This window comes from Lichenifustis flavocetrariae, from assembly GCF_026130545.1.
Lineage (GTDB): Bacteria > Pseudomonadota > Alphaproteobacteria > Rhizobiales > Beijerinckiaceae > Lichenihabitans > Lichenihabitans flavocetrariae.
Window position 1 is genome coordinate 1 of record NZ_JAMOIM010000001.1, and the last position, 56735, is coordinate 56735.

The 56735-nt window shown below is 64.1% G+C and carries 55 protein-coding genes and 1 tRNA gene (1 of these 56 running past the window's edge); 23 read left to right on the forward strand and 33 right to left on the reverse strand.

The annotated features are described in order from the left end of the window. Positions 1 to 472, forward strand: a 472-nt coding sequence (locus M8523_RS00005; protein WP_282582774.1) for a LysR substrate-binding domain-containing protein, incomplete at its 5' end; no start/stop codon positions are given. 121 nt (positions 473 to 593) lie between these two features. On the opposite strand, the gene M8523_RS00010 is transcribed toward M8523_RS00005, so the two are convergent. Continuing rightward, positions 594 to 905 (reverse strand): putative quinol monooxygenase, encoded by a 312-nt coding sequence (locus M8523_RS00010; RefSeq protein WP_282582775.1) that lies wholly within the window; start codon positions 903 to 905, stop codon positions 594 to 596. 151 nt (positions 906 to 1056) lie between these two features. On the opposite strand from M8523_RS00010, the gene M8523_RS00015 reads away from it, so the two are divergent. Continuing rightward, positions 1057 to 1674, forward strand: a complete 618-nt coding sequence (locus M8523_RS00015; protein WP_282582776.1) for a TetR family transcriptional regulator — start codon at positions 1057 to 1059, stop codon at positions 1672 to 1674. Between the two features lie 64 nt (positions 1675 to 1738). Here M8523_RS00015 and M8523_RS00020 read toward each other — a convergent pair whose 3' ends face one another. From M8523_RS00020 to M8523_RS00060, 9 genes are all read right to left on the reverse strand, one after another. Continuing rightward, positions 1739 to 2365, reverse strand: coding sequence for a LysE family translocator (locus tag M8523_RS00020; protein ID WP_282582777.1), 627 nt, complete (start codon positions 2363 to 2365; stop codon positions 1739 to 1741). A 162-nt stretch (positions 2366 to 2527) separates the two neighbouring features. Next, positions 2528 to 3181: an EamA family transporter gene (locus tag M8523_RS36685; protein ID WP_428349488.1), complete on the reverse strand. Its 654-nt coding sequence runs from the start codon at positions 3179 to 3181 to the stop codon at positions 2528 to 2530. 44 nt (positions 3182 to 3225) lie between these two features. After that, positions 3226 to 4113: a cation diffusion facilitator family transporter gene (locus M8523_RS00030; protein WP_282583391.1), complete on the reverse strand. Its 888-nt coding sequence runs from the start codon at positions 4111 to 4113 to the stop codon at positions 3226 to 3228. A gap of 77 nt (positions 4114 to 4190) precedes the next feature. Beyond that, entirely contained in the window at positions 4191 to 4499 is a 309-nt protein-coding gene (locus M8523_RS00035; protein WP_282582778.1) for a hypothetical protein, read from the reverse strand. Positions 4500 to 4734: 235 nt separating this feature from the next. After that, positions 4735 to 5340 carry a DUF5666 domain-containing protein gene (locus M8523_RS00040; RefSeq protein ID WP_282582779.1) on the reverse strand — a complete coding sequence of 202 codons (606 nt, stop codon included), beginning with the start codon at positions 5338 to 5340 and terminating at the stop codon, positions 4735 to 4737. Positions 5341 to 5678: 338 nt separating this feature from the next. Next, positions 5679 to 6353: a DNA-3-methyladenine glycosylase I gene (locus tag M8523_RS00045; RefSeq protein ID WP_282582780.1), complete on the reverse strand. Its 675-nt coding sequence runs from the start codon at positions 6351 to 6353 to the stop codon at positions 5679 to 5681. Between the two features lie 3 nt (positions 6354 to 6356). Continuing rightward, positions 6357 to 6515, reverse strand: coding sequence for a hypothetical protein (locus tag M8523_RS36690; protein ID WP_428349491.1), 159 nt, complete (start codon positions 6513 to 6515; stop codon positions 6357 to 6359). A 55-nt stretch (positions 6516 to 6570) separates the two neighbouring features. Continuing rightward, a complete protein-coding gene (locus tag M8523_RS00055; RefSeq protein WP_282582781.1) occupies positions 6571 to 7317 on the reverse strand; it encodes an SDR family oxidoreductase in 747 nt (248 codons plus the stop codon). A 185-nt stretch (positions 7318 to 7502) separates the two neighbouring features. Beyond that, positions 7503 to 8477 carry an SDR family NAD(P)-dependent oxidoreductase gene (locus M8523_RS00060; RefSeq protein ID WP_282582782.1) on the reverse strand — a complete coding sequence of 325 codons (975 nt, stop codon included), beginning with the start codon at positions 8475 to 8477 and terminating at the stop codon, positions 7503 to 7505. A gap of 116 nt (positions 8478 to 8593) precedes the next feature. Between M8523_RS00060 and M8523_RS00065 the strand changes: the two genes are divergently transcribed. After that, complete coding sequence (locus tag M8523_RS00065; protein ID WP_282582783.1) at positions 8594 to 9226, forward strand: TetR/AcrR family transcriptional regulator; 633 nt, start codon at positions 8594 to 8596, stop codon at positions 9224 to 9226. Between the two features lie 514 nt (positions 9227 to 9740). On the opposite strand, the gene M8523_RS00070 is transcribed toward M8523_RS00065, so the two are convergent. From M8523_RS00070 to M8523_RS00090, 5 genes are all read right to left on the reverse strand, one after another. Beyond that, positions 9741 to 10040, reverse strand: coding sequence for a hypothetical protein (locus M8523_RS00070; RefSeq protein ID WP_282582784.1), 300 nt, complete (start codon positions 10038 to 10040; stop codon positions 9741 to 9743). 171 nt (positions 10041 to 10211) lie between these two features. Further along, positions 10212 to 10496 (reverse strand): DUF736 domain-containing protein, encoded by a 285-nt coding sequence (locus M8523_RS00075; RefSeq protein ID WP_282582785.1) that lies wholly within the window; start codon positions 10494 to 10496, stop codon positions 10212 to 10214. A gap of 315 nt (positions 10497 to 10811) precedes the next feature. Further along, positions 10812 to 11423 carry a LysE family translocator gene (locus tag M8523_RS00080; RefSeq protein WP_282582786.1) on the reverse strand — a complete coding sequence of 204 codons (612 nt, stop codon included), beginning with the start codon at positions 11421 to 11423 and terminating at the stop codon, positions 10812 to 10814. A 38-nt stretch (positions 11424 to 11461) separates the two neighbouring features. Then, a complete protein-coding gene (locus tag M8523_RS00085) occupies positions 11462 to 11935 on the reverse strand; it encodes an HAD family hydrolase (RefSeq protein WP_282582787.1) in 474 nt (157 codons plus the stop codon). A gap of 53 nt (positions 11936 to 11988) precedes the next feature. Continuing rightward, entirely contained in the window at positions 11989 to 12267 is a 279-nt protein-coding gene (locus M8523_RS00090) for a helix-turn-helix transcriptional regulator (protein WP_282582788.1), read from the reverse strand. A 420-nt stretch (positions 12268 to 12687) separates the two neighbouring features. On the opposite strand from M8523_RS00090, the gene M8523_RS00095 reads away from it, so the two are divergent. Continuing rightward, a tRNA-Ser gene (locus M8523_RS00095) sits at positions 12688 to 12777 on the forward strand. A 233-nt stretch (positions 12778 to 13010) separates the two neighbouring features. Here M8523_RS00095 and M8523_RS00100 read toward each other — a convergent pair. Further along, positions 13011 to 13508, reverse strand: a complete 498-nt coding sequence (locus M8523_RS00100) for a zinc-binding dehydrogenase (protein WP_345894213.1) — start codon at positions 13506 to 13508, stop codon at positions 13011 to 13013. On the opposite strand from M8523_RS00100, the gene M8523_RS00105 reads away from it, so the two are divergent. After that, positions 13479 to 14345, forward strand: coding sequence for a LysR family transcriptional regulator (locus tag M8523_RS00105; RefSeq protein WP_282582789.1), 867 nt, complete (start codon positions 13479 to 13481; stop codon positions 14343 to 14345). The genes M8523_RS00100 and M8523_RS00105 overlap by 30 nt on opposite strands. 21 nt (positions 14346 to 14366) lie before the next feature. On the opposite strand, the gene M8523_RS00110 is transcribed toward M8523_RS00105, so the two are convergent. Next, positions 14367 to 14702 (reverse strand): ArsR/SmtB family transcription factor, encoded by a 336-nt coding sequence (locus tag M8523_RS00110; protein WP_282582790.1) that lies wholly within the window; start codon positions 14700 to 14702, stop codon positions 14367 to 14369. Between the two features lie 112 nt (positions 14703 to 14814). On the opposite strand from M8523_RS00110, the gene M8523_RS00115 reads away from it, so the two are divergent. The 11 genes from M8523_RS00115 to M8523_RS00165 all read left to right on the forward strand — a co-directional run bounded on the left by M8523_RS00115 (position 14815) and on the right by M8523_RS00165 (position 27848). After that, the gene (locus M8523_RS00115) at positions 14815 to 15561 is read left to right on the forward strand and encodes a glucose 1-dehydrogenase (RefSeq protein WP_282582791.1); all 747 of its coding nucleotides are present in this window, start codon (positions 14815 to 14817) and stop codon (positions 15559 to 15561) included. A gap of 562 nt (positions 15562 to 16123) precedes the next feature. Then, positions 16124 to 17341 carry an SfnB family sulfur acquisition oxidoreductase gene (locus M8523_RS00120; RefSeq protein WP_282582792.1) on the forward strand — a complete coding sequence of 406 codons (1218 nt, stop codon included), beginning with the start codon at positions 16124 to 16126 and terminating at the stop codon, positions 17339 to 17341. Positions 17342 to 17427: 86 nt separating this feature from the next. Beyond that, on the forward strand, positions 17428 to 18678 hold the full coding sequence (locus M8523_RS00125) for an SfnB family sulfur acquisition oxidoreductase (RefSeq protein WP_282582793.1): 1251 nt from the start codon (positions 17428 to 17430) through the stop codon (positions 18676 to 18678). Positions 18679 to 18689: 11 nt separating this feature from the next. Next, positions 18690 to 20057, forward strand: a complete 1368-nt coding sequence (locus M8523_RS00130; RefSeq protein WP_282582794.1) for an LLM class flavin-dependent oxidoreductase — start codon at positions 18690 to 18692, stop codon at positions 20055 to 20057. Between the two features lie 161 nt (positions 20058 to 20218). Beyond that, positions 20219 to 21616, forward strand: a complete 1398-nt coding sequence (locus tag M8523_RS00135; protein ID WP_282582795.1) for an LLM class flavin-dependent oxidoreductase — start codon at positions 20219 to 20221, stop codon at positions 21614 to 21616. Then, complete coding sequence (locus M8523_RS00140; protein WP_282582796.1) at positions 21613 to 22383, forward strand: ABC transporter ATP-binding protein; 771 nt, start codon at positions 21613 to 21615, stop codon at positions 22381 to 22383. The genes M8523_RS00135 and M8523_RS00140 overlap by 4 nt, the downstream gene beginning before the upstream one ends. Before the next feature lie 10 nt (positions 22384 to 22393). Further along, positions 22394 to 23272 carry a branched-chain amino acid ABC transporter permease gene (locus tag M8523_RS00145; RefSeq protein WP_282582797.1) on the forward strand — a complete coding sequence of 293 codons (879 nt, stop codon included), beginning with the start codon at positions 22394 to 22396 and terminating at the stop codon, positions 23270 to 23272. Positions 23273 to 23275: 3 nt separating this feature from the next. Continuing rightward, a complete protein-coding gene (locus M8523_RS00150; protein ID WP_282582798.1) occupies positions 23276 to 24328 on the forward strand; it encodes a branched-chain amino acid ABC transporter permease in 1053 nt (350 codons plus the stop codon). Between the two features lie 134 nt (positions 24329 to 24462). Then, entirely contained in the window at positions 24463 to 25800 is a 1338-nt protein-coding gene (locus M8523_RS00155; RefSeq protein WP_282582799.1) for an ABC transporter substrate-binding protein, read from the forward strand. A 10-nt stretch (positions 25801 to 25810) separates the two neighbouring features. Next, positions 25811 to 26605, forward strand: a complete 795-nt coding sequence (locus tag M8523_RS00160; RefSeq protein ID WP_282582800.1) for an ABC transporter ATP-binding protein — start codon at positions 25811 to 25813, stop codon at positions 26603 to 26605. A 25-nt stretch (positions 26606 to 26630) separates the two neighbouring features. After that, positions 26631 to 27848, forward strand: coding sequence for an acyl-CoA dehydrogenase family protein (locus M8523_RS00165; protein ID WP_282582801.1), 1218 nt, complete (start codon positions 26631 to 26633; stop codon positions 27846 to 27848). Between the two features lie 29 nt (positions 27849 to 27877). On the opposite strand, the gene epsC is transcribed toward M8523_RS00165, so the two are convergent. The 3 genes from epsC to M8523_RS00180 form a co-directional block, all read right to left on the reverse strand. Then, positions 27878 to 28831, reverse strand: coding sequence for a serine O-acetyltransferase EpsC (gene epsC / locus M8523_RS00170; protein ID WP_282582802.1), 954 nt, complete (start codon positions 28829 to 28831; stop codon positions 27878 to 27880). A gap of 946 nt (positions 28832 to 29777) precedes the next feature. Then, entirely contained in the window at positions 29778 to 30740 is a 963-nt protein-coding gene (locus M8523_RS00175) for a hypothetical protein (RefSeq protein WP_282582803.1), read from the reverse strand. 437 nt (positions 30741 to 31177) lie between these two features. Beyond that, positions 31178 to 31894, reverse strand: a complete 717-nt coding sequence (locus M8523_RS00180) for a ribonuclease activity regulator RraA (RefSeq protein WP_282583393.1) — start codon at positions 31892 to 31894, stop codon at positions 31178 to 31180. A gap of 522 nt (positions 31895 to 32416) precedes the next feature. On the opposite strand from M8523_RS00180, the gene M8523_RS00185 reads away from it, so the two are divergent. Continuing rightward, positions 32417 to 33574 carry an efflux RND transporter periplasmic adaptor subunit gene (locus tag M8523_RS00185; protein ID WP_282582804.1) on the forward strand — a complete coding sequence of 386 codons (1158 nt, stop codon included), beginning with the start codon at positions 32417 to 32419 and terminating at the stop codon, positions 33572 to 33574. Between the two features lies 1 nt (position 33575). Beyond that, positions 33576 to 36680: a multidrug efflux RND transporter permease subunit gene (locus tag M8523_RS00190; RefSeq protein ID WP_282582805.1), complete on the forward strand. Its 3105-nt coding sequence runs from the start codon at positions 33576 to 33578 to the stop codon at positions 36678 to 36680. A 76-nt stretch (positions 36681 to 36756) separates the two neighbouring features. On the opposite strand, the gene M8523_RS00195 is transcribed toward M8523_RS00190, so the two are convergent. The 8 genes from M8523_RS00195 to M8523_RS00230 all read right to left on the reverse strand — a co-directional run bounded on the left by M8523_RS00195 (position 36757) and on the right by M8523_RS00230 (position 43065). Next, a complete protein-coding gene (locus M8523_RS00195; RefSeq protein ID WP_282582806.1) occupies positions 36757 to 37362 on the reverse strand; it encodes a glutathione S-transferase family protein in 606 nt (201 codons plus the stop codon). Between the two features lie 67 nt (positions 37363 to 37429). Next, positions 37430 to 38296, reverse strand: a complete 867-nt coding sequence (locus M8523_RS00200) for a 23S rRNA (adenine(2030)-N(6))-methyltransferase RlmJ (protein WP_282582807.1) — start codon at positions 38294 to 38296, stop codon at positions 37430 to 37432. A 7-nt stretch (positions 38297 to 38303) separates the two neighbouring features. Further along, entirely contained in the window at positions 38304 to 39098 is a 795-nt protein-coding gene (locus tag M8523_RS00205; RefSeq protein WP_345894204.1) for a ribonuclease T2 family protein, read from the reverse strand. An 8-nt stretch (positions 39099 to 39106) separates the two neighbouring features. Continuing rightward, complete coding sequence (locus tag M8523_RS00210; protein WP_282582808.1) at positions 39107 to 39550, reverse strand: hypothetical protein; 444 nt, start codon at positions 39548 to 39550, stop codon at positions 39107 to 39109. Positions 39551 to 39766: 216 nt separating this feature from the next. Then, positions 39767 to 39958: a hypothetical protein gene (locus M8523_RS36550; protein WP_345894205.1), complete on the reverse strand. Its 192-nt coding sequence runs from the start codon at positions 39956 to 39958 to the stop codon at positions 39767 to 39769. Positions 39959 to 40050: 92 nt separating this feature from the next. Beyond that, on the reverse strand, positions 40051 to 40833 hold the full coding sequence (locus M8523_RS00220; protein WP_282582810.1) for a carbohydrate ABC transporter permease: 783 nt from the start codon (positions 40831 to 40833) through the stop codon (positions 40051 to 40053). 37 nt (positions 40834 to 40870) lie between these two features. Then, positions 40871 to 41791, reverse strand: coding sequence for a carbohydrate ABC transporter permease (locus M8523_RS00225; RefSeq protein WP_282582811.1), 921 nt, complete (start codon positions 41789 to 41791; stop codon positions 40871 to 40873). Beyond that, positions 41788 to 43065 carry an extracellular solute-binding protein gene (locus tag M8523_RS00230; protein ID WP_282582812.1) on the reverse strand — a complete coding sequence of 426 codons (1278 nt, stop codon included), beginning with the start codon at positions 43063 to 43065 and terminating at the stop codon, positions 41788 to 41790. Before M8523_RS00230 ends, M8523_RS00225 begins: the two co-directional genes overlap by 4 nt. A 128-nt stretch (positions 43066 to 43193) precedes the next feature. Between M8523_RS00230 and M8523_RS00235 the strand changes: the two genes are divergently transcribed. The 3 genes from M8523_RS00235 to M8523_RS00245 are packed head-to-tail and all read left to right on the forward strand — an operon-like array spanning position 43194 to position 47469. After that, on the forward strand, positions 43194 to 44240 hold the full coding sequence (locus M8523_RS00235; RefSeq protein ID WP_282582813.1) for a questin oxidase family protein: 1047 nt from the start codon (positions 43194 to 43196) through the stop codon (positions 44238 to 44240). Continuing rightward, a complete protein-coding gene (locus M8523_RS00240) occupies positions 44237 to 45496 on the forward strand; it encodes an amidohydrolase family protein (RefSeq protein ID WP_282582814.1) in 1260 nt (419 codons plus the stop codon). Before M8523_RS00235 ends, M8523_RS00240 begins: the two co-directional genes overlap by 4 nt. Further along, entirely contained in the window at positions 45493 to 47469 is a 1977-nt protein-coding gene (locus tag M8523_RS00245) for a primary-amine oxidase (protein WP_282582815.1), read from the forward strand. Before M8523_RS00240 ends, M8523_RS00245 begins: the two co-directional genes overlap by 4 nt. A gap of 77 nt (positions 47470 to 47546) precedes the next feature. On the opposite strand, the gene M8523_RS00250 is transcribed toward M8523_RS00245, so the two are convergent. Both M8523_RS00250 and M8523_RS00255 read right to left on the reverse strand, forming a co-directional pair. Continuing rightward, positions 47547 to 48770 (reverse strand): DUF1501 domain-containing protein, encoded by a 1224-nt coding sequence (locus tag M8523_RS00250; protein WP_282582816.1) that lies wholly within the window; start codon positions 48768 to 48770, stop codon positions 47547 to 47549. A 2-nt stretch (positions 48771 to 48772) separates the two neighbouring features. After that, positions 48773 to 50221: a DUF1800 domain-containing protein gene (locus M8523_RS00255; RefSeq protein ID WP_282582817.1), complete on the reverse strand. Its 1449-nt coding sequence runs from the start codon at positions 50219 to 50221 to the stop codon at positions 48773 to 48775. Positions 50222 to 50333: 112 nt separating this feature from the next. Here M8523_RS00255 and M8523_RS00260 point away from each other — a divergent pair, with 112 nt between their 5' ends. Continuing rightward, a complete protein-coding gene (locus tag M8523_RS00260; protein WP_282582818.1) occupies positions 50334 to 51635 on the forward strand; it encodes an MFS transporter in 1302 nt (433 codons plus the stop codon). Here the strand turns inward: M8523_RS00260 and M8523_RS00265 are convergent. From M8523_RS00265 to M8523_RS00275, 3 genes are all read right to left on the reverse strand, one after another. After that, positions 51601 to 53511 carry a tetratricopeptide repeat protein gene (locus M8523_RS00265; protein WP_282582819.1) on the reverse strand — a complete coding sequence of 637 codons (1911 nt, stop codon included), beginning with the start codon at positions 53509 to 53511 and terminating at the stop codon, positions 51601 to 51603. The two genes, M8523_RS00260 and M8523_RS00265, sit on opposite strands and share 35 nt — an antisense overlap. Before the next feature lie 89 nt (positions 53512 to 53600). Next, positions 53601 to 54635 carry an L-glyceraldehyde 3-phosphate reductase gene (mgrA, locus tag M8523_RS00270; RefSeq protein ID WP_282582820.1) on the reverse strand — a complete coding sequence of 345 codons (1035 nt, stop codon included), beginning with the start codon at positions 54633 to 54635 and terminating at the stop codon, positions 53601 to 53603. 58 nt (positions 54636 to 54693) lie between these two features. Beyond that, entirely contained in the window at positions 54694 to 55944 is a 1251-nt protein-coding gene (locus M8523_RS00275; RefSeq protein ID WP_282582821.1) for an argininosuccinate synthase, read from the reverse strand. A 237-nt stretch (positions 55945 to 56181) separates the two neighbouring features. Between M8523_RS00275 and folD the strand changes: the two genes are divergently transcribed. Further along, positions 56182 to 56735, forward strand: the 5' portion of a protein-coding gene (gene folD / locus M8523_RS00280) for a bifunctional methylenetetrahydrofolate dehydrogenase/methenyltetrahydrofolate cyclohydrolase FolD (RefSeq protein ID WP_282582822.1). It continues 337 nt past the right edge of the window; only the first 554 of its 891 coding nucleotides appear in the window; the start codon lies at positions 56182 to 56184; its stop codon lies off the right edge, out of view.

Here is a 56735-nt window from a genome sequence, read left to right on the forward strand (position 1 = left end):
CGCCGACCTGCTGTTCGAGCAGGAGGTGGTTGCGGTCGGCAGCCCGGCGCTCCTGGGCGACCGGGCCGGTGCATTGTTCCCCGAGGAGATCGGCCGGTTCACGCTGCTGAACGACGCCCACGACCTCTGGCCCGAGTTCATCGAGCGCGCCCTGGATATGACGACGCCTCCGCCCACGAAGCAGGTCAGCTTCAATCAGACCTCGCTGGCGATCGACACGGCAGCCGCCGGCCAGGGCTTGGCGGTGGCAAGCCGCTTCCTGGTGGAGGAGGATCTCAGGTCGAGGCGGCTGGTCCAAGCCTTCGCCGCCACCATGCGCGGCGGACTCGCTTCCTACGTGATCACCCTCCGCAAGCCGCGCCAGCCGAAGGCGACTGAGAACGTACGACTTTGGCTGCTCGGCCAAAGAGTTCCAGGAGCGCTGTCCGACAAGGGATGTTCTGCGGATCGAGGAGGTTTTTCGCCGCCGTGATCGAGATGGCATCGGATCCCGCTTGCTTCAACGATGTTGAGCTGCGAGCTTTCTGTAACAGGACGTCAGGAAATTCCGTTGGCGTGGCGAGGATGGACAGCCCCCGGAAAAAGCAAACCTGTCAACCCGGGGAGCCCGCCATGGTCGGCCAGACTTCGATCGTCGGCGGCTCGCTCAGCAGTGTGGCCAGGAGATCAAGGTCACCGGTCGATTTCCGCCAATCGAAATAGGCGCCGACATCTTCCTTCGAATCGAAGACGTCGATGAAAAGGACCCGGGTCGGGTGCTCGGCATGCCGAACCGCGCGAGCGGACTTGACCCCTTTGAAGGCACGGGTTTGCTTCTGAAGTTCCGGCAGCATGACTTCGCAGAACCGATCCGCTTCATCGGGCTTCAGCGTCAGTGAGACGGTGACGGTGACGTCGTTGTCCATCGTGATCACTCGCTGTTGTCGGACCAGCTTTGGGCTTGGGGCGGATTGAGGGGGAAGAAGCGATCGTCGGCATGGTGGAGCGTCGCTCGCTTCCGATGGACGCTATTCATAGAGTGTTCTATCATTAGGTCAAGGCAGGAGGGATGGATCGATGAAGGTGAGCAAGGCGAAGGCTGCCGAGAACCGCGCTTCGCTGGTCTACGCCGCTGCCAAAGTGCTCAAGGAGAAAGGCTTCGAGGGAGCCGGCGTCGTCGAGATCAGCGCTCGGGCCGGGCTCACCCAGGGTGCCTTCTACGGGCAGTTCGCCACGAAGGCCGTCCTTGCGGCCGAGGCCTGTCGTCAGGATCTCGCGATCGGCGTCGCGGATTGGATGGACCAGCGGGGGCGCGGGGACCACGACGCCCTGGCCTATGTCAAGCATTACCTACGTCGTGGGCACGTCGAGGACCTCGCAGGCGGCTGTCCAATGGCGACCTACGCCGGGGAGATCGTGCGTCAGGAACCGGCCATCGCGGCGGCCTTCGCGGACGGCGCGTCCGCCATGGTCGAGCTGATGGAGGAGGCGCTTGGCAAGGCGATGCCATCGGGTGCGGCCCGCAGCCGGGCGCTCTTTCTCATCGCCGCCCTCGCCGGTACCGTCGCGATGACCCGTGCTTTGGGTCGAACGGATTCAAAGCTCGCGGAAGAGATGCTCGAAGCGGGCCTCCTTGAAGCCCAGAGACTTAGTAGCGGGCTTCATCAGGCGGAAGAACAACCCATGCCGGGCTGACATGGCTGGGCAGACCGTCCATGACCGTTCTTGCTCGAAGGACTGGACCTGATGCAACAACCGGTCAGGCGGCCGCCTTGCGCCAGCCGGCCGCCAGCGCACCGGCGCCGATCAGCAGCGTTCCCCCGGTCCGGTTGACGATGCGACGCACGCGAGCCTGACGGAGCTGGCTGCGGGCAGCGGAGGCGAGCATCGCGTAGGCCGCCGAGTTTATGATCGCCAGGGTCACGAACGTCGCCTCCAGGACGGCCACCTGCGTCAGGAACGGCGCCGATGCGGTGAGGAACTGGGGCACGAACGCGACGAAGAAAACGATGCCTTTCGGGTTGAGGGCCGTCACGGCGTACGCGTGGGCGAAGATGCGCCAAAGGCTGGCCGGGGCGGCCTCGGCGTTTGGTGTCTCGGCGACCGGCGCCCGCCACAGCTTGACGCCGAGGTAGATCAGGTAGGCACCGCCGATCCAGCGCAAGGCGGTGAAGATCGTGGCAGACGCGGCCAGCACGGCGCCCAGGCCCAGCATCGACGCCGTCATCGACGTGACGTCCCCCAAGGCCACGCCGGCGACGATGGCGGCGGCCGGGCGACGCCCGTGCCCGAGCGCGTATGAGATGACGAGCAGCACCGTTGGACCCGGGATCGCCAAGAGGACGATGGATGCGATGACGAAGGCGAACCAGTGATCGATGGGCATGGGCTATCTCCTTAGAATCAGCCATCCACAACCTCGACCTCACCGCAAGCCTGTTTCGACGGGGGATGCGTGGTGGTTCCACCCTGGATCTGCCCCACTCGGTACCAAGCGGGTGGCGGCCGACGCCTTCAAGTCGATGGTACGTGACACGGCGATGAAGGGTCAGATCGCCAAGGCAGATCCCGTCGCGGCCCCCAAGATCACGACTAGCCAAGGCTGCACGCGCCAGAAGACGAGCAGGAGGAAGGCGACCAGGCCGATGGCGAGGTCCAACGTAGACGTGATCCCGCCTGTCCAAACTGGCGTGTAGAGCGCCGCCAGCAGCAAGCCTACAACAGCGGCGTTGCCCCCCGCAGCGCGGATTGAACGTCCTCCCGTCCGCGCAGCGTGTCCCGGAAGGGCAGCACGCCAATGAGCAGCAGGAACGATGGCAGGTCGATGGCGACAAGGTACGTCAGCCTGCCAAGCCACCCGTTGGGCGGTCGATCCAGGGCGTAAGGCGTAGGACCTGTTGAGGAGGAGCGATCCGGACGCGGCCGAGGTCCGCGCGAGACCCAGCATGAGCAGCAGCGGCCCGGCGACGCCACCGGCGAGGACGACGGCCGCAAGCCACGGGGGTAGTCCCCCCCTGCGGAGCGGCGCCTCCTTGGCGGGCAATCCGATCGCCGCGCGGCCGAAATGGACAATGGCCAAGCCCAGGCCAGCGCCCAGGTACATCAGGCCCGCCAAGAGTTGCGTGTCGACTGTCCCGAGCAGGACCTTGGCGAAGGGCGCGGAAGCGCCGAAGAGGACGGCCGACGCCAGGGCCAGTGACACGCCAGGCCAGAGTTGGGATGGTTAACGACGTCTGGACATGGCTATCAGGCTACCACGATCCCGTGGTGCTTTGCCTTGCTCTCCGGCTCCACGTGGATCGTCGTGGCGGCGCCCTCGACGGCTTCCTTCAGGGCGGCCTCGATCCGATCGCAGATCGCGTGCGACTCCCCCACCGTCATCGAGGCCGGCACCACCAGGTGAAAGTCGATGAACGTGACCTTCCCGGCGTGACGGGTCCGCAGGGCATGGGCCTCGATGGCGTCGCCACCGCTGGCCGATATGATCTCCCGGATGCGGGCCAGCTCATCGGGTGGCGCCGCCTCGTCCAACAATCCGCTGGTGCTCTCCTTGATCACGCCCCAGCCGCTCCACAGGACGTGCAGGGCGACCAGCGCGGCGATCGCGCTGTCGAGCTGCACGATGCCGGTGAACACGACAAGCACGACGCCGACCAGCACGCCGATCGACGTGATCACGTCGGCGAGCAGGTGCTTTCCGTCCGCGACGAGCGACGCCGAACGATGGAGTCTTCCTTGCCGGATCAGCACGGCGCTCCAGCCGACGTTGAAGACCGTGGCCACCGTGCTGATCGCGAGGCCCGTCCAGGCCGCCTCGATGGGCTTCGGCGACAGGAAGCCGAGGTAGGCTTCGTGCAGGATCGCGAGCGCCGCCCCGACGATCATGATGCCGACCACCACCGCCGACAGGTACTCGGCCTTGTTGTGGCCGTAGGGGTGCTCGGCGTCCGGGGGACGGGCCGCGACCCGTATGGCCACGATCACCGCGACCGCGGTCGCCACGTTGATGATGCTTTCGAGCGCGTCAGAATAGAGAGCCACGCTTCCCGTGATCAGGTAGGCGGCGTACTTGATCGCAAGCACGGCGAAGCTGATGGCAAAGCTTCCCAGCGCGATTTTCAGGGCCCGATCGATCACGGCTTTCACCTTGGCGGGAGACATATGATTCGAGGCCAACAACCGAGGCCTGCGATTGCCTGATGAAGGAGAACTTATGCGGCCCGGTCGCGGAGGTAACCACGCGCGACGTCGATGGCCGGTCCACATTCGGGAGAGACGACCAGCAGGAGGCGCTCGGGCGACGACCTTCCGAGCCAGATATCGACGGCGGTCGACACGACCCACATAGGGTCATCGCCGACCTTCCTGGCCAACGACGGGACGGCCAATGAGGCGCAGGTCTTGACCTGGGCGACGATGGCATACGGCGCTTGCGCCTTCGACACTGCGGCGCTCAGTTGCGCGTGAAAGGGCCCCAAAATCAGGGCATGGATGAGATAAGCGACGACGGTGCTGAGCATCGAACGATCCGGGCGGCTTGCGGTGCGATGAGATCCGACATCGCACGAACAGCCGACGTTGGTCGCACCAGAGGGGCCCGGATCAGGGTCGGCACGACCGTTAGTCTTGGACTTAGCCGGGGTCAATGCCAACGAGCTGACGTCGCAAGACTGCCAAGCTCACCGGCGGACGGCAAGCATCATCGGTAGCCCAAGCAAAGCGAACACTTCGTCAGCCGACTTGTTCGGACGACGCTCACATCGGAGGAACGAGCCCGTCCTTTCCGACCGTGACGCGTTCCGCCGTGAGCGTCCCGTCGTCACCTTTCCGGGCCTGGAGCTGCACGTGCGCTCCGGGGACCAGCATGGCCTTGTCGCCGGGGGCGAACATCACGACAGGGGCGTCCGGCGGCACGACGATGCTCTTCTCGCCGCCCTTGTAGGTGACCGTCAGCGTGTTGCCGGCGGTCGACCTGACCTCCTGACCGACCGTTCCGTTGGTCATGGTGCTCTTGGGTCCGAGGTCGAACTCCCGGTGACCCTCGCCGGCGCCGCGCATGCTCTCGGGGAAGATGTGGACCTCCTTGGCCACCAGCGACCCGTCCGGCTGCGTCGTGGCCGCCGTGCCGATGAAGCTGCCGGCCGTGATGTCGGACAGCTTGGCCGGCACCAGGGCGATCACGGTGCCCTTGGGCGACAGGGCGATCGCCTCTTCCACACCGCCGCCATTCGGCGTGACGTGAAGCGTGTTGCCGTCGAGGCTCACGACCGTGCCACGAATGCGGGTCGTCGATTGCGCGAGGGCGATGGTCGTGCTCATGGAGAGAATGGCCGCGAGCGTCAGCGTCATGTTCCTGATCATGGTGTCCTCGATCGTGATTGGAGCGTCGGTCGCCGTCGCGGCGGCTGTTCGGGATCCTGCCGTCAGCCGGGCCTTTTGATTGCCTAGTCGATCGCCATTACGCCGAACCTGCTCGCGACCAATCCGGCGCGCGCGAAGTGCATCCGCGTCGCCTCTTCCTATGAGCATGAAACCGTGACCGGAACGGGACCAACAATCAACCGTCATGCCACACCGCCGCTCGACGTCGCGGGCGCCACCTTGGGTACCTGTTTCCCTTGCAGCCCGAAGCTCATGATCTCCCCCCGAGCGCTAGGTTCTAGAGGAGGGGCACTTTTATTTGAACTTCGAATTTCTTGTCAGCCGACGCTCATTGCGAGTGTTCGGCTCATCGATGTGAGATCGAGACCGGATTGTTCGGACCAAAGGTTGAGAGCCGCCTGTATTTTCGCGAAGTCGCCCTTTCCGCTTGGGCTCTTGCTGACCACCTGCTCGCGAATGAGGGCTTTGACGACATCCGGCATTAGGATGAAGGCTGGCTTGCCGATCGCCCGCAGAAAATGCATGCCCGACTCTCCGCCGAGCCGGGTCCCGTTCTTGTTGAGAAAATCGAGGAGGCCGACGTAGTCATCATCGGGCCATTCCGCGAAGAACCGAGCGGCGCAGCCGTGCTTCTCGGCCAGCTCCATCACGAAGCGCCCGTTTTCCCGCACCGATTGGATCTTGGCCCCGTTCCTGACGATATCCTTGCACCTGAGCAGTTCGTCGAAGCGCTCCTCAGTCATCCATGCACAGCGGGCGGGATCGAAGCGCTCGAACGCGGACTCGAAAGCCTCCCACTTCGCGTCGATGACTTTCGAGGAAAAGCCAGCGCAAAACACACGCCGCGTCATGGCCGCGAGTACGCGATCGTCCGTGATGGTACCGATGTCATGCGGCCCCAAAGGCCGCGTTTCAGCGAGCAGTTGCTTGAACGCGTCTGGCCCCCCGTGGCGTTGGACAGCCAGTTCGATGATCTCGTCGAAGCGCCGCACGGGCTAGACTGCGGTCAGGCCGCCATCGACCGGAAGGTCGATACCGCCGACGAAGCTGCTTAGGTCCGAGGCGAGGAATAACGCTGCGGAAGCCCAGCCGGCCGCGACGGCACGTTGAAATTTTCCCCGCTCTGGGACCGAATGGTTCGCCGCGTGTGCCATCAGAGGCTCCTCGAAGGTGGTGGCGAGGTTGGCCCATGCCGCCGACGTGTCGATTTCAGAGCTGCGACCAACCCCCATCGACCGGCAGTTCGGCGCCGGTCGTAAAGGTCGCCTCGAACGCGAGGAAGAGGACGGCTTTGGCGATTTCTTTCGACGTCCCGAAGCGCTTCATGGGAATAATGCCGACCGTGTGCGCCTTGACCTGTGTACGCATCTCTTCCGTAGGGAACACCTTGTCGAGGATGCCCGTGTCGATAGGGCCGGGCGACACCGCGTTTACACGGATCTCCTGGGGAAGCAGCTCGGCGGCGAGCACCCGGGCGAATGACCGCAGCGCAGCCTTGGCGGCGCCGTATGTGGCTTGGCCCGGTAGTCCCTTGACGTTGGCGACAGAGGTCGTGAGGACGACGGAGCCGCCCCGATTGATCATCGGTGCGAGCTTCTGGACCGCGAAAAAGGGGCCCTTGGCGTTGAGGTTGAACATCTCGTCGTAGACGGCTTCGGTCACGCTCCCGAGAGGCGTTGGAATGCTGAACCCGGCGTTGACAAAAAGCAGGTCGACGGTGTCGAATTCGGTCTTCACCCGAGCGGCGACGGCGTCGATGTCGGTCAACGACCGTGCGTCGCTCGAAACCACGAGGGCGCTCGTCCCAAGCTCTTGCTTCGCAGAATCCAGACCGGCCTGTGAGCGACCCGTCACCAGAACGCGAGCGCCCTCGTCGATCAGCATCTTTGCCGTCGAGAGACCCATGCCGCTGGTGCCGCCGAGGATCACCACCTGTTTATCTTGGTACCGTGCCATGCGTAGTCTCCTCGCGGCGCCATTGGCGCCTACTTGTTTTTTGACTATTTAGTATGATAATTCTGCCTAGTCGCTGTGGTCAAGTTAATTTTAGACTGTTTGTCCCTAAATAAAGTGCGTCCCATCCGTCAACACGTAGCTTCGCAATCACCTGCTGGACGCGGGTCGCCGTGACCTGCGCTCCTTCAGGACACCGCGCTTAAAGATGCCGGGCGAGACAGGTCGACGCCGGAGACCTTGACGATGGCCTGCCACGCGGCTTCCTGGCTGGCGCGATCGTGGAGGTGTGGCTGGCGCTGCACCTCGATTGGGCCTGAGAACTTCCCTTCGGCCGAGGCGAAGAATAGCCCTGAGACGTCGGTTCCGAACTCCGACGCCTGGATGTAGCGACGGGCTGCGGTCTCCGGCGTCTGATTCATGCCGGGAATGAGGTTCACGATTGGGATAAACAGATACTTCAACACCGGGCTAGCGCTCCGCACCACCTTGGTGGCGGTCGCCCCACCGGGCGAGACAGCGTACACGGCCATGCCGGAGGGCAGCCGGCGCGCCATTGCCGCGGCCCACCAAGCGATGATGAGCTTCGCGTCGGCATACGCGTTGTTGGGCACATATTTCACGTTTGGCCCGCTGCGGATCAGCGCTTCAACAGCGGCGGCTCGGTTGCCTTGGTGGTATTTGGCCGCGAATTCCGGCAGGTCGGTGAGTTTGAAAAAGGGTACGCCACCTCGGGCAGGTTCCGCACCGGCGATAACGATCCGCGCGTTGCGACTCAGCAGGTTGGCATTGAGCAATCCAACAGTCAGTTGATGATGGCCAATGAGCGGGGCCTGAGAAGATTCGACGCTGGCCGCAGTGAGCACGCGCTGCTTAAAGGGAACCAACCCTGCATTGAGGAGCAGGAAATCGACCTGCCGACCTCGCTTGACCAGCGCGGTGAGGGCGGACTGAACGCTGGACGGTGTGTCCAGCTCCAGCTCCAGCGGCGTGAAGACCTGTCTTTTGGTCTCGTCCGCGAGCTGGGCGGCCGTTTCCTGGACCCGGGCCAGGCTGCGCCCCGTTACTATGACCTCCTGGCACCCCCCGGCGGCCAGCAACAGGGCAGCCGCATACCCGAGCCCGGACGTAGCGCCGGTGACGAGAGTGATTGAATGTCTCATGGTTGGTTCCTTGATGAAGGAAAGTCGGGTCGTGACGCCAGGAGCCAACTTGCTAATTCTGGACTAATTTAATATATATAGACGTAGATTGGCGCGGTCAATGGTTTTTGGACTCGATGGTAATAAATCCAAGTAGGCCGCGAGGGCGCCCGCGAAACTTCGACGAGAGCGAAGCGCTGAAAAAAGCGACGCAGGTCTTCTGGTCGAAAAGCTACGACGGTGTAGCGATCGATGATCTCGTCGCAGGCATGGGTGTGGGACGGCAAAGCCTGTATTCCGTCTTCGGGGACAAGCGGACGATATTCTTGCGTGTCCTTCGGGCGTACGCGGAGCGGAAGGGTGCCGGCGCCGCGAAGGCGCTCTTCTCGCCGCCGGCTGTTCGCGACTCGCTCGCCGGCTTCCTGAGGCACGCCGTGGAAGCTGCGACCGAGGAAGGGTCCGTCCCAGGATGTCTAATGGTGTGCGTCGCACCCCTCGTGGACGACCCTGAGGTCAGGCAGTTCCTGAAGGATGCCGCAGCTGGCGGTTTGGCGCTCGTGGAACGCCGTTTCTACGACGGGATCAGCGCGGGAGAAATCCCGTCTGACTTTCCTGTCACCACGCGCGCGCGCCAGGTCATCGACCTTGCTCGCGGTCTGACGATGCACGCGCAGTTGGGCGCGCCACGCAAGGCGCTCCTGAAAGACGCCGAAGAAGCGGCCGAATTGGTGCTCCTGCCGCGGCGTGGAAATGCTCCGACAGAAGGTTGATGCTGGATGGCGTGAAGGTCGGAGCGAGCAACTTCTGCTGACGCCGCCACTCTGTCCGCTCGGAGCCGCAAAGCGCGATGAACGGACGTCCATATTAGCTTATGGACGTGAGAATAAGGCGGATGGGACGCGCCTAGTTCGAGTTTGATGATGAGATCGCGCGCCCGACCTGAACCGGCACATGGTTTGGACGATTGCCTATGCTCACTGGTACAGCACCCGCGAAGCGGGTGAGAATGACGGGACGGCGACAGGCTGATTCGTGCGCACGGCAGAGGAGCGGGAATGGCGAAGGCGAGGCAATGGCTGAGTCGGCCGCGAACTGCAAGAGCAGGACCGTTCAGGTCACGCTGAAAGCGAGTCTGCTGGGTGGAATCGATACCTATGTCGCATCAATCGCACGCGACTCTATCCGGAGGGAATCCGCGCCATCCTGCCGGATTGTCTGATCGGTCACGGGTTCATTCGGCGAGAGCTGGAAGCGCGCGAAATGAGCAATTGATGAGCGGCCGCGTCAATCGACCTGCCTTCCCTTGTATGTCTTGAATGACGTGAGAACCTTTTCGGCGAGGCCGTCTTCGGCCTTGACGGATACCTTTATGCGGCCGTCGAGGGCCGGCCTGCTTTCCGTGTGCACCTTGTCGCCGCCGTTCTCGACGTCGCTTCCAGCGACCCGAGTTCCTGCGCTGTTCTCCGACGACGCTGCAACGACAATGACCGCGTTCCGGTCGACGCCCTGCTCCTGAACGATGTGTTCGATGGCCATCTCGGCGTCACGGCGCGTCTCGAATTCGGCGGAAAGGCTGGGCGGCATGATCGGCTCCGTTTCGCTTGGGTGGTCCAGATATGAAACTCCTCCTCGGACCCTAAGGTCCCGCGGCGAGGCGTCGCCGCGTCCTGGACGTCCGTTGGTGAGGGCACCCGGTCCAGGACCAGGCACCCCTTGCCGGTCAATCGCGATCGCGGTGCTTACCCCGTGAGCAGATCAGTTCGTGAACCTGGCCGCTTCGGAGGCCAAGAGCGAAGCATAGACGGGGGCCATCAGACTTGGGTCGTCCAGCTTGAGGGACAGGTAGGCTTTGCCGTCGCGTGACCGCTTGGACCACGCCGCGCCGATCTCGATGCGGCCGGCATAGACCCTGTGGCTCGGACCGCCTTCAGTCGGCTGCCTGACGGGCACGATGCGGAGGTCGTTTGCCCGTATGGTCAGCGATGCGATGGCGCCCCGGTACTTGTTGTCCTTGGCCGTGAAGCTTCCTATGACGCTCATGGTGATCTCCGGTTTCCGCTCGGGCTCGCGTTCGTCGCGGCCTCTATGGCGATCCAGGTGCCGAAGGCGATCGACGCCGCATCCTTCAGAACCACAGCGCCAGCGGAGGACGGTGCCCGGCCGGGCTTCTTGCCTCGCGAGGAATGTGGCCCCGCCGAAGGGGAAGAAGGCCGGCCAAAGTCGTCGCGGCAGTCGATCGAGGCGCAGCCGATCTCCGGTCAGGTCAGCCAGTCAGAGAGGCCACGCAAGACGCCGTGCAGCGCGGAAAACGGGGAAAACCTCGTGACGAGCGAAAGCCCGCACAGGGGGCCAAGGTTAACGATTCAGGAGCAGCTTGCCGCCCATGCCGATGAGGAGAGCGCCCATCGTGGCCTCCACACCGACCTTCGCCTTCGCGAACACGCGGCGGGCCGAGCCGTGCGAGAATAGAAGCGCCAGCGCACCATACCATGCCGCCGAAACCAGGACTGCTATAAGGGCCACGGCCATGTAGAACAACGACGACGCCCCGACCGGTACCATCACCGTGAGGATGCTCCCGTAGAACGCAAACGACTTGGGGTTGGTCATGCTGACCACGTAGGCCTTGACTACGGCGCTGCGCACGCCGACCTGTTGGCCGGCCGGCGGCAATGGTTTGCGGGCGCCGACGAGCATCTTAACGCCGATCCAGATCAGATAGGCGGCACCGACCGCCTTGACGGCGACGTAGACCCACGGTGCCTGGGCGAGCAGGATCCCCAGCCCGGCTACCGCCAGGACGACCCAGGTGAAGGTCGCGGCGGCGAGCCCCGTGGCGGTCAACAAGGCCGCGCGGCGTGACACGCCCATCGCCGTGGACGTGACCAGGGCGAAGTTCGGTCCCGGGCTGATCACGCTCAGGAACAGCACGCCGGTGATGGTGAGGAGTTGAGGCCAATCGTGCATGCAGTACCGTAGCACGCGCCGCTCGTCCGGTCTCGCCTTCAGGAGAAAAGCAATTCCGGCAGTTTGGATAGGTCGTTCAGGACGCCATGAGGCGGCCAGTCGGGATTTGGTGCCTCGCCGGCCCGGTCGATCCAGACGGATCGGATGCCGAGTTCATGGCAGACCTTCAGGTCGGTGAACTGTCCCATTCCCACGTGGATGGTCTCGTCCTTGGTGACTCCCATTGCAGCCTGCGCGTGAACGAAGAGCCGGTGATCGGGCTTGTAGGCCTGCGCCTGCCGGGCGGTGATGACGAAGCCGATCGGGACGCCGATCCCCGCGACCGTGCCGGCGATGAGGTCGTCGTCGGTGTTGCTGATGATCGCGATACAGTAGCGGAACCTCAAGCCTTCCAGGGCAGCCGGCACCTCGGGATGCGGCTCGATCCTCCGGAGGATCGACAGCAGCGTCTCCCCGGCGTTTGGATCGGCCCCGCCGTATCCCAGATCGACGAGCGCCTGGTCCAGGCTCAATGTCAGGATGTCCTTGTAGCCGAGATACGGCGAGCGCTGTTGTCGCGCCTGTCCTAGCGCTGCCGAGCCTGGAGTTGCGCCAGGTAACTCCGCAGGAGCCCGGCGCGGCGGGGCCTGAACCGCTCCCCGGCAAGCTGAGCCTTGGAAATCCTGTTCGCCTCGAACATGCGGAACGCCTCCCGCAGACGGCACCAGGCGAGGACCATCAGGTTGCGGTCGAGATAGGTGATGGCGAGGGGTAGGATCGTGCGCTCGGTGCTTGCCCCGGCCTTGTCCACGTAGCCGATGGCGACCGCCTCCTCGCGCCAGCATCCCTGCCTGATCGTGTCCACGTGGGGCGTCGAGGCATACCGTGCTGCGTCCCCTTTCGCCAACAGCCTGGGCGCCGCTCTACGGGATGGTTAGGGACCGCTTCGGCATCACCTGGATTCTAGCCGTCGACGGCGCACATGGTGCTCCAGCAGCCGATCATGACTGAAGACTCGGGACGCCCACTGAGAGGCGGCCGAAATTACGATGTCTTGAGTCCTACGGTTTCAGCAAAGTCGGCCAACAGCGAACACGCGAAGTGGGTTACGGGTATCGTTTCCTGTATGGCGCCGCACCACCCCAGCCCTGTCCGAAGTGGAACGTGTGCGGATCACGGCCAGGTTGATAAAGGCCCGGCGAGCTGTCGGCGTCGCCCGGGAGCCGCTCACATTTTCCGCTATGCAGGTCCGAACCAGCGTGTCCCGGGACCAACCGCACGCGCTGGAAGGGTGGCCGAGTGTTTTAAGGCAGCGGTCTTGAAAACCGCCGTGGGTGCAAGCCCACCGTGGGTTCGAATCCCACCCCTTCCGCCATAAGACTTCCCCCGTCGTCCACTTTTGCAGCTCCTTCCCTTTGAAAGCCCGTACTGGGCGACGCGCTTTCGGCCCAATCGTCCGTTGGTGCACAACGAAGGCGGCTTTGACGCGGGGTTAGTCTAGACCGGGGGGTATTGTATGGGGTTTCACGAGCGGCCGATCGAGGTCGGTGACCATACGTGAGCGCACTCGCCGCCGATCACCGGACGCCATGCAGGGTAGTATTTAGATCAGTTTCCAACTTCATTCGACAATCGAACCACGATTTTACCGAATGGCCCACGCTCAAGGTGATCGAACGCCGCATGTGCGTCTTTAAAGGCATAAACTTTATCGACCACCGGCTTGATTCTATACTCGTCGATGGCGCGGTTCATGTTCTCGAACGCCCGTCTATGTCCGACCGAGATGCCCCGGATGATTGCTCTTTTGAGCATTATGGGAACTGCCGGTAATATGATCTCCGGCTCTTTGAGGAAGCCAATCTGTGCGATGCGCCCAGCACTCGCCAGTGTGGCTGCCGATTGGCTGACATTGTCACCCCCAATGATCTCAAGCACATGATCGACACCGCGCCCCCCGGTCAGTTCCAATGCTGCAACGGACCAGTTGGGGTTCGCGCTCGTGTCGATCACGGCGGTTGCGCCGAGCGCCTTCGCGCGCTCAAGCTTTTCGGAGCTCCGCGAGGTGACGATCGTGTGGGCTCCGAAAGCCTGGGCGATCTGCAGGGTGTGTCGAAATCAGCCGCCGGAAAGAGTGTCGCCCGCTTGGAAGAGCGCCTCGGCATCCGCCTGCTTGATCGAACGACACGCAGCCTCAACCTGACGGCCGAGGGGCAAACCTACTACCAAAGCTGCCGCAAGGTCTTGGAGGAGCTGAATGCAGCAGAGACGCTACTCGCCGCGCGAAAGCGAGTGGCATCGGGAACCTTGCGGATCAATCTGCCGATCTCATTCGGTCGATTGTGCGTCATGCCAGTGCTGGTAGAGGTCGCGAATAGAAACCTCAACCTCGATATGGAGGTCTCCTTCGCCGATCGTCAGGTCGATCTCGTCGAAGAAGGCATCGACCTTGTGGTGCGCCTGGGGGATCCTGGAGATCATGCGAGCCTGATCGGACGGCGCATCGCGACGCAGCGCTCAATCATCTGCGCCGCACCGGCCTATTTGAACAAAAAGGGGCGTCCAGCCTCCGTTGAAGAACTCGGCAATCACGACTGCCTCGCCTTCGCCAAGGACGGTCGTCCGCTTCCATGGGTGATTTTTGGCCCGCATGGACTGGTCAGGCCGTTCACAATGCAGCCGCGCCATACGATCAGTCATGGCGAGGCTCTGCGAGATGCGACCGTAAGCGGACTGGGTCTGGCCTATCTCTCGACCTGGCTTGCGGCGGACGACATCCGCAGCGGGCGGCTTGAAGTGGTGCCGATTGCCACCCCTGCGGAAGATGTCCCCATTACCGCACTTTGGCCGCGCTCGCGTGACTTGGCTCCCAAGGTGCGAGTCGTCGTAGACGCGCTCGTTGAGGCCTTCGGCGTTGGTCTGCGGCTGCAGGAAGGCGTGTGACCTGCTGTCGTGCGTCTCGTGTCAGCGCTGTTTCGCCTTCGCCAGATAGGCGCCGATGATTGCCGGGATCAGGCCCGGGAAACGGGTTTCGACCTCGGCGCAACGGGATGTGTTGAGCATTTCGACGCCCTGCCGCTCGCTGCGGATCAGGCCGGCCTCGCGCAGGGCCTTGAAGTGCTGCGAGAGGGTCGATTTTGGGACGGTCTTCTCGCTGACGGTCGTGAAAGCCGCGCAGCGTTGCGAGTAGGCCGAGCCCGCAATGCCGACGAAAATCGCGACGCGCGTCTCGTCCGAGAGCGCGTGAAGGATGCCGGTCAACGTGATGTCGTCAAGGGCGGGATGAGCGAGAGGCCGCATCACCGCATCCTACGACTACTTGACAGTCAGTTCAATAGTTCTAGAGTTCCGAACTATCAAACAAGCCGTATCCATCGAGTTTAGGATGGGTGGCATCCATCGGAGACTTTCCATGAGCAAGCTTCAAGGCAAGGTGGCGATCGTCACGGGCGCGTCCAAGGGGATCGGCGCCGCCATCGCCAAAGCGCTCGCCGCCGAAGGGGCGGCGGTCGCGGTCAACTACGCGTCGAGCAAGGCCGGCGCCGACAAAGTCGTGGCCGCGATCATCGAGGCGGGCGGGAAAGCGGTCGCGGTCGGTGGCGATGTTTCCAAGCCGACCGAGGCGAAGAATATCGTCGACGCCGCCGTCGCGGCCTTTGGCCGGCTGGACATCCTGGTGAACAATTCGGGCGTCTACGCTTTCTCGCCGATCGAAGCGATCTCGGAGGAGCAGTTCCATGCGATGTTCAACGTGAACGTGCTCGGGATGCTGCTCGTCACCCAGGCGGCCGTCGCTCATCTTGGGGAAGGCGGCGCCATCATCAATATCGGTTCGGGCGTCACAAGCCTGACGCCGCCGATGTCGGCGATCTACACGGGAACCAAGGGCGCGGTCGACGCGATCACAGGCGTGCTGTCGCGCGAACTCGGAGCCCGCAAGATCCGCGTCAACTCGATCAATCCGGGCATTGTCGAAACCGAGGGAACGCACAGCGCCGGCTTTGCAGGCTCCGATTTCGAGAAAGCCCTCGTGGAGCAGACACCGCTTGGCCGCCCCGGCCAGCCGCTCGACATCGCCAAAGTGGCCGTCTTCCTGGCCTCCGACGATTCCGGCTGGGTGACCGGGGAAAAGATCATCGTGGGCGGCGGCTTGCGTTAAGCGGTCGACACCAAAATCACTGATCAGGCACAAGCCGGCGGCGCGCGCCGGCTTGTCTCATTAAGGGTTGGCTGAGCGCGAGTTCGTGAAGCCGAAGAGGGCGTGGAGATCAGGGAGGCCTGGATCTTCCTGAGCCGCTCTGAGTACCTTTCGGGCGCAGAAAGTGCCCGTCATTTGTGGTCGACATTCCGGGTCCGCCGGTCCTCCGACACCAAAACCTCGCACATCGCCGTGAACCGACCCTCGCCCGCGCGGCCCCGATCAGGCTGCGGCCGATTTCGCACAACGAGACTTCTGCCCGACGAACACGTTCGGGATCGAGGCAGCGACGCGACTGATCAAGTCCCAGGCGAGCACCCAGCACGTGACGCACATCGTCGGGCGGTTTGACAGAGGCGGCCAATAGCGGCCGGTCGGAGGAGGCGAGGAGTTGTAATCTACAAAATCAGTAGACTGTCCAGGTTTCTTTCGCTATGCATGCTGCGTCGTTCGCACGGTCGCAGGTCCAAGCCGCAGGCGAGGGCGTGGCCCCCAGTGTTCCCGCACACGCAAGAGATCCCGCATGAGTCTGATCGAGAATCCCTTCTTCGAGCGGCATCCCAACGCGCACCGGATCACTTCGGATGCCGAAGCGATTGAAATCGCGGGCGAACTCGCGGTCGATTTCGCCCGCCAGGCTAATGAGCGCGACCGTGATCGACGCTTGCCGGTCGTCGAACTCGACCGCTTTTCGGGTTCCGGCCTCTGGGGGATCACGGTGCCGAAGGCCTACGGTGGGGCTGGTGTCAGCTTCGCCACGCTCGCGAAGGTCATCGCCCTGGTGTCAGCCGCCGATCCCTCGATCGGTCAAATCCCGCAGAACCATCTGGCGGCGCTCGACGCGATCCGGGTGACGGCAAGCGAGGAGCAGAAACGTCTCTGGTTCGGCCGCGTGCTGCAGGGGTACCGGCTCGGCAATGCGTTTTCCGAGGCCAAAAGCAAGCATGTCGGAGCTTTCGAGACGACGGTGCGTCGCGACGGCGACGCGTTTGTGGTCAATGGCGAGAAGTTTTATGCGACGGGCGCGCTCTTCGCGCACTTCATTCATATCGGCGCCGTCGACGAAGAGGGCCGCGTGCATCTTGCCATCGCGGATCGGGATGCGCCCGGTATCACGATCAGCGACACATGGTCGGGCTTCGGGCAGCGCACGACGGCCAGCGGCAACGTCAAGATCGACCACGTGCGCGTCGGGCCCGAGGCCCTGATCCCCGCTTTCAAGGGCGGCGAGGCGCCGTCCTCGAACGGCAGCGTGTCGCAGATCATCCAGGCCGCGGTCGATCTTGGCATCGCGCAGGGAGCGATCGACGAGACCATCCGGTTCGTGCGGACCCAGTCGCGTCCCTGGATCGACAGCGGCCAGGATCACGCCCACGAGGATGTCTTCACGATTCACCAGATCGGCGACCTCGAAGTGAAGCTGCATGCGGCCGAGGCGCTGCTCGAAATCGCCGGTCGCGCGATCGACGGCATCCTGGACCGGCCCTCTGAGGCAGCGGTGGCCGAAACCACGGTGGCGGTCGCCGAAGCCAAAGTCTTGACCACCGAAATCGCCATCCTGGCCACCAACAAGCTGCACGAACTCGCCGGCACACGCTCGGTTCTGGCGAGCCACAATCTCGACCGGCACTGGCGTAACGCCCGGACGCACACGCTGCACGATCCCGTGCGCTGGAAGTATTTTCATGTCGGGAACCACGCGCTCAACGGCATTGCGCCGCCACGCCACGCCTGGAGCTGATGGCTCCCCGTCCTCCTCTGAGGCGCCCGATAGTCCCGTCCTGACGGCCGCTCACCGGCATCGAACAGATCTTGGAAGACCGCACCATGCCCTCCGCCCTCGCTCATCGCATCGAATCTGACGACCCCGGCTTCTCGGCGCCGCCAATCCGCAGCCGGCCTGTCCGCCGCATCCGCGACGACGCCGAGGCTCTCGCCGTGGCACGCGATGTCGCCGCCGATCTGGCCAGGGAGGCGGCGCGCCGCGACCGTGAGCGGATTCTGCCCTACGATGAGCTTGAGCGGGTGTCCGATGCCGGTCTTCTCGCCATCACGGTGCCGAAGATCTACGGGGGCGCCGGCGTCAAGGCCGGCACCGTGGCGCGCGTGATCGCGCTTCTCGCGGGCGCCGACGGCTCGATCGGTCAAATCCCGCAGAATCACTTCTTCATGCTCGAAGCGCTGCGCCTGCAGGGCACCGAAGCGCAGAAACGGTTCTTCTACGATCGCGTCCTGGCAGGCGAACGCATCTTCAATGCCTTGTCGGAGCGCGGAACCAAGACCGCCCAGGACCACAACACCCGGCTGACTCGAACCAGTGACGGCTTTCGGCTGAATGGCACGAAATTCTATTCGACCGGCGTGCTGTTCGCGCATTGGATCGCGGTCGTGGCCAACAATGACGAGGGCATAAGCACTCTCGCCTTCGTGCCGCGCGAAACGGCCGGGATCACCGTGGTCGACGATTGGACCGGATTCGGTCAGAGGACGACGGGATCGGGCACCACGCATCTCGCCGACGTGCCCGTCCATCCTTTCTCGGTCATTCCCTTCAAGGCTCTCTTCGAGGTTCCGACATCGATGGGGCCTTTCGCCCAGATCATGCACGCGGCCATCGAGCAAGGCATCGCGGAAGCTGCGCTCGCACAGGCGATCCACTTCGTGCGCCACCACACGCGCCCCTGGAAGGATAGCGGCCTCGATCGCGCAGCCGACGACCCTTACGTCGTCTCGGCGATCGGCGAGATGAAGATCCGCACCGAGGCCTCCGGCGCCCTTCTCAACCGCGCCGGCCTTTCAGTCGACACGGCCACGGACGAGCCGACGGCCGACACCGTGGCGGCGGCCTCGATCGCCGTCGCCGAGGCGAAGGTGGCCTCGACCGAAACGGCGCTGTTCGTCGCCTCGAAGCTGATCGAGCTCGCGGGATCGAGCGCCACCCTGCAGGAACACGGCCTCGACCGTTTCTGGCGCAATGCCCGTACCCATACGGTGCACGACCCGATCCGCTGGAAATATCGGTTCATCGGCGACTATTGGCTGAACGGCATCAACCCGCCCCGTCACGGCGCGATCTGACGGAGAGGGTCTTGGCCAAGCAGATCCGCCTCAACGCCTTCGACATGAACTGCGTGGTCCATCAATCACCGGGACTCTGGCGCCACCCACGCGACCGCTCCCGGGACTACAAGAGCCTGAGGCCCTGGATCGAACTGGCTCAGACGCTCGAGCGCGGCCTGTTCGACGGGCTCTTTCTCGCCGACGTGCTCGGGGTCTACGACGTCTTCGGGGACACGGCCGATGCTGCGCTGATCCATGCGACCCAGGTGCCGGTCAACGACCCGCTGCTTCTGGTGCCCGCGATGGCGGCCGCGACCGAGAATCTCGGCTTCGGAGTCACGGTCACGCTCTCCTACGAGCCCCCATTTCCCTTCGCCCGGCGCATGTCGACGCTCGACCATCTGACGGATGGCCGCATCGGCTGGAACATCGTCACTGGCTATCTGAACAGCGCCGCCAAAGGCTTGGGCGAAACAGGCCAGCGCGGCCATGACGACCGTTACGCGGTCGCCGAAGACTACATGCAGGTCGTCTACAAGCTCTGGGAAGGGTCTTGGGAGAACGATGCGGTGCGGGCCGACCCGGCGAGTGGGGTCTTCACCGATCCGACGCGAGTGCACCGCATCCGCCACGACGGACCCCATTACAAGCTCGACGCCATCCATTTGTGTGAGCCGTCGCCGCAACGCACGCCCGTCCTCTACCAGGCCGGGACCTCGCCGGCCGGGCGGGGTTTTGCGGGCCGCCACGCCGAATGCGTGTTCATGTCAGGGCCCTCAAAGCAGGTGGTGGCACCGCGTGTCGCGGCGATCCGCAAGGCCGCCGTCGAGGCCGGCCGCGCGGCCTCCGATATCCTCGTCTTCACGCTCATGACCGTCATTGTCGCGGAGACTGATGAGGCAGCCGAGGCGCTTATGGCCGACTACTGCCGCTACGCCGATCCTGTCGGAGCCCTGACGCTGATGTCGGGCTGGACCGGGGTCGATTTTTCCAGGCTCGATCCCGACCAGGTCGTCGAGCATGTCGACAACGAGGCGGGTCGCTCCGCCCTCGAAAACATCACTCGCGCCGATCCGAACCGGCGTTGGACGGTACGCGAGGTCGCCGAACATGTCTGTATCGGCGGCATCGGCCCGCTCATCGTCGGCTCTCCGCGGACCGTGGCGGACGCGCTCGAAGCCTGGATCGACGACACCGATGTCGACGGCTTCAACCTTGCCTTCGCGGTCCGGCCCGAAACTTTTGAGGCCGTCGTCGACCTGCTCGTGCCCGAACTGCAGAAGCGGGGACGCTATAAGCAGGCTTACGCGCCAGGCCCGTTGCGCGAAAAGCTGTTCGGTCGCCCGCGCCTTGCCGAGACCCACCCGGCCCGGGAAGTCGCTCGCTTCCGCGCGTGACACACCTGCGGGGACAGAGGCGAAGGTCGGCAAGGGACGACGCGAATTAATCTATAATTTTTGTAGACAAATATCGCAGCATCGGGTTTGCTGCATGTGCTCAGTCGCCGCCGTGGCCACCCTGTTGTGCCGGGCGCATGAAAACAATTTCGGAGTCGGGAATGACGCGGCAGATGCGCTTCAATGCGTTCGACATGAACTGCGTGGGCCACCAGTCTCCTGGTCTCTGGGCTCACCCGCGCGACAAATCCTGGCAGTATAAGGACCTCGAATACTGGACGGGCCTGGCTCAGACGCTCGAACGGGGCGTCTTCGACGGCATCTTTATTGCCGACGTCCTGGGTGTCTACGACGTCTACAAGGGAAGTGCCTATCACGCGATCCAACAGGGCGCGCAGATCCCGGTCAACGATCCTCTGCAGCTCGTCCCGGCCATGGCGGTGGTGACGAAGCATCTCGGCTTCGGCATCACGGCTTCGATCTCCTTCGAGCACCCCTATCCGTTCGCCCGGCGCATGTCGACGATCGACCATCTGACCAAGGGCCGGGTCGGCTGGAATATCGTGACGTCCTATCTCGACAGCGGCGCCCGCAACCTCGGCCAGTCCACGCAGGTCGCCCATAACGACCGCTACGATGTCGCCGACGAATATGTCGAGGTGCTCTACAAGCTCTGGGAGGGCAGCTGGGAAGAGGGGGCGGTGGTGCGCGACCGCGAGGCCCGCATCTTCGCCCATCCCGAGAAGGTGCATCAGATCGGCCACAAGGGTCGCTTCTTCGACGTGCCCGGCTACCACCTGTCGGAGCCGTCGCCGCAACGCAGCGTCGTCATCTACCAGGCGGGCGCTTCGAGCCGCGGCAAGGCCTTCGCGGCCGAACACGCGGAATGCGTCTTCGTGGCGGCGCCGAGCAAGACCATCCTGAAGGCCTATGTGGCCGACATTCGCCGGCGCGCGGCGGCGGCCGGGCGGGACCCTCGAAAACTCTTCGTCTACACGCTGCTGACCGTCATCGTCGACGAGACCGACGCCAAGGCGCAGGCCAAGTTCGAGGACTACCAAAGCTATGTGAACTATGATGGCTCACTCGTCTTCATGTCGGGCTGGACCGGCATCGACTTCGGCCAATATGCGCCAACCGACCTCGTCCGGAAGGTCGAAACGAACGCCATCATCTCGGCCGTCGAGGCCCTGTCGGAAGGCGATCCGGACAAGAAGTGGACCGTCGAGGAACTCGCGAAGTTCGGCGGCATCGGCGGCATGGGCCCGGTCGTGGTGGGATCCGCCGCGACCGTGGCCGACGTCCTGCAGGACTGGGTCGCCGAGACCGATGTCGACGGTTTCAACCTCGCCTATGCGGTGACCCCTGAGACCTTCGAGGATGTCGTCCAGCACCTCGTACCCGAGTTGCAGAAACGCGGCGCCTATCCGCGCGCCTATGTGCCGGGCACCTTGCGCGAGAAGCTGTTCGGCGACGGCCCCTATCTGCCTGCAACACATCCAGCGGCCCGTTACCGCGATCTCGGGCGGCAGCACCGCACCGCCGAGGCCGCGGAATGAGTGCGCCCATTCTCGACGTGCAGCAGGTGTCGCTCTCGTTTCGCGGCATCAAGGCGCTCACCGATCTCAGCTTCGCGGTCGAAAAGGGCGAGATCTGCGCCCTCATCGGACCGAACGGTGCGGGCAAGAGCTCGCTCCTCAACATCGTCAATGGCGTCTACCGGGCGAGTTCAGGGCGCATCATTTTTGATGGCGCGCCCTTTGATCGGCCGACCCCCATGGCGGCCGCGCAGCGGGGCATCGGCCGCACCTTCCAGAACAATGCCCTGTTCCACCGCATGAGCGTACTCGACAACGTGTTGACGGGCCTGACGCGCCTCGGGCGCTGCAACCTGCTGGAGATCGCCTTCCGGGTCGGCCGGCACCCCGCCGAGCGCCGCGCCTTTCGTCAGCGCGCCGATGAGATCATCGGATTTCTCGAAATCGGCGCCTACCGCGACACGGTGGTGGGTGGCTTGCCCTACGGCCTGCAGAAACGGGTCGAGATGGCGCGGGCTCTCGTGGCGTCCCCAACGTTGCTGCTGCTCGACGAGCCGATTGCGGGAATGAACGCCGAAGAGAAGACGGAGCTCAGCCGGCTGATCGCGGAGGTCAATCGCGTCTTCGGCACCACAATCGTGCTGATCGAGCACGACATCGGCGTGGTGATGGGCCTCTCGCATCACGTCGTCGTGCTCGACTACGGCCGCAAGGTCGGCGACGGCACGCCCGCTGAAGTCCGGCGCAATCCGGAGGTCATCGCGGCCTATCTCGGCACCAGGCACTGAGGGCGGCGCGATGTTCTTTCTCAACGTCCTGACCTCCGGCCTACTGTCCGGGCTCATGTACGCCCTGGTCGCGATCGGTTTTGTGCTGATTTACAAGGCCTCGGGCGTGTTTAATTTCGCGCAAGGCTCGATGGTGCTGTTCGCGGCCCTGACTTTCGTGGTGCTGAACGAGCATGGCCTGCCCTTCTGGGCCGCATTTCCGATCACCGTCTTGGTCATGATCGTCGGCGCGGTGCTGATTGAACGGCTCGTGCTTCGGCCGCTGGTGAACCGCAGCCCCAACACGCTGTTCATGGCGACTCTCGGCCTGAGCTTCGTCATCGAGGGCCTGGCCCAGGCCCTGTTCGGCTCCGACGTCCACCAGCTCGACCTCGGCATCGACGACATGCCGCTCGATCTCTGGGGGCTGCAGATCAGCACCTTCGACATCTTCGCCTCCGCGGTCGCGGTCGTCCTCGTCGCGGTGCTGGCCGTCCTGTTCAGCAAGACCCGGATGGGCATTTCGTTGCGCGCCGTGGCGGACGATACGCTTGCGGCGCAGTCGATCGGCATCCGTCTGCCGCGCATCTGGCAGATCGTGTGGAGCGTGTCGGGCCTCGTGGCACTCGTGGCGGGGCTCCTTTGGGGGGCACGGCAGGGCGTGCAGTTCTCGCTGTCGCTCGTGGTACTGAAAGCCATGCCGGTGCTGATCATCGGCGGCTTCTCGTCGATCCCCGGCGCCATCGTGGGCGGCCTGTTGGTCGGAGCGACCGAGAACCTCGCCGACATCTACATCGGCCCTCTCGTCCAGGGCAGCGTGTCGACATGGTTCGCCTACATTCTGGCCGTGGCCTTCCTGCTCATCCGACCGTCCGGCCTGTTCGGCGAAACCACGATCGCAAGGGTCTGAGCCATGACGGCCATCATCTCCCAGGCCCCCGCCGATCGCCCCGTGCTAACGCCTCGCACCGTCCTGCTGGCCCTCGGTCTCGTCATCCTCGCGGTCGTGCCAGTGATCGGCAGCGACTATTGGCTGAATTCGCTGATCGTCCCCACCCTGGTGATGGGCCTCGCGGGCGTCGGATTGAATCTTCTGACTGGCTATGCGGGCCTCGTGTCGCTCGGCTCGGCGGCCTTCATGTCGATCGGGGCCTTCTCGACCTACAACCTGATCCTACGGGTTCCGGCCCTGCCGCTTCCCGTCGCCCTCATCGTGGCCGGCCTCATCGCAGCCTCGGCGGGTGTGCTGTTCGGGCTGCCCAGCCTCCGCATCAAGGGTTTCTATCTCAGCGCCTCGACGCTTGGCGCGCAGTTCTTCTTCGAATGGCTGTTCACCAATTTCCATTGGTTCTCCAACGACAGCATGTCGCTGACGATCTCGGCGCCGCGCCTCGCGATCTTCGGGCACGACCTGAACTCGCCGGTGGGCCGCTACAGCCTCGTCGTCGTGACAACCCTGCTCCTGCTCTGGCTCGCCCACAATCTCATCGACAGCCGGATCGGCCGAGACTGGATGGCGATCCGCGACATGGATACGGCCGCGGCCGTCGCCGGCATTCCGGTCGGGCGCCGAAAGCTCCTGGCCTATGGCGTCAGCTCGTTTTTCTGCGGCATCGCCGGGGCGCTCTGGGCCTTCTGCTACCTCGGTACGGCCGACGCCCATGCCTTCGACCTCGACAAGTCGTTCCAGGTCCTCTTCATCGTGATCATCGGCGGATCCGCCAGCATCCTGGGCAATTTCCTCGGTGCCGCTTTCATCGTGCTGACCCCGATCGCGCTCGACATCCTCGTGCAGGCGCTTGGCCTCGACGGCATCGTCGACCATGGCACGGTCAGCAACATGCTCCGCATCGTCTTCGGAGCCATCATCATCCTGCTCCTGATCAAGGAGCCGGACGGATTGGCGAGCCTGATCGGCAGGCTCGCCCGGCGGCTCTCCGCCCGACCTTCCAGAGGAACGCCATGACCCGCCCCATTTCGTGTTGACGCTTCTCTAGGCCCGACACCCACCTCGTTTCCTCTTTTTCGGCAAGGCAGCGGCCCGCGTCACGACGCGTGGGATCGGCACCGGCTTGCCTACTCTCAAGGACGATTCACACCATGACACTGCACAAGACTCTCGCGCTCTTCGGCGCGCTCCTGCTCGGCTCGACGAGCCTCTCGGCCGCGGCGCACGCCGCCGACCATGACGGCCAACAGCTCTACCCGCTTCTGTCCTACCGCACCGGCCCCTACGCGCCTTCCGGCATCCCGCAATGGGCCGGCATCCGGGACTACCTGACCTATGTCAACGACGTTCAGGGCGGCGTCGATGGGGTCAAGGTCTTCGTCCAGGAATGCGAGACCGCCTATACGGTGGAACGCGCCTTCGAGTGCTACGAGCGCTACAAGAACGGCTATGACGGCGCGCCCGTCGCGATCCTGATGGGGACGTCCAGCGGCTTCGATGCCGCGGCCTCCGAGAAGGTGCGGGCCGACAAGATTCCGCTCGTCACCAATGCGGGCGGCCGTGAGGACGCGGTCGACGGCAGCGTCTTCCCCTACCAGTTCCCGTTGCTGTTCGATTACTGGACCGAAGCGTCGATCGTGGTCGACTATGTGGCCAAGCAGGTCGGCGGCTATGACAAGCTGAAAGGCTTGAAGATCGCAACCCTCTACCACGATTCCGGCTACGGCCGCGACACGATCGAGCCGCTCGCGACGCTGTCCAAGAAATACGGCTTCGAGGACATCGAGATCCCGGTGCCGCACCCTGGCGAGCAGCAGCAGGCCCAGTGGCAGCAGATCAAGCAGCAGGCCGCCGACTGGGTGTTCTTCCGCGCCTGGGGCGTGATGGCGCCCGTCGGCATCAAGACGGCGGCGCGCGTCGGTTTCCCGGCCGACCACATCATCGGTGACATCTGGACCGGGTCGGAGGAGGACGTTCGCCCGGCAGGCACGGCCGCCAAGGGCTACCTCGCGGTTTCCGTCTTCCCCTCAGGCACTGACTTCAAGGTCAGCCAGACGCTGAAGAAAGATGTTATCGACGCCGGCAAAGGTGATCTCAAGGATCAATCGAAGTTCGGGTCCGTCTATTACAATGCTGGGCTCGTGACCGCGATCATCTATATCGAGGCGCTGCGCACAGGACACAAGCAGTTCGGCGACCGGCCCCTGACGGCCGCCGAAGGCCAGTGGGCGCTGGAACATCTCGACATCACGCCGCAGCGGATCGAGGAGCTTGGCGCGACTGGCTTGCTCAGCCCTCTCAAGGTGACAGCGAGCGACCATGAGGGCAGCCCCGCCGCCAAGATCGTGCAATGGGACGGCAAGGAGTGGCACGCCAAGACCGACTGGTTGAACGGCGATCGGGCCCTGTTCCATGACGCGATCTTCGCCAAGGCCGCCGCCTACGCCAAGGAGAAGAGCCTCCCGGCCCGTGAAGCCGCGACCAACTGAGGACAAGCTCATGGGCGACCCCGCGCGGACCTTGCTCGCCAGCGAGCAGACATTGCTTCATGTCGATGGCGTCGAGGCGATCTATGGCGACGCCATCCTGGCTCTGCGCGGGGTGTCGTTCGGTGTTCCGAAGGGAGCGATCGTGGCTCTTCTCGGCGCCAATGGTGCCGGCAAGAGCACGACGCTGAAGGCCGTGTCCAACCTGCTCGGCGCCTCGCGGGGCCGTATCAGCAAGGGCACGATCACCTGGCGCGGCGAGGTGACGGGGCGGCTCAGCCCGGCCGACCTCGTCCGCAAAGGGATCGTGCAGGTGCTGGAGGGGCGCCATTGCTTCCCTCAGCTTACTGTCGAGGAGAACCTGCTGTCGGGCGGGTTCGCCAGACGTCCCGGCCGGCGCGAGCTGCGGGACGATCTCGATCGCATCTATGCCCTTTTCCCGCGGCTGAAACTCCGGCGACGGGGAAAGGCCGGCCTGCTGTCGGGCGGCGAACAGCAGATGGTCGCCATCGGCCGCGCTCTGATGAGCCGGCCGACCCTGATGCTGCTCGACGAGCCCTCGATGGGTCTCGCACCGATGATCGTCGAGGAGATCTTCGAGATCATCCGTCGCCTCAATGCGGATGACGGCGTGACCTTCCTGCTCGCCGAGCAGAACGCTCATCTGGTTCTCCGCTACGCCCACCATGGCGTCGTGCTGGAGAACGGACGAGTCGCGGCCTCGGCGCCTGCCGCCGACCTCCTGGCGCGCGACGATGTCATCGACTTCTACCTTGGCGGCAGCGCCTCGTCTCCCGCTTCCAACTGAACGACCCCGTGAGAATCGGACTGCTATGACCCACATCGACCTGGCCTGGGGCGCCGGCCCCTCGGCGCGTTACGACGCCATCGCGGCGCGTTTTCGTCCTCTGTTCCACGCGTTTCGGGAGGGTGCAGCCAAGCGCGACCGCGACCGCCTGCTGCCGTTTAAGGAATTCGCGCAACTGAAGCAGGCCGGATTTGGGGCCCTGCGGGTTCCGGTGGAGTATGGCGGCACCGGGGCCTCGCTGCCGGAACTTTTCGCGCTGCTGATCGAATTGTCGGAAGCGGAATCGAACCTCACCCAGTCCTTTCGCGCTCACTTCGGCTTCACGGAAGACGTGCTGCATTCGACCGATCCTGCCCGACGCGAGCGATGGCTGGGCCGCATCGGGCGAGACGACGTCTTCGGAGGCGCCTGGAGCGAAGTGGGCGACGCCAAGCTCGCGGCCTTTTCCACCCGGGTGAGCGGCAGCGGCAACGACCTCTGGCTCGACGGCACGAAATATTACACGACCGGCTCGCTTTTCGCGGATTGGATCGATGTCGGCGCGACCGACGCGGCGGATGAAGGCATCGGCGTGGTGGTGTCGCAGCAGGCGCCCGGCGTGCAGATCCTCGACGACTGGGACGGCATCGGCCAGACTTTGACGGCGAGCGGCACCGCGGTCTTCACGCATGTTCCTGTCGAGGCCGCCGACATTACGAAGGCCGACACGCGCTTCGGCTATGCCCCCGCCTTCTTCCAGCTGGTACAACTCGCGACCATCGCGGGTATCGGGCGGGCTCTGGCCACGGATCTTGCCCAGGCCGTGGCAAAGCGCTCTCGCACCTACACGCATGCGGCAGCGGCGCGATCGAGCGAGGATCCGCAGGTGCTGCAGGTCGTGGGCCGCGTTCGCGGCGCCGCCTATGCGGCTGGCGCGATCGTGCTTAAGGTGGCCGAGGCGGTGCAGCGGGCAGCCGATACGCCGGGCGACCTGGACGCCTTCACGGCAGCCTTGAATCTCGCGGAGCTCGAAAGCGCCCAGGCTCAAAGCGTCGTCATCGACCTCGTCCTCCAGGCCGCCACGACCGCCTTCGACGCGCTGGGTGCCTCCGCGGTGAAGCGAGACGCGGGTTTGGATCGGCACTGGCGCAATGCCCGCACGCTCGCCTCCCACAATCCGCGCATCTACAAGGACCGGATTGTGGGCGACTACGCGGTCAACGGCACGCCGCCGCCGCCGCAATGGCGCGTTGGCCGAAACTGAGACTTCGCTGGCGCCCCAACATGGGGCGTCTAGCGATGTTCGTTGCGCATGCGCGCCTGCACCACGCGGCTGCCGGGCGGCACAGCTTCTGTCAGCCAGACGTTGCCGCCGATCACAGAGCCTTTGCCGACGACAATCCGGCCCAGGATCGTCGCCCCGGCGTAGATCACGACGTCGTCCTCGATGATGGGATGCCGGTCATGACCTTTAAGCAGGCGCCCCTCTCCGTCGGTCTGGAAGCTCTTGGCCCCCAATGTCACGCCCTGATACAGCCGGACACGGTCGCCGATCACGGTCGTCTCGCCGATGACGACACCGGTGCCATGATCGATGAAGAAGCCGCTCCCGATCGTGGCGCCGGGATGGATGTCGATCGCGGTTTTCGAATGCGCGATCTGCGACATCACCCGCGCCAACAACTTTGCGCCGAGGAGATACAAGGCGCGCGCCAGCCGGTAGTGGAGGACCGCGATCATGCCGGGATAACTGAGCAGGATTTCCGAGTAACCCGTTGCCGCGGGATCGCCGTCGTAGGCTGCCACGACGTCGCCGACTACGTCACCTCGGATCTCCGCCAATCGCGCCGCGAAACCTCGGACGATTGAGGCAGCCTTGAGCTGAGCCTCACCTGGCCCAAGGTGTTCTTGGTCCGGCGTGCTCAAAAGCGCGCTAAGGACTTGTTCGTGCAGAAGGATCAGAGCCTCTCTCAGCGTGATTTCGACGAAGGCCTCGACCGCATCCTGGTTCAAATCGGCCTGTCCATAATGCGTTGGAAACAAAACGGCGGACAGTTTGTCGAGCACGATCGTGACCGCTTGGGGTGAGGGCACCCGCCGCATCTGACCCTTGTGACGAATATTATGTGTCACGTCTCGCGAGGTGCGGAGGCTGACCAGCACGTCGTCCATGCTGTCGTTCCGAGGTGTGGTGTCGCTTCCGGATCGTGGCGAGCGGAAGGGCATGACGGTGTGTGCGCCAGACATCGGGGCATCCATACCTGGTTATGTCGACAAAAATTATAGACTAACTGCGTCAAGACCGCCATGGTTAATTGCGGAGCGGATCTGAACTGCGACAATCTCGAAAATGGCCGCCATGAACGCGCCCCCGTCATAGCCGCCAAAAACTCCGGCCTGCGCCGCACATTGCTTCGTGGTGTTGCGCCGATCGATTGATCGTCGGGAAGGCACGCGCAGTCGCCGGCACACTGACGCCGAAAGGCGAGGTTAAGTCAGGTCGAGCTTTAGGAGTTGTCCGCCTGAAACGAAATCTCGCTTGAACCAAAGCCCACGATCAACTTCGGCTTCGTGTCCGCATCGGCGCCTTTGGGGCGTCGGACTGAAATGGAACGTTCCGAGCCGAAATAATATTTTAAAATCGCGATAGGCGACAGGATTGTGAAGCTGACAGGCGAAGACTAAAAATTAAGCCAAATCTTTGAAAATTGATCCTGTATGAGTAAATGTTTATATTCTTCCAGTAACGTTTTAAGAGAATTGCCGTGATCGACGAATTAGGGCCGATTTCTTATTTGAGATTTCAATTTGGCAAACATCTTCTACAAATATGTATCGCGGTCTTACCTGAGGGTGAGTTTCGCAGAGGACTTGCTGGGTTAGTCGATTTTCTAATCATAAATCTGAGTACCAATGGGAGGCGGTCGGGTGGTTGTCGAGTGATATTCTAATGGCATGATGCTTGAGCTCGATCCGCACCCCAAAGTGCCTCGGAAAAATACAATCCCATTTGAGCATCACGTGTGTTTCCTCTCACAACTATAGGCTGTGAGTTTTCAAGCAATGCTGATGAAGCGGGGCCTGGGTTCTCGGACCGGCGTGATGATCGTGCTGTGGCAGACCTCCGTAACCCTGGCGCGGATCTAATTCATTTAAATGATCGGGCACCACAAGGCGAAGAGAAGTCGCAGAACTAAGGCGTGTTCTCCACCGCGAGCAGGTTCAGATAATCAAACCCGTCGCCGGGAAACATGAATGGTTTGCTCTCGTTTGGCGACCACATGCCGATGATCGGAAGGATCCCTCCATTCCTCAGTCCTCCGCCCGGAGGTGTCCGGCCGACGACATTGTAGAAGGAGTTTTCCAACGCCGTATGTGTCCAGCCAATGACCGCATCGCGGTTCAGCCCCCTGATGTTTCCAGCGAAAAGGTGGGGATGTAGACTTGTTTCGCTCCACTGCATTGCAAATGCAGTTGTATCATTGCCGCTCGGGTCGGCATTGAGAGAGCAGTCACTGCGATTATAGATCCTACGTGGTTGCCCAAGCCTACCGATTTCTGACACGAGATGGTCTTGGGTCGAGTCTCTGATTTGAGCGGTCGGAAAGAAGCCGGAGAAAAACGTGACTTTCGGGGCCACCGTATGCTTGGAGTTCAGGCAGGTGTGCAAGGCTTTCAGGCCCTTGCCAGACCCGAGATTGCACCCGCGAATTTCAAGATGATCGATCCGACTTCTTTGGATGTCCTGGACAATCGCAATGAGTTTATCCAACACTGCGGGCTTGGAAAAAACCGGCCGGTTTTTCTCGTCGGTCGTGTCCTCCAGAAGCGAATCTCTCGCCGCGCTCTCGCCGCTCGCCGCTTGGCCGAGTAGATCAAGCAGATCGGAGTCGGCCGCGGCGTTGGTTCCCGGAACGATCGGATAGGGCAACTGGTCGGGAGCGCCGTGAGTGCCGATCAAAAACGAAGATCGACCATTGCGCAGTTGATCGCGGATCTGCGTGAAAAGCGCTTCCACGCTTCCATAAGCGAATGCAATGACATCCCTGGGCTGGATCTCGATATGCCCACTCCATGTCTCATCGCAGGAAAAAACCCTATAGTATTGGATCATATTGTTGAAATGGCTATCAATCAATGCAACAAGATTTGGCATCTTATCGGCCCCGTATTCATGTTTGAAAAATGTACATCAATAAAACAGTCAATTCGGTTTTGGAGTCTAAGCCGGCGACCACATTAATTGCAATAATGACGCCGCGCTCTTCATGAAAGCGCCACTGCGCTTGTGCCCTCACTGCAGCGCGGCTCGCGGAAGGCTAGCCGCAAACTGTGCGAAAACCAAGTTCACCGCATCTGCTTCATACAACGCAAAAGCAACGCGTCTTCGGCGAGATATGACGTGTTGGTCCTCAGGCACGTCCACGTCGATGAGCACACATGCCCCGGAAATGAAGCAGATCGTGGGATGCATTATTCAAATCGATCCTCCGCGCCGCAAGGGATGTGTCTTCGACCAGAAGATTTCTTAGGTTTCTGGCAGGGCTTAAGCACTGTCAGACGGCGTTCCAGTGCCGGGCCCCGAGGGGAATCTCAGCTCCTGGCCTGTCGATCGGATTTCGAAGCCTCATAGCGGGCCTTCGTTTCGGCATTCATCGGGTAGAGCCCTGGAAGCGGGACCCCTTTTTCAATCTCGGCGGCAATCCAGGCCTCTATGCGTTCCTGTTCGGGCGCCTCGGTCAGCACAAGATCGAGGGAGGCTGCCGGGATCAGCACCGCGCCATCGTCGTCGGCGAGGATGATGTCGTCCGGAAATACCGCCACCCCGCCGCAGGCGACGGGCTCCTGCCAGCCCACGAAAGTCAGGCCGGCCACAGAGGGTGGGGCGGCTGTGCCCCGGCACCAGACCGGGAGGCCCGTGGCCAGTACCCCGGCGACATCGCGCACGACCCCATCGCTGACCAGCGCCGCAACCCCGCGTTTCATCATGCGGGCGCATAAAATGTCGCCGAAGATGCCGGCGTCCGTCACACCCATTGCGTCGACCACAGCGATCACGCCGTTAGGCATGGCTTCGATGGCGGCGCGCGTGGAGATCGGCGACGCCCAACTGGCTGGTGTCGCAAGGTCTTCGCGCGCCGGCACGAAACGGAGCGTGAAGGCGCGACCGGCCACGCGTGGCTGACCGGCCCGCAAGGGCATTGCGCCGCGCAGCCAGACGTTCCGCAGGCCTTTTTTCAGAAGAACCGTCGTGACGGTCGCGGTGGACACACTTTTCAGGATGTCGATTGCTGTCGTTTCGAGCGCCATGGCGTGTCCCGCTTGTCCGATCGTGTCAGGCGATCGCACCCGCATCTGCAGACGGGCCGATCTCGGATCGAGTTTCGTCCGGATGGGACGCCATGGCGATCAACTTTTGAGAAACCCGGCTCGTTTCCGCAATCGTCCGCATGTGGCGAGGTTTGCCTGGCGGGACGCATTCCGGCGCTCCTCACGTGTCGAGGCCCATTCGCCTGCGTTGCCGGGCATGGAGATGGCGTCGCCGGGAGATGATCTCTCGCGTCACATAGCCGCCGAGAAACCCGAGGATCAATCCGAGTCCGAACTCCACACTGCACCTTGTGGTTGTTGATCGGCACCTGTTAGCATGCGGCGCGGGTCTCGTCATCCGTCGGCGCGTAGCTGTGTTGGGCCTGGTCCGGACGGTCGTGTCAGGGATCGTTGCGGGGAGCAGAAGTTGCTTCAACTCGGTTTGATGGATAACGTTGAGATCATGTCGCCCGGAGCCTGACGCCATGTCGCTAGGCCGGGGTCTGCTTGAGGCCGGATCTCGTGAAGCGCGCCTTTGCTTTCTTTTTTGTTTTCGCGCTGCTGGCGGGCCTTATCGGCGGCGTTTCATGGTTTCAATTCGTCTTCAAGCCGCAGATGATCAAGGGCTTCATCGCCAAGATGGCGCCGCCGCCCCAGGCTGTGTCTGTGGTTGAGGCGAAGACCGAGACTTGGGTCCCGCAATTGCCGGCGATCGGGACGTTCAAACCCTACAAGGGCATTGATGTCGCGCCGCAGGTCGGGGGGATCGTCACGACGCTGAACTTCGACTCGGGGCAGGAGGTGGCGCAGGGCGCGGTGCTTCTGACGATCGACGATTCGACCGAACAGGCCGATCTGAAATCCGGGCTCGCCACCATGAAGAACGCCGACCTGGCGCTGAGGCGACAGCAACAGCTCATCAGCGGCGGCAATACGAGCCGGGCGACGGTCGATCAGGCGCAGGCCACCCGCGACACGGCCGCCGCGAGCGTCGAGCGCTCCAAAGCCATCATTGCGCAGAAAACGCTGCAGGCACCGTTTCCCGGGCGCCTCGGCATCCGCAAGGTCGACATCGGGCAATATGTGTCGCCGGGCCTCGCGCTCGTGACCCTGACGCAGCTCGACCCGATCTATGTCGACTTTCCGCTGCCGGAACAGTCACTGGGTGCCATCCAAACCGGCCAGGCGGTCGAAATCCGGGTCGACGGACAGGACACGCTGTTCAAAGGCAAGGTCGCATCGGTCGATGCACGTGTCAGTCAAGACACGCGAAGCGTGCTGGTGCGTGCCGAAGTCGAAAATGGCAAGAAGACGCTGCTGCCCGGCATGTTCGCCAATGTCGCGGTTTTGTCGGGCGCGCCGATCGAGACCGTGACGGTGCCGAAGACGGCCGTGAGCTACTCGCTTTATGGCGACAGCGCCTTTGTGGTCGTGCCCGCGCCGCCGAAGGCCGAGGCCGGTGCCGCGCAAGCCGCAGAGGCAGGCCAGCCGGACCTGATCGTCGAGCGCAGATTCCTTCGCACCGGTCAGACGCGGGGCGACCGCATCGCGGTCCTCGATGGGATCAAGGCCGGCGAACGCGTGGTCAGCGAAGGCCAGATCAAGCTGCAGCCCAATGCCCATGTGGTGATCGACGACAGGGGCGGGTTGCAGTCGCGCGACCCGCTGCCGAAGCAATAGCATGGCCTTTACCGACCTCTTCATTCGCCGGCCGGTTCTCGCGAGCGTCGTCAGCCTCCTGATCTTCCTGATCGGGCTGCAGGCCTTCACGAAGCTCGCGATCCGACAATATCCGGAGTTGTCGTCCACCACGATCACGATCACGACGACCTATCCGGGTGCCAATGCGGATCTGATCAAGGGGTTCATCACCACGCCGATCGAACAGGCGGTGGCCAGCACGGAAGGCATCGACACGCTCGTCTCGTCGTCGCAGCAGAATGCCTCGACGGTGACGCTCAACCTGCGCCTCAACGCCAACCCGGACCGGGCCGTCGCCGACGTCCTGTCGAAGGTCAACCAGGTTCGGGGGGTGCTGCCACGCGAGGCCAACGACCCGACCGTCGTCAAGCAGACCGGCCAGGGCTTCGCGCTCATGTACCTGTCGTTCAACTCCGGGGTGCTGACGGGGCCGCAGATCACCGATTATCTCACCCGCGTCGTCCAGCCCAAACTGCAGACGATCGACGGCGTCGCCAACGCCCAGATCCTCGGAGGCCAGACCTTCGCGATGCGGATCTGGCTTGATCCGAACCGCATGGCGGCCCGTGGCATCACCCCGACGGACATCCGCACGGCGCTCACCAACAACAACTTCATCTCCGCGGCCGGCCAGATCAAGGGCGACTATACGCAGACCAGCATCAACGCCGAAACCTCGCTCGACAGCGCCAAGGCCTTCGCGCAACTCGTGATCGCCGCGCATGGCGACGCGCTGGTGCGCCTCGGCGACGTGTCGAACATCGAACTCGGACCCGAGTCGGTCGATTCCTCTTCGGTGTTCGACGGGCTGAAAGCGGTGTTCATCGGCATCTACGCGACGCCGAGCGCCAATCCGTTGACCGTCATTCAGAACGTCAACAGGGCCTTTCCGGATCTGAAAGCGCAACTCCCGCCCGGCCTCAATTCGGCGATCGCCTACGACTCGACGAAGTTCATCAGCGCGTCGATCGACGAGGTGGCCAAGACCCTGGCCGAGGCCGCCGTGATCGTCGTGGTGGTGATCTTCCTGTTCCTCGGCAATCTGCGTTCGACCCTCATCCCCATCGTGACCATCCCGCTGTCGCTCGTCGGCGTGATGATCATGCTGCTGGCGCTCGGCTATTCGATCAACCTCCTGACCCTGCTGGCCTTCGTGCTGGCGATCGGCCTCGTGGTCGACGACGCGATCGTGGTGGTGGAGAATATCTATCGCCACATCGAGGAAGGGCTGACGCCGTTCGACGCCGCGCTGAAGGGCGCGCGTGAAATTGCCGGACCCGTCGTCTCGATGACGGTCACACTCGCGGCCGTCTACGCCCCCATCGGCTTCGTGTCGGGCCTTACGGGTGCGCTCTTCCGCGAATTCGCCTTCACGCTCGCCGGCTCGGTCGTCGTGTCGGGCATCGTGGCGCTCACGCTTTCGCCCATGATGTGCTCGCGCCTTCTGACGGCGCAGCAAGGGCAGGGCCGCTTCGTCCGCTTTCTCGACCGGATGTTCGACGGGCTGCGCCGGCGCTACGAGCGGCGCCTCCACAAGACCCTCAATTTCCGCGCCATGACGGTCATGGTCCTGCTCGGCACCGTGGTTCTGACCGGGCTCTTCTATATGACGACGCCGCGTGAACTGGCGCCCGACGAAGATCAGGGCGCGTTGTTCGCGCTCGTGAAAACGCCGCAATACGCCAACCTGGACTACCTCGAGAAATCGACCGACCAGCTCTACAAGATCTTCGGATCGATCGGCGAGAAGGACCACGTCTTCGCGATCAATGGGTCGGGCGGCGTGAATGCGGGTTTCGCCGGCCTGATCTTCAAGCCCTGGAACGAGCGGACCCGCAACCAGAAGGACATTCTGGCCGAATTGTCTCCCAAGCTCGCGACATTGCCGGGCGCGAAGGTCATCGCCTTCTCGCCGCCGCCCTTGCCGGGCTCGACCGGCGGCCCGCCGCTGCAATTCGTGATCCGCACCACAGGCGATTACAAGCAACTGGCCGATATCGTCGCGCAGATCCAGGTGGAAGCCCAGAAGAGCGGCCTTTTCATCTTCACCGACACTGATCTCAAATTCGACACGCCACAGATCGAGTTCAAGGTCGATGCCGCGAAGGCCAACCGGCTCGGCATCAACATGCAGGATGTGGGCTCGTCGCTCGCGACTCTGCTCGGTGGCAATTACGTGAACCGCTTCAACCTGTTCGGCCGTTCCTACGAGGTCATCCCCCAGGTGCCGCGCGAGTTTCGCAACACGCCCGACTGGCTATTGCGCTATCAGGTGCGCTCGTCCGCGGGCGATCTCGTGCCCCTGTCGATCATTGCCCGAACCTCACAATCCGTACAGCCGAATGCGCTCAACAATTTCCAGCAATTGAGTTCGGCGACGCTCTCCGGCGTGCCCTTTCCGGGCCACACGCTGGGCGAAGGACTCGATTTCCTGAAGGCGCGCGCGGCCGAGATCTTCCCGGCCGGCTACACCTATGATTTTCAAGGCGACAGCCGGCAATACGAACAGGAAGGGTCGGCGCTCGTCGTGACGTTCGTGTTTGCCTTGATCGTCATCTTCCTGGTGCTGGCCGCGCAATTCGAGAGCTTCCGCGACCCCTTCGTGATCCTGATCGCGCTGCCGACCTCGATGTTCGGCGCGCTGTTGCCGCTCAACATCGGCGGGGTGGTGGGGGCGACCTCGATCAACATCTACACCCAGATCGGTCTCGTGACGCTGATCGGGCTCATCTCGAAGCACGGCATCCTGATGGTGGAATTCGCCAACCGGATGCAGGAAGAAGGCATGTCCCGCCGTGCTGCCATCGAGCACGCAGCCGGCGTTCGCCTTCGGCCGATCCTGATGACCACCGCCGCGATGGTCGTGTCGATGGTCCCGCTCATCATCGCATCCGGCGCGGGGGCGAAGAGCCGCTTCTCCATCGGCATCGTCATCGCCTCCGGCATGCTGATCGGGACGCTCTTCACGCTCTTCGTGACGCCGGCCGTCTACACGCTGATCGCCCGTGAGCACAAAAGGCTGCCGGCTCGCGACAGTGAGGAGCGGGTCGCGCTCGACGGCCGTGTTCAGCACGCGGCGGAATGACGAGGACCTATTGCCGTCTCTTTCATGCCGGGCCTGCGCCTCGGCATGAAGTCGGGTCACGACAATCGAGCTTCGATCAGGCCTGCTTGAACCGCGTTGCCTCATAGGCCGGCACAGCGGCCGAAAAGCCGTCGAGCCACGTGACAAGAGCTGGATAAGCAGCCCGCCACGCACCCTCGAACCGCAGGTCGAGATAACCCAGCGCGCAGGCGAGGGCGACGTGACCTACGTCGACAGGACCGGACGGTGGGGATGTTTCAAGAGCCGCGAGCCCCCGCGTGATCTTGGCGCCGTGGTGTTCGGTCCAGCGGGCCTCGCGCCGGTCTTCTGCCCGCCAACGTGTTTCGTAGACCTGCAGCAGGGCCGCATCCATGAGGCCGTCGGCGAGGGCCTGCATGGTCAGGGCCTTGAACCGCAAAACCGGATCGACCGGGATGATCCGGCCGCCTCCGGCCAGATGATCGAGATATTCGACGATGACGCGGCTGTCGTAGAGAGCGGTGCCGTCATCGAGAATCAGGGTCGGGATCTTGCCGAGTGGGTTTTCTCGGCGCAGCGAGTCCTCCGGGCTTGTGGTGTCCGCGTCGACCGTTTGGAAGGCTTTCGTCAAACCGAGCAGCGACGCGACGATCTTGACCTTGCGTCCGAACGGCGAGGCGGGTGCCGAGCGTAATATCATCATGGGTACCGTCCGCGTTGATGGATGCCGGCTTCTGGCATGCGTCTCGCCAAAGCGCTACCGGTAGACATCAAAAGCGGGTGAGTTGGCCGGCCTCTGTGCGTATCGCGCCGTTGAAGGGTGGCAATGCCGCGTCGTCGAAGATGCCGCAGATAAACGGGAGCAGGAGGGCCGCTTCCTCGGCCAGCAGGTAGGGCGGATTGACCACGAACAAGCCGCAGCCCCGCAAAGCGGGGGCGCCGGCGGCCGCATCGCGCAGGATTTCGATCGTGCAATGTCGGGCCAAGCCCAGGGTGGCCATCTGAGCCTGGAAGGCCGCGACCTGCGCGGCCTCCTTGATCGGATACCAGATCGCATAGGTTCCGGTGGCCCATTTCCGTGTCGCCGAGGCCAGGGACATGGCCAAGGTGTCGAACTCGTCGCGTTCCTCGAAAGGCGGATCCATGAGCACGAGCCCTCGCCGCTCAGGGGGTGGCACGCTGGCCTTGAGGGTCGCATAGCCGTCCGATGCCAGAACCTTGACGCGTTTGTCCCGGCCCATGACGGATTTCAACGCGATGGCGTCTTCCGGATGGCGTTCGCAGAGGAGCAGACGGTCACCGGGCCGCAGGAGGTGTTGTGCAATGCCAGGGGAGCCGGGATAGAACAGCGGCCTCCCGTCCGTCGTGCGGGCCCCCACAGCGGCGAGGTAAGGATCGAGCAGGGCAGCCACAGCCGGCGTGGCCTTTGTGGCATCGAGCCGGCCGATGCCGGTGCGCCATTCCCCGGTTTTCGCGGCTTCTGTTCCGGCGAGGTCGTAGAAGCCGATGCCGGCATGCGTGTCGATGAAGCGGAGCGGCGCGGGCTTCCGGATCAGATAGACGAGGATCCGGGACAAGAGCAGGTGCTTGAAGACATCGGCGAAATTGCCGGCATGAAAAGCATGTCGATAATTCATGACGGCGTCAGTGGCCGGCCGGCACCGTGACGGGACGCCGGCAGGAGGCACGCGCGACCTCGGGGCAGGGCACGAAGCTGCGGAGATCCTTGCTGAAGCAGATCCGCACCTCTTCGAGCGCGTTGCCGCGGCACGTGACCGCCATCGTGTCGGTTCGCAGGCGCGGATTGGCGGTGACGAAGCTGCGGGCGATGTCGAGTGGAGCCCAGGTCTGGTCGGCATCGGGCGCGGTCAGTTCGGGTGGGATCACGATGGCCTGCCGGGCGCGGCGGACATCGGCGAAATAATCGGTTGGGCTCTTGCCCGAGCAGGTGCCGTGCTGGCGCCACTCGTGGCGCGCCAACCCTTCGTCCGGATAGACGCCCTTTGCCGAATCAAGGGCGAGGCGCGAGGGGAAGCGGGCGCCGCTGTTGCAGGCCTGCGGATAGCCATGCTGGTTCTGCGGCCACAGGCCATGGACCACGAATCCGGGATTAGCGCCTGCCGCGCATTGGTCGGGCGACTTCGCGGCGCCGCCAGAAGCGCAGAAGCCCGGCGACCACGAGAGGGCCAGGACATAGAAATCGAAGGATCCCGGCGCCACCGAGGTGGACCGTCCGGCGGACTGCTCTGCGTCCGGGCTCTGGGTCGGCGTGGTGGGTGTCGGCGTGTTAGGTTTCAGCCCAAGACATTTATCGAGAACGCAAGGTGGGTCGGCGCGCTGCCCGCCAAGCCCTCCGGGCAGGATCTGAGCCTCGCCGGGGAGCCCTGAGAAAGAGCCAGCCGCGACGGCTAACAGCAGCGAGAGGAGCCGGCGCCTCAAAAGGCGTATCAGGGTCGAGCTTCCTTGCAGGCCGGTGCAAAGGCGTAATCGCGATCCAAACCGGCTATGCACCAGGTGACGCCGTCACCGAAGCCGCTAAACCCCAGCGCTTCGCCGATCGAATAGGACACCTCGTGGGTCGAGTGATCATTCAGCAAGGCGCGGGCCACGCAGAACGTCCGAGGAATGTGGTCTAGTCCCCAGGGACGGACCCCGATGGCCTTGACCCGGTCATAGGTCACGATCGTCAGATCCGAACTCCAGTATTCGCTTTCCTTCTGGGCGAACCGGTCGCTGATGGTTGACAGGACATCCGGGTCATCGCAGGGCGGCAGTTCCCCCGAATAGGAGAAGTAGCGCTTTTCGGCCGGTACGACGACGCGCGCGAAGGCGCTTCCCGTGAAGCTCGTCACGACAGCCGCTACAACCAGTGCGTTCAGAACGCGTTTCATCGATCGACCTTCGAACAAATCACAAACCACGATGCGCCGACCTCGGAACGAGGGTCAAGGGAACCATGGTCGATTGCGACACCGCAGGGTCCAGCAACGTGCAAGTGTGACCGGAGCGACACGAACCTTGGGGCTGGCAACGAACAAAGCAGGCAAGATGCGCGTTATTCCAGGGGCGAAAAGTATCCCGAGGGGATTTTTATGAAACGGATGATATTAGCCGCGGCGATCGCGGCTTCCTTGATGAGCGCCACGGGTGCCGAGGCGGCGGGCTGTCTCAAAGGCGCGGCCGTGGGCGGCGTAGCCGGTCATTTTGCCGGCCATCATGCCGTGCTCGGGGCGCTGGCAGGATGTGCGATCGGCCATCACCGCGCCTCCGTACAGCGTCGGCAGCAGCGGGAACAGCAAGCGCAACCCGGTCCCGACGATTCGCAAACCAAAATGTAGAGTTGCTCTGTTCAGGAGAGACCTTGCGGGTTCACTGAAAGCGTTCTCCGCTTTTAGTGAACGCCACGGACGAGGCCGCCGATGAAGAAGCGGTTGAGAGCGACAACCATCAGCACGATCGGGATCAGGGCGACATGCGCGAGGGCGCCGAGCGTGCCCCAACTGATGTCATAGGTGCCGTAAGCCGTCACGAGAGCGACCGCCAGCGGCTTGCTGTCAAGCCGGGTCAGGAAACTAGCGTAGAGGAAGTCGTTCCAGGAAAACAGGATCGAAAAGAGCGCGCCTGCCACGAGCCCGGAGCGCACGCAGGGCAGATCGACCCGCCAGAAGGCACCCCAGAGCGTGCAGCCATCCGTCAGCGCCGCCTCGTTCAGTTCCGGCGGGAGGGCCCGGACGTAGGAAAACATCATCCAGGTCACGAAGGCACAGTTCAGCACGGTGTCGATCAGGATGACGGCCGCCGTGGTGCCGAGCAGCCCGACATCTCGCATCAGCAGGTAGAAGGGCAGCAGCGTCGCGACCGCGGGAACGGTGCGGATGCCGAGAAACAGATAGGCGATCGCCAGCGCCCATCGCGATCGTGAGCGCGCCAGGGCATAGCCGCAAGGCGCACCGATGAGGAGCGAAAGCAGCGCCGAGCCGATGCTGATTGTCAGGCTCGAGCGGACCAGCGAGGGCAGATCGTAAAGCGTGCCGATCTTGCGGAAATTGTCGAGGGTGGGGACGAACAGGAACGTCGGCGGCGAAGTGAACATAGCGGCCGCAGGCTTGTAGGCGGTGGCGATCAGCCAGGCGACCGGGAGGAGAAACAGCGTCACGATTGTGGCGAGCATCATGCGCTCGCAGAGAAGCCGACGATTTGGGCTCATCGGGTCAACGGCCGTTGGCCAGGCGATCGGCGCGGCGGATCAACAGCACGAACAGGCTGGCGATCAACGCAAGACAGAGGATCATGGTGTTGCCGATCGCCGAGGCCGCGCCGATGTCGAAGAATTGCAGGCCGCGCTTCACCGCGAGCATCATCAGCGTGTCGGTCGCGCCCGCCGGGCCTCCGCCGGTCGTCACATAGATGGAATCGAACACCCGGAACGCATCCATGGTCCGCAGCACGAGCGCCAGGAAAATGGCAGGGAGCAACAGCGGCAGGATCACCATCCAGAACCGCTGCAGCAGGGTCGAGCCGTCGGCCGTCGCAGCTTCGAGCACATCGACCGGCAAGGCCTTCAACCCCGCCAGCAGGATCAGCGCCATCAAGGGCGTCCATTCCCATATATCGATGAGGACCAGGGTCGCGAGGCTCGTGTGTGTCGCGCCGAGCAGCCCGCGCGGATCGCTCCAGCCCCAATGGGCGAGCCAATAGCCGATCATGCCAAAATCGGGCTCCAGCAACCCCTTGAAGATGAGCCCCACAGCGATCGGCGTCACGGTGACGGGAACGAGCAGCAGGGCGAGGCAGATCTGGTTGAAGCGGCTGTCGCGCCATAGAAGCAGTGCAAGACCGAGACCGGTTGCGAATTCAAGCGCTACGGCGGCCCCCGAGAACACGATCGTGTTCAGTAGAGCGTTGCGGAAGCTCGCATCGGCAAACAGCGCGGCATAATTGCCGAGTCCCACGAAGTGCCGACGGGCCGGATGGATCAGGCTGTAGTCGAACAGGCTGTACCAGACCCCTTGCGCGACGGGGCCCACCCCGATCGCGAGAACGTAGACGAGCGCAGGCGCGCCGAGCGTCAGAAGGAAGAGTTTGCGGCGCGTCTCGAACGGCAGGCGACTCGCCAGCCGCAGGGTGCTCAAAACAGTTTCTCGGCCTTGGCCTGAACCTCGTCGAGTGCGGCCTTCGGATCGGCACTGCCGACCAGTACGGCATTCACGGCCGTGCCGAGCAGGTCCTGGATCTCAGGATATTGCGGGATGCGCGGCCGGTAGTCGCCGTTGCCATTCTCGAAAGTGGTCGCGATCACGGGCAGGAATGGGAATTTCGCCAGAAGATCCTTGTCGGTCATCTCGCTGCGCCGCAGGAAACTGCCGGCGCCTTCTAGGTTGAACTGTTTGTGGATCTCTGGGCTCGTCAGCCATTTGATGAAGGCCCAGGCGGCTTCCTGTTTCTTCGGGTCGCTGTCGGCATTGATGGCCATGCCCCAACCGCCGACGCCATAGCGGGGCGGCAGGCCTTTGGCCGAGGGCGCGGCTTCGATGGCGACGGTGTCGACCACTTTGGATTGCTTCGGGTCATAATAACCGGGCGCACCGACCGACCAGGTTTCCATCGTGGCAACGGTACCGTTGCGGAAACTCTGCTCGCGACCGTCCCAGTCATAATCCGCCGCGCCGGGGGGCGCGGCCTTGGCGAAGAGCTCCTTGTAGACGTTCAGGCTCTCGACATTGGCGGCGGAGTTGATGACGGGCTTGCCGGCCGCATCGACGATCGAGCCCCCCATCTGCGAATTATATTGCATCCAGTCCTGCGCGCCGGCCGGGCCGGTCTTGCCGTTGGCCACGAACCCGAACGTGTGCTTGGCCGGATCGGTCAGCTTCACGGCATCCGTCACAAGCTCTTCCATGGTCTTCGGCGGCGTGAGACTTGCCGCGGCGTAGAGGTCCTTGCGATAGGCTAGCACATTGGCATAGCCCGCGAACGGGAAGGCCATCTGCTTGCCCGCAAACCCGCCAAGCGACTGCATCAGCACCGGATAGATGTCGCCGGTGTCGATCTCGGCGGCGTCGCGCTTGATCCAGTTGGTCAGGTCGACCGTATAGCCGTTCTCCGCGAAGGCACCCGACCACACGATATCCATCGTCACGAGGTCGTAGCCCTTGGTGTGCCCGACGAAATCGGCCGTGGTCTTGGTCAGCAGCGTGCCGTAATCCATGATGTCGACCTTGACGATCGCACCCGTGGCGGCTTCGAACTGCGGCGCGAGTTTCGCCAGCACGGGCGCGAACTGATCGTTCTGCGACGCCAGCGCCAGGGTGATGCCCGCATAGGGCTTGGCCTGGGCGAAAACCCCGGACGGAACGAGCAGCGCCGTGAGAGCGAGAAGGCCGACGGCAGGCTTCCGTTTCGTCATTGAACACGCTCGTGGGTCTGGAGATGCAATGCAGCATAACGCAGGCATCGGCCGCGGCAAGGCCTTGCTCTGATCGCCGAACTGGGCAGTATTGACCGCACCATCGCCTTTCGCCTCGGAGACACATCATGGTCGCGACCCCGCTTGCCGGGCACGATGCCCACGGAGGCGAAGGTCTTGAAGCTCTCCTGGCCGAGGCCCGGCGCGACAGCGTCGAATTTCCCGTGGCGCTCGCCAACCACGGGCCGATGGCCCTGACCGTCCTGCATCGTCTCGGCGCCTCGGATGCGCGGCTGCAAGGCTATTTCGCGGATTACCGCCGCGCGAATGGCCTGATCCCGCCGCCGCCGCCGGCGGCGCCGGTCGAGCGAGCGACTTGGGCCGACCACTTGGGCGACCGCAGCCGTGAAGCCGATTATCGGGCCTTCTTCACCCGCGAGGTCACGACCCTCGGCATCCGCGATGCGGTCGGCCGTTATCTTCCGGCGCTTGCGCCCGGCGTCGCGGGAAGCGCTCTGCATCCGCTGATGCGCCTCGCCTATGGCGTCTCCCGCAACGATCCGAGCGAGGTCGGAACGGCGCTTGGCTATTGGGCGGCCTGTTTCCTGCCCCTTCCGGTCGCCACCGGCGCCTCGCCCGAGACGGACGATCCTGACGAAGTCTTGGCGCGGGTCGCCGCGATACCGGGCCTGCGGAAGCTGCCGGTTTTCGACCACCTCTGGTATGGCATCCGGGCCGCCGCGGCCGAGCCGGACTTCGCGCCCGCCGTGGATTGGCTTCGCATCGGCCCCGGCACGCTCGCGCGGGTGGCCGCAACCTCGCTCGCCCTGTTTGCCGGGACGATGGATTTCGCGGCGCTGCATGCCCTCACCGGAACCCATTGGGTCAGGATGGTCGCGACCGTCTGCCCCGATCCGCTGCTCCTGCGTCACTTTTGGCAGACCGTCGCGGCCCTGGTCCCGGCCATCGGCTTTCCCCAATTGCCGGACAGCGGCACGCTCGACGCATGGCGCAACCTGCCGTGTCCCGACTGGAATGTGATCACGGAGAAGGCGGTCACATCAGCCGACGAGCATGACATCAGCCTCGTCTATTCCGCCTCCGAGGAGCAGCGGGTCTATGGCGATCGGCTCTATCAGGTGGTCGCGGCCCGGCGCATGGGGTTGATCGCGTGACGGATCTCGCGACGACGACGCTCTGGCTCTCGGACGCGCGGCTGCCCGACGGCCGTTCTGTCGACGTCGCGATCGCCCACGAGCGTATCCTGGCGCTTCTGCCGCACGGGGAGGCCCCGCGCTCGGCTGATGTCGCGGCACTCGATTGCCGCGGCGGCCTTCTGGCCCCGTCCTTCGTGGAAGGTCACATTCATCTCGACAAGACGTTGCTCGGCCTGCCGCTCATCCCGCATCGGCCGGGTGCCACCGTGGCCGAGCGGATCAGGAACGAGAAGGACCTGCGCGCGACCCTCAGCCTGTCGATCGAAGAACGGGGTGGCCGCCTTGTGGAGCAGGTGGTCAGTTTCGGCACCGGCGCGTTGCGCACCCATGTCGACATCGACACGGAGACCAACCTCTCGGGGCTCGAAGCGGTGCTCCGGTTGAAGGCCGCCTGTAGCGATCTGGTGGATATGCAGATCGTCGCCTTTCCGCAAAGCGGAATCCTGCGCGACCCCGGCACGGCAGACCTGCTGGCCGCCGCTCTCGATTCGGGCGCGGATCTTGTCGGCGGCCTCGACCCGGCCGGGATCGACAATGACGTCGAGGGCCATTTGGACGCGGTCTTCGCTCTGGCGCAGCGCAAAGGCCGGGGCGTCGACATCCACCTGCACGATCCCGGACCTCTCGGCGCCTATGAGCTGCGGGCCGTCGCGGCCCGGACCTTGGCGGCGGGGCTGCAGGGTCGAGTCGCCGTCAGCCACGCCTATGCGCTCGGGGCGATTGACGACGCGGACTTCGATCGCACCGCCGAGGCGCTCGCGCGCGCCGGTGTCGCCATCATGACCAACGCGCCCGGTGTCGGGCCCATGCCACCCGTGCTCCGGCTGGCGGCGGCAGGCGTCACGGTCTTCGCCGGCTCCGACAATATTCGGGACGCCTGGTGGCCGTACGGCGACGGCGACATGCTCGATCGGGCCAATGTGATCGGCTATCGGCAGGGGTTCTATACAAATCCCGATCTCGCCCATGCTTTCGCGATGGTGACCGAGGTCCCGGCACGGGTGCTGGGCCGCGAGGCTTATGGCATTTCGGAGGGCCAGGCGGCCGATCTCGTTCTGATTCCCTCCAGCTCTGTACCTGAGGCGGTGCTCGACCGGCCACGTCGGCGCACGGTCATCAAGCGTGGTCGCATCGTGGTGCGCGACGGCGAGCTTCTCGCGCGCACCGACGAACCCGTCCGATCCTCGATCCATCCATCAACGAGAGCGTCATGAACCTGCATGTGACCGACGGCCGTTCCTCGCCCCAGCAGGAGGCGACCCACCCGCTCGACCCTTTGAGCGCGGCCGAGATCAACCGGGTGGCCGCCATCCTGCACGGTCACTACGGCTGGGGCGACGAGATGCGCGTCGAGACCGTCGACGTGACCGAACCCGACAAGGCCCGGGTGCGTGCCCACACTCCCGGTGCGGCTTTTGACCGGATCGCCCGCTACAACGTGTTCCGGCGCGGCGTGCTGGGCGTCTGGCAGGGCCGCGTCGACCTTACTGCAGGGAAAGTCATCGACGACCGGTTCGACGCCAATGCCCGTGCCATGGTGGCCGTGGAGGAGGTGTTCGAGATCGAAGCCGCCGTAAAGGCGGACCCGCGCTTTCGCGAAGCGCTGCGTCGCCGTGGACTGCTCGACGAGGTCGAGTCCATGTGCATCGATCCCTGGACGGTGGGTGATTTCGGCCACGAGATCGAGATGGGCCGCCGCGTCCTGATCTGTTTCGTTTGGATGCGGACCTTTCCGCTGGACAATTACTACGCGCACCCGGTCGAGGGCCTGCACGCGCTCATCGACTTGGCCAATCTCAAAATCCTTGAGGTCGAGGATCATTTCGAGGCGAGTGGTGAATATATCCCGGTGCCGCGAACGCCCCTGAACTACGATTCGGCGATCCTCAAGGATTTCCGCGAGTCGTCGTCGGCGCTCGATGTGGTCCAGCCGAATGGCGCGGGGTTCCGGGTCGACGGGCGCAAGGTCACGTGGGAGAATTGGGATTTTCGCGTTGGCTTCAACGGCCGCGAAGGTCTGGTGCTGTACGAGATCGGCTACACGGTCGCGGGGCGCCGCCGGCCGATCGTCTATCGGGCTTCGATCGCCGAAATGGTGGTGCCCTATGGCACACCGGAGCGCAGCCACTATCGCAAGAACGTCTTCGACAGCGGCGAACTCGGCTTCGGCCGCATGGCGAATGCGCTGACGCTCGGCTGCGATTGCCTCGGCGTGATCCACTATTTCGATGCCGTGGTGCCAGACGTCTTCGGCCAGCCGCGCACCATCGACAACTGCATCTGCCTGCACGAAGAGGATGCCGGCCTGTCGTGGAAGCACTTCGACGTTCGCTCGAAGCGCACGGAGGTGCGGCGTGCCCGCAAGCTCGTCGTGTCGTCGATCTCCACGATCGGAAATTACGAATATGCCTCCTACTGGTACCTGCACCAGGACGGCCGCATCGAATATGAGATGAAGGCGACTGGCATCATCAACACGGCTGCCTGCCATCCGGGCCAGCCGGGACGCTACGGTACGGAGGTCGCTCCGGGTGTCGTCGGGCACATCCACCAGCACATCTTCAGCGCGCGGCTCGACATGGAGGTGGACGGACCGAACAATTCGGTCGTCGAATGCGATACGATCTCGCCGCCGCCCGGCCCCGAGAACCCTTACGGAAATGCGTTCTACGTCGAGGAGACGGTCCTGCGCTCGGAGCTTATGGCGCGGCGCAATACAGATTATGAGCGGATGCGCTACTGGAAGATCGTCAATCCGAGCGCCAAGAACTGGCTCGGCCAGCCGACCGCCTACAAGCTTGAAGCCACGTCGCCGGTCAGGCCCTTCACGCATCCGGAGAGCCCGTCGGGCCGTCGCTCGCGCTTTATCCAGCACCAGCTCTGGGTCACTCCGTTCAGTGCCGAGGAGCGCTATCCGGCCGGCGAATTCGTCAACCAATCAACAGGCGACGATGGCCTGCCAGTCTGGACCGCCAAGGACCGGCCGGTCGAAAACACCGACATCGTCCTCTGGCACAGTTTCGGGCTGCATCATGTACCCCGGCCGGAAGACCATCCGGTTCAGCCGTGCGTGGTCTGCGGCTTCACCCTCGCACCGACCGGCTTCTTCGACCAGAATCCGGTGATCGACCTGCCACCGCAGACCAACAAGGCGAGTTGCTGCGCCCACACGGCAGCGCCTCGGTGAGGTGCCGCCGACCCTATAAGACGCTCCGTCGCCGGCTTGCCGTCAGAAGCCGCACCTCAATGAGCGTCGGTTCGAAATCAAACGAACAAGGTTGTGTTCGCGGCGATCCCCTCTGAGCCGGGGAAGACCTGCGTGGCCAGGACGGTGTCGCTCAGGCCCCACTGAACGCCGAGGGCCCCTTTCATGATGGAACGCAGATCGATCGTCGGCTTGAGGTCGCGGCCCTCAAAGAGGTTCTGAGGTTTCAAGCCCGGCCAATCCGCCAGGACCCGCCCCCCCTTGACGGCTCCACCGGCCAGAAACGCGACCGTTCCGGTGCCGTGGTCCGTGCCAGTGGTCCCGTTGATACGCGCGGTACGGCCGAACTCGGTCACGGCCAGGATGGTCGTGTCGGCCCAGGCGGCGCCCAGGCCGTCCTTGAAGGCCCGAATGGCGCCGTCGAGGCCGCCGAGAAGCACCGCGAGGCGGCCCGTCGCGCCGCCCTCGTTGACATGCGTGTCCCACCCATCGAAGGCGAGCGCCGCGATGCGCGGCCCATCGTCGGCTGCCAGAAGGCGTGCGGCGCCTTGAGCTGCCTGCCGCATGCCCTCCGGCATGTCCATCCGGCCTTTCGCGGCCGCCATGGCGTCGTTGCCGGCCAACCGACTGCTGGCCAGGCCCGCCCCAAGCGCCGCGTGTAATCCCGGATCGCGCTGATCGTAGAGAGCCAGGACCCGCCGGGCGAGGTCCTCGCTGGCGGTTGGCAGGTTCTGAGGTGCCCAGCCCAGGACCGGTGCCTCACCCCGCATCACCAGCGGACTGACGGCCCCGACCGCAAGGCCCCGAGGCGCCACGGCTTCACCCGCCGGCAGGGCCGCAAGGGCACGGTTGAGCCAGCCCGAACCGGTGATCCCCGGTGCCGGCTGGCCGCTTTCGAGCACGTCCTGTCCGTCGAAATGCGACCGATCCCGGTAGCCCGTCGCCGTGGCATGCACGATGGCGGCCTGCTTGGCCGCAAAAAGCTCGGCGAAGGCCGGCATGGCCGGATTGAGGGCAAAAAAGCCGTCGAGCGGCAGCGCGGCATGATCACCCGTCATGCCGAGCGCGATCGCGCCGTGCAGCCCCGCATAATCGGGATCGCCGATAGGGGCAACGGCCGAGAGGCCATCGAGGGCACCGCGCAGGATGATGGTGATGAATCGCGTGTCGCGCGCTCCGGCCGCATGCGCCCAGCGGGGCATGAAAGCCCATGAGAAACAGGCAGCGCCCGTGCCGAGCAGGGCACGGCGCGTCGGCGACGGGGTTTCGCACAGAGGGGCCACGGTCAACTCCGCTGGAATTCGGGGGACATGAGGATCAGCGCGATCGCCTGCTGCCGCGATTCCGCCCGTGTCACGGTCAGTCGCGTCTCATCCGAGACGGCGTCCCCGAAGGCGGCTGCCAGTATGGCGGCCGGGTCGTCGAGCCCGCCGACGCGCTGCGCGAGTTGCGCGCTCGTGTCGAGCCTCAGTTTCATTCCTTCGGCCGACGCCCAGGCTGCCACCGTGTCCGGGAAGCCGTTCGGTCCGGCCGGCTCCCAGAGCGGCATGCCGAGCGTCCGCAGCGCCCCGATGAGCGGACCCGGATCGGTCACGGGAAGCGAAAAAAGCCGGTAGGAGGCCATCAGGAATTGATAGGGGTCGCGGAAGCTCGTCAGCGCCGGCGCCCAGGCCTGCGGAAGATCGATCAGGGCGAGGCTGACAGCCTTAAGATCGCCGTCCTTCGCGGTGAACGCGGCCGCGATCTTATCGACCGCAGCGGGTGGCGCCGGATCGGCAATGAAGTGCCGCACGAGTTTGGTCGCAAGATGCCGTGCGGTGGCCGGGTGCCGTGCGAGGTCGGCGAGCACCGCCTCGCCTTGGCCGAAGCCCGCAGCGGGATAGCTCCGGCCGAGCAGCGTCGCGTCCCCCGGCTGATGCAGATTGGCGTTGAACGCGAAGGTCCCGGGTTCGCCAAGGCGTCCATCGTGACCCGCGATGGTCCAGCCCGTCAGCACCCTGGCGAAACTTGTGACATCGCCCTGCGAATAGCCGCTTCCGACGCCCAGCGTGTGCAATTCGAGGATTTCGCGGGCAAGATTCTCGTTCAGGCCGCGCTTGTGGTTGCCATTGGCGCGGGCATCGGGACCGACCGATTGGGTATTATCCAGAAAGAACAGCATGGCGGGATGCCGTTCGACCGCCGTCAGCATGTCGGCGAAGCGGCCGAGCACGAAAGGCCGGATCGCCTCACGTTCGAACGAGCCTGCCGTTCCCCGCGCCACCTCGCCCTTGGCGATCGACACGCAGAAATGATTCGACCAGAAAGCGACGAGCCGCTCGACGAAGCCGATCGGGGCGTCGGCGGCTTTCCTGAAGCGTGCCAGCGCCTCCGCCCGATAGATCCGCTCGGCAGTCCCGCCGATGTCGCGGAGGGCCGCGATACGGGCCTGGGCTGCGTCGGCGGCGACCTCGCTCCGGCCGCCTGCGGCGGCTTGTGCCTCCGCGCTCGACATCACCGCGGCCTGCATCGTCTTGCGGGCTTCCGCGGCCTGAAAAACACGCTGCGTGTTCTCGGCCGTGCCTTGCAGACCCAGGGTGGCCGCCATATCGGCGCTGATCAGTGCGGCATCGCTCGGTGCCAGCTCGGCATGCAGGGCGGCACGCGCATCGGGCACTTGAGCCCAGCCACCGGGTCGAGCACCGTAGCCGAACCGCTGGAAGGCGATCAGAGTTTGCTGAGCGGCCGATACCATCGGGATATTCCTCCCTTCTCAGGGCATGACGGTGAGAGACTAGATCTCAGACCAGATGTCTGGCCCATGAACGACCCTGCGGCAGGCGACATCGACAAGCAAAAGGACAGCCATGACGGAAATGAGGCCCGGTGCCGCAAACGGCCCCGCCGCATCGGCCAGTGTGCCCCAGGCCGCGCAGGCGGCCCTTGACGATCTCGAGCGTTTCATCGAGCGGGGGACACGCGAGTTCACCCGCACCAATGTCGCGCTGTTCGCCGCAGGATTCACGACCTTCGCGCTCATCTATTGCGTGCAGCCGATCATGCCCGTCTTTTCGCAGGAGTTCGGGGTCAGCGCCGCCGAGGCGAGCCTGTCGCTCTCCTTGACGACGCAAAGCCTCGCCTTCTGCATGCTGATCGCGAGTTCGCTGTCCGAGACATGGGGGCGCAAGCCCGTGATGGTGGCGTCCCTCTTCGCATCCTCGGTGTTGATGATCGCGTCGAGCTTCGCGCCCTCATGGGAGAGCTTTCTCGTTCTTCGCGCGCTCGCGGGGGTGGCGTTCAGCGGGTTGCCCGCAACCGCCATGGCCTATGTGGGCGAGGAAATGCATATCAGGTCGATCGGCCTCGCTATGGGGCTCTATATCGGCGGCACGGGCCTCGGCGCGCTCGGAGGACGGTTCATCGTCGGCTTCATGACCGACTTTCTGAGCTGGCGCGTCGGTCTCTGCACGGTCGGAATCCTGGCGCTCGCGTCGAGCGTCGTCTTTGTCCTGTATCTGCCGCCGTCACGCCATTTTCGAAGGCGTGCGCTGAGTCCCACTGTGCTGCTCGGTGGGTTCGCGGCGCATCTGCGCGACCCCATTCAGCTGATCCTTTTCGCCGAAGGCTTCCTGCTGCTCGGCGTCTTCGTTTCCACCTATAATTACATCGGTTACCGGTTGCTGGCACCGCCCTACGGCTTCAGCCAGACCGTCGTGGCCCTCATCTTCGGCATTTCGCTCGTGGGCATCGTCAGTGCGGCCTGGATCGGCGATTTCGCGGCGCGGCTCGGGCGGCACCGGGTCTTCTGGGCTTTGGTGACGATGATTTTCGCCGGCATCCTGGCGACCTTGGCCGAGACGCTGTGGCTCGTCCTTGCCGGCGTTACGCTGCTGACCTTCGCGTTCTATGGCGCGCATTCGGTCGCGTCGAGCTGGGTCGGCGTGCAGGCCCGGCACGCCAAGGCGCAAGCCTCCTCGCTCTATCTTTTCAGCTATTACACGGGCTCAAGCCTTCTCGGCTCGCTGGGGGGCGTGGCGTGGGAGCACGGGCGATGGCCGGGCGTCGTGGCGCAATCGAGCGTGATCCTCGTGATCGCGCTCGGACTTGCGATCCTGCTCGCGCTTCGGCCTCCCGTCAGGCCCGCGCCAGTGTCCGAAGGGCTTTCGTGACCTCGCCGATCGGCCCAGTCCAGTCGCCCGCCTGGGTTTGCCGGAAGAGCAGCATGGTCGGGTACCAGGGCGAGGTGTCGCGGCCGAGCAGCCACCGCCATTCGGGGACGGCTTGAAGCAGCACCCAGACAGGGCGTCCCAGGGCACCGGCGAGATGGGCGATCGACGTGTCGCAGGAGATCACGAGATCGAGGTGGGCAATGACGGCCGCCGTGTCGATGAAGGCGTCGGCCCCTGTGTCGAGCTCCCCACTCAGGTCCTCGACCGCGAGGCTGCGCGCCTCGCCCAACCGCTCCGCATTGTCTGGCATCTGCAGCGAGAAGAGCCGCAAGCCGGGGACATCGGCCAATGGCGCAAGGGCGCCGAACGGGACCGAGCGGTTGGGGTCGCACTGCCAGTTCTGGCTGCCGCGCCAGCACAGCCCCACCTTCAGGCCTTCGCCGGCGATGCGGGGTGCCCAACGCTGCACGAGCGCGGGTTCGGGCCTGAGATAGGGACGGGACGACGCGAGCGTGTCGAGGTTGGTCTTGAACACGGTCGGCAGGCTGGAAAGGGTGATTTGCGCGTCGAAAACTGCGTCGTCCGCCACTGAGCCGCAGACGTGCAGGCCGCCCGTGACATCGCTGAGGATGCGCTGCAGGCGGGGCAGACAGATCAGCGTCACCTCGGCCGCATGAGCCGCCACCTCGGGCAGAAAGCGTGAGAACTGCAGGCTGTCGCCACTGCCCTGGTCGGCGAAGACGGCGAGCCGGGCAACCCGGTCTCCGGGACCACGCCATTCCGGCACCGGCGTCTTGAGAGCCGGCTTCTGCTGGCGTTCGGTGAAGAAGCGATATTCATATTCCGGCCAGCCCGGTCCGAAATGACCGAGCAGCAGGTTCAGCTCACCGCGATTGGCGATCGCATAGATGAAATTCGGATCCTGCCGCAACGCCGCGTCGAAATCGGCGCGGGCCGCCTCGAAGCGGCCAAGCATCTTCAATGCGAGACCACGGCTCGACAGCGCCTCAGGGTAGACGGGCCGGAGGTTCAAGGCCTCGGCGAAGGCCGCGAGCGAGTCCTCCTGCCGGTTCAGGCGGATCAGCACGTTGCCGCGATTCATGTGGGCTTGCGCCATCGCGGGGTCGAGCGACAGCGCCTGCTCCAGGCTTTCGATCGCTTCGTCCATCCGCCCGAGATCGTGCAGGACCATGCCGTGGTTGTTCCACAGGAGGGCATGTTCGGGGCTGTGCGTGAGGGCCGTGTCGTAGACCGCGAGCGCCTCGACGAGCCGTTCGCCACGGCGCAGGAGATTGGCGAGGTCCAGCACGGCGTCGATATCACGCGGCGCGTGCCGGGTGGCCTCGGCGAAAAGATGGAGGGCGGCAGCGGTTTGGCCCTTCGTATCGAGCAGGCGTCCCGCTGCCCGCAGGGCCGCCGGAAAGGCAGGTCGCAGCGTGACGGCAAGATCGAAGGCCGCCAAAGCTTCGGCATCCCGCTTCAGGCGAACCAGAACGGTGCCGAAATTATACAGGGCGCCGGGATCGCGGACGCCGGCCGCGAGGGCAGCCTCGAAAGCCGCGGCGGCCTCTTCGAGCCGCTCCAGCACCAGGAGCGTGGTGGCGCGCCCGGTCAGCGCCTCGGCGAAGGCGGGGTCGGCCGAAAGGGCGCCTTCGAACCAGCGGACGGCTGGCAGATGTGCGCCGGCCCCGACCAACACGCGGGCAATCAGGCTCTGGTGGGCGGCATTCAAGTCTTGCGAGGGCGTGAAGCGCGCCAATGTGGCGACCGCCTTGTCGCGGCGGCCTGCCGAAAGATCTGCTATCGCTGTGGAAATCGCCTGCTCGACACGCCGGGCGAGGTCTTGCGGATCGCGGGAGGAGATAACAGCAGACATTCGGCCTCGGGGGACGCAGCGAGCGGCCCGAAAGGCCGGCCCGGCATGACACCGCGTCGGCCTTGCCCGAAGCTGGTCCCTCGAGTGACCTAGTTCTTCAGCTCGGCTGATTGCTTCCAGATATTGATGCCGCCATCCACCGCGAAAGTGTCGATGGCCTTCAATTCACTGTCCGAAAACGTGAGGTTCTTCACGGCGCCGACGCAATCGAGGATCTGCTCGGGCCGGCTCGCGCCGATCAAGGCGGACGTGACGCGCCCGTCGCGCAACACCCAGGCGATGGCCATCTGGGCCAGCGTCTGGCCACGCTCGCGCGCGATGGCGTCAAGGCCCTGCACGCGGCGGAGATTGTCCTCGGTCAGCATGGATTGCTTGAGGAACCGGCCTTCGGCGGCACGGCTGTCTTTCGGCACGCCATTCAGGTAGCGGTCGGTTAGCAGACCCTGCGCCAGCGGCGAGAAGACGATCGATCCGATGCCCTCCTGCTCCAGCGTGTCGAGCAGGCCGTCCTTCTCGACCCAACGGTTCAGCATCGAATAGCTCGGCTGATGGATGAGGCAGGGGGTGCCGAGCCGCTTCAGGATGGCGGCCGCCTCGCGGGTGCGCTGGGCATTGTAGGACGAAATGCCGACATACAGCGCCTTACCCTGGCGAACGGCGGAATCGAGCGCCCCCATGGTTTCTTCGAGCGGTGTCTCGGGATCGAAACGGTGGGAGTAGAAGATGTCGACATAGTCGAGATCCATGCGCTGCAGACTCTGGTCGAGGCTCGACAGCAGGTATTTGCGGCTTCCCCATTCGCCGTAGGGGCCGGGCCACATGTCGTAGCCGGCCTTGCTGGAAATGATGAGTTCGTCCCGGTGGCTCTTGAAATCCTTGCGGAGGATCTCGCCGAAATGGATTTCGGCCGAGCCGGGCGGCGGCCCGTAATTGTTGGCGAGATCGAAATGCGTGATGCCGGCGTCGAAAGCCGTGCGGCACATCTTCTTCATGTTGCCGGGCGCGGCATCCTCGCCGAAATTGTGCCACAGCCCGAATGATACAGCCGGGAGCTTGAGGCCGCTCTTGCCGCAGCGCCGATAGGGCATCGCGTCGTAGCGGTCGCTGGCGGGTTCATAGCTCATGCAGGTGTCCTTTTGGGGCCGGCCCGACGCTGTCAGATCTCGGCATTCGATCCTGGGTTCAGGTCTGGGTTCGACCCTTGGCGCGCCGGTCGCGTTTGGCGAGCGTGCGCAGCCGCAGCGCGTTCAGCTTGATGAAGCCGGCCGCGTCGCGATGATCATACGCCACGGCCCCCTCTTCGAATGTGACGAGATCCTGGTCATAAAGTGAATTAGGGCTCTCGCGGCCGATCACCCAGGCCGACCCCTTGTAGAGCTTCAGCCGCACGGTCCCGGTGACGTGCTCCTGGCTCTTGTCGATCAGCACCTGCAGCATCTCGCGCTCGGGCGAGAACCAGAAGCCGTTGTAGATGAGCTCCGCGTATTTCGGCATGAGCTCGTCCTTGAGGTGCGCCGCGCCACGGTCGAGCGTGATCGATTCGATACCGCGATGAGCGAAATACAGGATCGTGCCGCCGGGCGTCTCGTACATGCCGCGCGACTTCATCCCGACGAAGCGGTTCTCGACGAGGTCGAGCCGGCCGATGCCGTTGGCGCGACCGAGGTCGTTGAGCTTGGCCAGCAGGGTCGCGGGCGACATCGCCTGCCCATCGATCGACACCGCGTCGCCCTTCTCGAACCCGACCGTCACGATCGTCGGGATATCGGGCGCGTCCTCGGGGTCGATGGTGCGGGAATAGACATAGTCCGGCACCTCTACCGCCGGGTCTTCCAGCACCTTGCCTTCGGAGGAGGCGTGGAGGAGGTTGGCGTCGACCGAGAAGGGGGCGTCGCCGCGCTTGTCCTTGGCGATCGGGATCTGGTTCTTCTCGGCGAAGTCCAGCAGCGCCGTGCGGGAGGTCAGATCCCATTCGCGCCAGGGGGCGATCACCTTGATGTCGGGTTCGAGCGCGTAATAGCTCAGCTCGTAGCGCACCTGGTCGTTGCCCTTGCCGGTGGAGCCGTGGCTGACGGCATCGGCACCGACCTTGCGGGCGATTTCGATCTGCTTCTTGGCGATCAGCGGGCGGGCGATGGAGGTGCCCAGTAGGTAGAGCCCTTCATATTGCGCATTGGCGCGGAACATGGGGAACACATAGTCCCGCACGAATTCCTCGCGCAGATCCTCGATATAGATGTTTTCGGGCTTGATGCCGAGCAACTCGGCTTTCTTGCGGGCGGGCTCCAGTTCCTCGCCCTGGCCGAGGTCGGCCGTGAAGGTCACCACCTCACAGCCATAGGTCGTCTGCAGCCACTTCAGGATGATCGATGTGTCGAGGCCGCCGGAATAGGCCAGAACGACGCGTTTGATGGCTTTGTCGACTTGGGACATGGGGCAGGCTCGTGAAAAGGCCGCGGAAAGACTGCCCAACCGCTTACAAGAGCGACGCCTCGGGGCGCAAGGGCCCGGTGGTACGATGGGCCATTGCGGCGGCTCGAAGAGGTGCCGCCGCCCAGAGACGCGGTTCCGCCGCCTGAAATTGAGGCTTGTGCGGTGCTGCGCGATGGCGTTCACCTGCGCGCATCAATCCCATGTCGAAGGCCCGAGCGCCTGCTTTCCGGAGGGCGGATGACCGCAACACTCATCAATGGCAAGACCAGCGCCGCAGCCCTGATCGAACGGATCGCGGCGGACACGGCATTGCTGCGGCAGAAGACCGGCGTGCAGCCCGGTCTGGCCGTTGTGATCGTCGGCGACGATCCGGCCAGCCAGGTCTATGTGTCGAACAAGAGCCGAACCGCCGAGCGCTGCGGCTTTCACTCCGTCCAGCACACGCTGGCGGCCGAGACCACAGAGGAACAGCTGCTCCTGCTCGTCGCCCAGCTCAATGCCGACCCGAAGGTTCATGGCATTCTGGTGCAACTGCCGTTGCCCACACAGATCGCGGCGGCGGCCGTGATCCGGGCGATCGATCCGGCCAAGGATGTCGACGGCTTTCATGACATCAACGCGGGCCGGATCGCATCGGGCGCCGCGCACGAAGCCTTCGTGCCCTGCACCCCGGCCGGGGCCATGATCCTGATCCGCGAAGTTTTGGGTGACGGGCTTGCGGGCAAACACGCGGTCGTGGTGGGGCGCTCCAACATCGTGGGCAAACCCATGGCGAGCCTTCTTCTCGCGGC

Coding starts and splice junctions, on each gene's coding strand:
- M8523_RS00010 (WP_282582775.1), bottom strand. CDS start 905: ATGGACAACGACGTCACCGTCACCGTCTCACTGACGCTGAAGCCCGAT.
- M8523_RS00015 (WP_282582776.1), top strand. CDS start 1,057: ATGAAGGTGAGCAAGGCGAAGGCTGCCGAGAACCGCGCTTCGCTGGTC.
- M8523_RS00020 (WP_282582777.1), bottom strand. CDS start 2,365: ATGCCCATCGATCACTGGTTCGCCTTCGTCATCGCATCCATCGTCCTC.
- M8523_RS00035 (WP_282582778.1), bottom strand. CDS start 4,499: ATGCTCAGCACCGTCGTCGCTTATCTCATCCATGCCCTGATTTTGGGG.
- M8523_RS00040 (WP_282582779.1), bottom strand. CDS start 5,340: ATGATCAGGAACATGACGCTGACGCTCGCGGCCATTCTCTCCATGAGC.
- M8523_RS36690 (WP_428349491.1), bottom strand. CDS start 6,515: ATGGCACACGCGGCGAACCATTCGGTCCCAGAGCGGGGAAAATTTCAA.
- M8523_RS00055 (WP_282582781.1), bottom strand. CDS start 7,317: ATGGCACGGTACCAAGATAAACAGGTGGTGATCCTCGGCGGCACCAGC.
- M8523_RS00060 (WP_282582782.1), bottom strand. CDS start 8,477: ATGAGACATTCAATCACTCTCGTCACCGGCGCTACGTCCGGGCTCGGG.
- M8523_RS00065 (WP_282582783.1), top strand. CDS start 8,594: ATGGTAATAAATCCAAGTAGGCCGCGAGGGCGCCCGCGAAACTTCGAC.
- M8523_RS00070 (WP_282582784.1), bottom strand. CDS start 10,040: ATGCCGCCCAGCCTTTCCGCCGAATTCGAGACGCGCCGTGACGCCGAG.
- M8523_RS00075 (WP_282582785.1), bottom strand. CDS start 10,496: ATGAGCGTCATAGGAAGCTTCACGGCCAAGGACAACAAGTACCGGGGC.
- M8523_RS00080 (WP_282582786.1), bottom strand. CDS start 11,423: ATGCACGATTGGCCTCAACTCCTCACCATCACCGGCGTGCTGTTCCTG.
- M8523_RS00110 (WP_282582790.1), bottom strand. CDS start 14,702: ATGCGGCCTCTCGCTCATCCCGCCCTTGACGACATCACGTTGACCGGC.
- M8523_RS00115 (WP_282582791.1), top strand. CDS start 14,815: ATGAGCAAGCTTCAAGGCAAGGTGGCGATCGTCACGGGCGCGTCCAAG.
- M8523_RS00120 (WP_282582792.1), top strand. CDS start 16,124: ATGAGTCTGATCGAGAATCCCTTCTTCGAGCGGCATCCCAACGCGCAC.
- M8523_RS00125 (WP_282582793.1), top strand. CDS start 17,428: ATGCCCTCCGCCCTCGCTCATCGCATCGAATCTGACGACCCCGGCTTC.
- M8523_RS00135 (WP_282582795.1), top strand. CDS start 20,219: ATGACGCGGCAGATGCGCTTCAATGCGTTCGACATGAACTGCGTGGGC.
- M8523_RS00140 (WP_282582796.1), top strand. CDS start 21,613: ATGAGTGCGCCCATTCTCGACGTGCAGCAGGTGTCGCTCTCGTTTCGC.
- M8523_RS00145 (WP_282582797.1), top strand. CDS start 22,394: ATGTTCTTTCTCAACGTCCTGACCTCCGGCCTACTGTCCGGGCTCATG.
- M8523_RS00150 (WP_282582798.1), top strand. CDS start 23,276: ATGACGGCCATCATCTCCCAGGCCCCCGCCGATCGCCCCGTGCTAACG.
- M8523_RS00155 (WP_282582799.1), top strand. CDS start 24,463: ATGACACTGCACAAGACTCTCGCGCTCTTCGGCGCGCTCCTGCTCGGC.
- M8523_RS00160 (WP_282582800.1), top strand. CDS start 25,811: ATGGGCGACCCCGCGCGGACCTTGCTCGCCAGCGAGCAGACATTGCTT.
- M8523_RS00165 (WP_282582801.1), top strand. CDS start 26,631: ATGACCCACATCGACCTGGCCTGGGGCGCCGGCCCCTCGGCGCGTTAC.
- epsC (WP_282582802.1), bottom strand. CDS start 28,831: ATGTCTGGCGCACACACCGTCATGCCCTTCCGCTCGCCACGATCCGGA.
- M8523_RS00175 (WP_282582803.1), bottom strand. CDS start 30,740: ATGCCAAATCTTGTTGCATTGATTGATAGCCATTTCAACAATATGATC.
- M8523_RS00180 (WP_282583393.1), bottom strand. CDS start 31,894: ATGGCGCTCGAAACGACAGCAATCGACATCCTGAAAAGTGTGTCCACC.
- M8523_RS00190 (WP_282582805.1), top strand. CDS start 33,576: ATGGCCTTTACCGACCTCTTCATTCGCCGGCCGGTTCTCGCGAGCGTC.
- M8523_RS00195 (WP_282582806.1), bottom strand. CDS start 37,362: ATGATGATATTACGCTCGGCACCCGCCTCGCCGTTCGGACGCAAGGTC.
- M8523_RS00200 (WP_282582807.1), bottom strand. CDS start 38,296: ATGAATTATCGACATGCTTTTCATGCCGGCAATTTCGCCGATGTCTTC.
- M8523_RS00210 (WP_282582808.1), bottom strand. CDS start 39,550: ATGAAACGCGTTCTGAACGCACTGGTTGTAGCGGCTGTCGTGACGAGC.
- M8523_RS00220 (WP_282582810.1), bottom strand. CDS start 40,833: ATGATGCTCGCCACAATCGTGACGCTGTTTCTCCTCCCGGTCGCCTGG.
- M8523_RS00230 (WP_282582812.1), bottom strand. CDS start 43,065: ATGACGAAACGGAAGCCTGCCGTCGGCCTTCTCGCTCTCACGGCGCTG.
- M8523_RS00235 (WP_282582813.1), top strand. CDS start 43,194: ATGGTCGCGACCCCGCTTGCCGGGCACGATGCCCACGGAGGCGAAGGT.
- M8523_RS00245 (WP_282582815.1), top strand. CDS start 45,493: ATGAACCTGCATGTGACCGACGGCCGTTCCTCGCCCCAGCAGGAGGCG.
- M8523_RS00255 (WP_282582817.1), bottom strand. CDS start 50,221: ATGGTATCGGCCGCTCAGCAAACTCTGATCGCCTTCCAGCGGTTCGGC.
- M8523_RS00260 (WP_282582818.1), top strand. CDS start 50,334: ATGACGGAAATGAGGCCCGGTGCCGCAAACGGCCCCGCCGCATCGGCC.
- M8523_RS00265 (WP_282582819.1), bottom strand. CDS start 53,511: ATGTCTGCTGTTATCTCCTCCCGCGATCCGCAAGACCTCGCCCGGCGT.
- mgrA (WP_282582820.1), bottom strand. CDS start 54,635: ATGAGCTATGAACCCGCCAGCGACCGCTACGACGCGATGCCCTATCGG.
- M8523_RS00275 (WP_282582821.1), bottom strand. CDS start 55,944: ATGTCCCAAGTCGACAAAGCCATCAAACGCGTCGTTCTGGCCTATTCC.